At 44.9% G+C, this 56,074-nt stretch carries 61 protein-coding genes and 1 riboswitch; of the genes, 24 read left to right on the top strand and 37 right to left on the bottom strand.

Annotation, left to right across the window (positions count from 1 at the left end):
• Nucleotides 1–297 precede the first annotated feature (297 nt).
• From ispB to psiE, 3 genes are all read left to right on the top strand, one after another.
• A complete protein-coding gene (gene ispB / locus ACO59Y_RS07485; protein WP_486132028.1) occupies nt 298–1,269 on the top strand; it encodes an octaprenyl diphosphate synthase in 972 nt (323 codons plus the stop codon).
• A gap of 1 nt (nt 1,270) precedes the next feature.
• On the top strand, nt 1,271–1,996 hold the full coding sequence (locus ACO59Y_RS07480; RefSeq protein ID WP_486132023.1) for an epoxyqueuosine reductase QueH: 726 nt from the start codon (nt 1,271–1,273) through the stop codon (nt 1,994–1,996).
• An 89-nt stretch (nt 1,997–2,085) separates the two neighbouring features.
• Nucleotides 2,086–2,502, top strand: a complete 417-nt coding sequence (psiE, locus tag ACO59Y_RS07475; protein WP_373603301.1) for a phosphate-starvation-inducible protein PsiE — start codon at nt 2,086–2,088, stop codon at nt 2,500–2,502.
• Between the two features lie 96 nt (nt 2,503–2,598).
• Here psiE and ACO59Y_RS07470 read toward each other — a convergent pair whose 3' ends face one another.
• Genes ACO59Y_RS07470 through mog form a run of 3 tightly spaced genes read right to left on the bottom strand, consistent with a single transcriptional unit; the run spans nt 2,599 to nt 4,580 of the window.
• Nucleotides 2,599–3,645, bottom strand: coding sequence for an AI-2E family transporter (locus ACO59Y_RS07470; protein ID WP_486132021.1), 1,047 nt, complete (start codon nt 3,643–3,645; stop codon nt 2,599–2,601).
• A complete protein-coding gene (gene glnB / locus ACO59Y_RS07465; RefSeq protein ID WP_486132019.1) occupies nt 3,645–3,983 on the bottom strand; it encodes a nitrogen regulatory protein P-II in 339 nt (112 codons plus the stop codon). The genes ACO59Y_RS07470 and glnB overlap by 1 nt, the downstream gene beginning before the upstream one ends.
• 3 nt (nt 3,984–3,986) lie before the next feature.
• Nucleotides 3,987–4,580 carry a molybdopterin adenylyltransferase gene (gene mog / locus ACO59Y_RS07460; protein ID WP_486132017.1) on the bottom strand — a complete coding sequence of 198 codons (594 nt, stop codon included), beginning with the start codon at nt 4,578–4,580 and terminating at the stop codon, nt 3,987–3,989.
• A 176-nt stretch (nt 4,581–4,756) separates the two neighbouring features.
• Between mog and ACO59Y_RS07455 the strand changes: the two genes are divergently transcribed.
• The 4 genes from ACO59Y_RS07455 (at nt 4,757) to ACO59Y_RS07440 (ending at nt 6,295) form a co-directional block, all read left to right on the top strand.
• Nucleotides 4,757–5,251 carry a hypothetical protein gene (locus ACO59Y_RS07455; RefSeq protein ID WP_486132015.1) on the top strand — a complete coding sequence of 165 codons (495 nt, stop codon included), beginning with the start codon at nt 4,757–4,759 and terminating at the stop codon, nt 5,249–5,251.
• Between the two features lie 10 nt (nt 5,252–5,261).
• Nucleotides 5,262–5,696 carry a hypothetical protein gene (locus ACO59Y_RS07450; protein WP_486132013.1) on the top strand — a complete coding sequence of 145 codons (435 nt, stop codon included), beginning with the start codon at nt 5,262–5,264 and terminating at the stop codon, nt 5,694–5,696.
• Nucleotides 5,697–5,844: 148 nt separating this feature from the next.
• Nucleotides 5,845–6,018: a hypothetical protein gene (locus ACO59Y_RS07445; protein ID WP_486132011.1), complete on the top strand. Its 174-nt coding sequence runs from the start codon at nt 5,845–5,847 to the stop codon at nt 6,016–6,018.
• Nucleotides 6,011–6,295, top strand: coding sequence for a type II toxin-antitoxin system RelE/ParE family toxin (locus tag ACO59Y_RS07440; RefSeq protein WP_486132009.1), 285 nt, complete (start codon nt 6,011–6,013; stop codon nt 6,293–6,295). Before ACO59Y_RS07445 ends, ACO59Y_RS07440 begins: the two co-directional genes overlap by 8 nt.
• A 24-nt stretch (nt 6,296–6,319) precedes the next feature.
• Here the strand turns inward: ACO59Y_RS07440 and ACO59Y_RS07435 are convergent, their stop codons facing one another.
• The 5 genes from ACO59Y_RS07435 to fabZ all read right to left on the bottom strand — a co-directional run bounded on the left by ACO59Y_RS07435 (nt 6,320) and on the right by fabZ (nt 11,356).
• A complete protein-coding gene (locus ACO59Y_RS07435; protein WP_486132007.1) occupies nt 6,320–8,176 on the bottom strand; it encodes an SLC13 family permease in 1,857 nt (618 codons plus the stop codon).
• A 9-nt stretch (nt 8,177–8,185) separates the two neighbouring features.
• Nucleotides 8,186–8,779 (bottom strand): ribonuclease HII, encoded by a 594-nt coding sequence (gene rnhB / locus ACO59Y_RS07430; RefSeq protein ID WP_486132005.1) that lies wholly within the window; start codon nt 8,777–8,779, stop codon nt 8,186–8,188.
• On the bottom strand, nt 8,772–9,944 hold the full coding sequence (gene lpxB, locus ACO59Y_RS07425; RefSeq protein WP_486132003.1) for a lipid-A-disaccharide synthase: 1,173 nt from the start codon (nt 9,942–9,944) through the stop codon (nt 8,772–8,774). Before lpxB ends, rnhB begins: the two co-directional genes overlap by 8 nt.
• 163 nt (nt 9,945–10,107) lie before the next feature.
• Nucleotides 10,108–10,896 (bottom strand): acyl-ACP--UDP-N-acetylglucosamine O-acyltransferase, encoded by a 789-nt coding sequence (gene lpxA, locus ACO59Y_RS07420; RefSeq protein WP_486132001.1) that lies wholly within the window; start codon nt 10,894–10,896, stop codon nt 10,108–10,110.
• 13 nt (nt 10,897–10,909) lie between these two features.
• Nucleotides 10,910–11,356: a 3-hydroxyacyl-ACP dehydratase FabZ gene (fabZ, locus tag ACO59Y_RS07415; RefSeq protein ID WP_373603309.1), complete on the bottom strand. Its 447-nt coding sequence runs from the start codon at nt 11,354–11,356 to the stop codon at nt 10,910–10,912.
• Nucleotides 11,357–11,649: 293 nt separating this feature from the next.
• Here fabZ and ACO59Y_RS07410 point away from each other — a divergent pair, with 293 nt between their 5' ends.
• Genes ACO59Y_RS07410 through murQ form a run of 6 tightly spaced genes read left to right on the top strand, consistent with a single transcriptional unit; the run spans nt 11,650 to nt 15,782 of the window.
• Nucleotides 11,650–11,922, top strand: a complete 273-nt coding sequence (locus ACO59Y_RS07410; RefSeq protein WP_486131999.1) for a PIN domain-containing protein — start codon at nt 11,650–11,652, stop codon at nt 11,920–11,922.
• Nucleotides 11,923–11,930: 8 nt separating this feature from the next.
• Entirely contained in the window at nt 11,931–12,350 is a 420-nt protein-coding gene (locus ACO59Y_RS07405; RefSeq protein ID WP_486131997.1) for a DUF2251 domain-containing protein, read from the top strand.
• Nucleotides 12,351–13,055 (top strand): HAD-IA family hydrolase, encoded by a 705-nt coding sequence (locus ACO59Y_RS07400; protein ID WP_486131995.1) that lies wholly within the window; start codon nt 12,351–12,353, stop codon nt 13,053–13,055. It begins immediately after the preceding gene.
• Complete coding sequence (locus tag ACO59Y_RS07395; protein WP_486131993.1) at nt 13,052–13,657, top strand: hypothetical protein; 606 nt, start codon at nt 13,052–13,054, stop codon at nt 13,655–13,657. Before ACO59Y_RS07400 ends, ACO59Y_RS07395 begins: the two co-directional genes overlap by 4 nt.
• A 1-nt stretch (nt 13,658) precedes the next feature.
• Nucleotides 13,659–14,840, top strand: a complete 1,182-nt coding sequence (locus ACO59Y_RS07390; RefSeq protein WP_486131991.1) for a glutathionylspermidine synthase family protein — start codon at nt 13,659–13,661, stop codon at nt 14,838–14,840.
• A 24-nt stretch (nt 14,841–14,864) separates the two neighbouring features.
• Nucleotides 14,865–15,782: an N-acetylmuramic acid 6-phosphate etherase gene (gene murQ / locus ACO59Y_RS07385; RefSeq protein WP_486131989.1), complete on the top strand. Its 918-nt coding sequence runs from the start codon at nt 14,865–14,867 to the stop codon at nt 15,780–15,782.
• Nucleotides 15,783–15,829: 47 nt separating this feature from the next.
• On the opposite strand, the gene secF is transcribed toward murQ, so the two are convergent.
• From secF to pssA, 8 genes are all read right to left on the bottom strand, one after another.
• On the bottom strand, nt 15,830–16,804 hold the full coding sequence (secF, locus tag ACO59Y_RS07380) for a protein translocase subunit SecF (RefSeq protein ID WP_373604352.1): 975 nt from the start codon (nt 16,802–16,804) through the stop codon (nt 15,830–15,832).
• Nucleotides 16,805–16,814: 10 nt separating this feature from the next.
• The gene (gene secD / locus ACO59Y_RS07375) at nt 16,815–18,662 is read right to left on the bottom strand and encodes a protein translocase subunit SecD (protein WP_486131987.1); all 1,848 of its coding nucleotides are present in this window, start codon (nt 18,660–18,662) and stop codon (nt 16,815–16,817) included.
• A gap of 23 nt (nt 18,663–18,685) precedes the next feature.
• The gene (gene yajC / locus ACO59Y_RS07370) at nt 18,686–18,979 is read right to left on the bottom strand and encodes a preprotein translocase subunit YajC (RefSeq protein ID WP_373603317.1); all 294 of its coding nucleotides are present in this window, start codon (nt 18,977–18,979) and stop codon (nt 18,686–18,688) included.
• A 353-nt stretch (nt 18,980–19,332) separates the two neighbouring features.
• Entirely contained in the window at nt 19,333–19,542 is a 210-nt protein-coding gene (locus ACO59Y_RS07365; RefSeq protein WP_486131984.1) for a sulfurtransferase TusA family protein, read from the bottom strand.
• Nucleotides 19,543–19,545: 3 nt separating this feature from the next.
• On the bottom strand, nt 19,546–20,058 hold the full coding sequence (locus tag ACO59Y_RS07360) for a hemerythrin domain-containing protein (RefSeq protein WP_486131982.1): 513 nt from the start codon (nt 20,056–20,058) through the stop codon (nt 19,546–19,548).
• Between the two features lie 71 nt (nt 20,059–20,129).
• Entirely contained in the window at nt 20,130–21,281 is a 1,152-nt protein-coding gene (gene tgt, locus ACO59Y_RS07355; protein WP_373603320.1) for a tRNA guanosine(34) transglycosylase Tgt, read from the bottom strand.
• A 104-nt stretch (nt 21,282–21,385) separates the two neighbouring features.
• The gene (gene queA, locus ACO59Y_RS07350) at nt 21,386–22,477 is read right to left on the bottom strand and encodes a tRNA preQ1(34) S-adenosylmethionine ribosyltransferase-isomerase QueA (RefSeq protein WP_486131980.1); all 1,092 of its coding nucleotides are present in this window, start codon (nt 22,475–22,477) and stop codon (nt 21,386–21,388) included.
• Between the two features lie 55 nt (nt 22,478–22,532).
• Nucleotides 22,533–23,900: a CDP-diacylglycerol--serine O-phosphatidyltransferase gene (gene pssA, locus ACO59Y_RS07345; protein ID WP_486131978.1), complete on the bottom strand. Its 1,368-nt coding sequence runs from the start codon at nt 23,898–23,900 to the stop codon at nt 22,533–22,535.
• Nucleotides 23,901–24,332: 432 nt separating this feature from the next.
• On the opposite strand from pssA, the gene gss reads away from it, so the two are divergent.
• A complete protein-coding gene (gene gss / locus ACO59Y_RS07340) occupies nt 24,333–26,219 on the top strand; it encodes a bifunctional glutathionylspermidine amidase/synthase (protein WP_486132026.1) in 1,887 nt (628 codons plus the stop codon).
• Nucleotides 26,220–26,374: 155 nt separating this feature from the next.
• Here the strand turns inward: gss and ACO59Y_RS07335 are convergent, their stop codons facing one another.
• Nucleotides 26,375–27,058 (bottom strand): 2,3-diphosphoglycerate-dependent phosphoglycerate mutase, encoded by a 684-nt coding sequence (locus ACO59Y_RS07335; RefSeq protein ID WP_373603323.1) that lies wholly within the window; start codon nt 27,056–27,058, stop codon nt 26,375–26,377.
• A 173-nt stretch (nt 27,059–27,231) separates the two neighbouring features.
• Between ACO59Y_RS07335 and envC the strand changes: the two genes are divergently transcribed.
• On the top strand, nt 27,232–28,461 hold the full coding sequence (gene envC / locus ACO59Y_RS07330) for a murein hydrolase activator EnvC (RefSeq protein WP_486131975.1): 1,230 nt from the start codon (nt 27,232–27,234) through the stop codon (nt 28,459–28,461).
• Nucleotides 28,461–29,303, top strand: a complete 843-nt coding sequence (locus ACO59Y_RS07325; RefSeq protein WP_486131973.1) for a divergent polysaccharide deacetylase family protein — start codon at nt 28,461–28,463, stop codon at nt 29,301–29,303. Before envC ends, ACO59Y_RS07325 begins: the two co-directional genes overlap by 1 nt.
• 151 nt (nt 29,304–29,454) lie before the next feature.
• Here the strand turns inward: ACO59Y_RS07325 and ACO59Y_RS07320 are convergent, their stop codons facing one another.
• Nucleotides 29,455–30,084 carry a LuxR C-terminal-related transcriptional regulator gene (locus ACO59Y_RS07320; RefSeq protein WP_486131972.1) on the bottom strand — a complete coding sequence of 210 codons (630 nt, stop codon included), beginning with the start codon at nt 30,082–30,084 and terminating at the stop codon, nt 29,455–29,457.
• Between the two features lie 124 nt (nt 30,085–30,208).
• Nucleotides 30,209–32,704 (bottom strand): class I adenylate cyclase, encoded by a 2,496-nt coding sequence (locus tag ACO59Y_RS07315; protein WP_486131971.1) that lies wholly within the window; start codon nt 32,702–32,704, stop codon nt 30,209–30,211.
• 246 nt (nt 32,705–32,950) lie between these two features.
• Here ACO59Y_RS07315 and ACO59Y_RS07310 point away from each other — a divergent pair, with 246 nt between their 5' ends.
• Nucleotides 32,951–33,049, top strand: a complete 99-nt coding sequence (locus ACO59Y_RS07310; protein ID WP_373604354.1) for a hypothetical protein — start codon at nt 32,951–32,953, stop codon at nt 33,047–33,049.
• A 158-nt stretch (nt 33,050–33,207) separates the two neighbouring features.
• Here ACO59Y_RS07310 and ACO59Y_RS07305 read toward each other — a convergent pair whose 3' ends face one another.
• On the bottom strand, nt 33,208–33,618 hold the full coding sequence (locus ACO59Y_RS07305) for a MerR family transcriptional regulator (RefSeq protein ID WP_373603328.1): 411 nt from the start codon (nt 33,616–33,618) through the stop codon (nt 33,208–33,210).
• A gap of 65 nt (nt 33,619–33,683) precedes the next feature.
• On the opposite strand from ACO59Y_RS07305, the gene ACO59Y_RS07300 reads away from it, so the two are divergent.
• The 3 genes from ACO59Y_RS07300 (at nt 33,684) to ACO59Y_RS07290 (ending at nt 36,481) form a co-directional block, all read left to right on the top strand.
• A complete protein-coding gene (locus ACO59Y_RS07300) occupies nt 33,684–34,295 on the top strand; it encodes a cation efflux transmembrane domain-containing protein (RefSeq protein WP_486131969.1) in 612 nt (203 codons plus the stop codon).
• 169 nt (nt 34,296–34,464) lie between these two features.
• Nucleotides 34,465–34,938, top strand: a complete 474-nt coding sequence (locus ACO59Y_RS07295; protein ID WP_486131967.1) for a DMT family transporter — start codon at nt 34,465–34,467, stop codon at nt 34,936–34,938.
• A 297-nt stretch (nt 34,939–35,235) separates the two neighbouring features.
• Nucleotides 35,236–35,337, top strand: a riboswitch (TPP riboswitch).
• Between the two features lie 91 nt (nt 35,338–35,428).
• Nucleotides 35,429–36,481 (top strand): ABC transporter substrate-binding protein, encoded by a 1,053-nt coding sequence (locus tag ACO59Y_RS07290; protein WP_486131966.1) that lies wholly within the window; start codon nt 35,429–35,431, stop codon nt 36,479–36,481.
• Between the two features lie 144 nt (nt 36,482–36,625).
• Here ACO59Y_RS07290 and ACO59Y_RS07285 read toward each other — a convergent pair whose 3' ends face one another.
• The 3 genes from ACO59Y_RS07285 to asnA form a co-directional block, all read right to left on the bottom strand.
• The gene (locus ACO59Y_RS07285) at nt 36,626–36,721 is read right to left on the bottom strand and encodes a methionine/alanine import family NSS transporter small subunit (RefSeq protein ID WP_486131965.1); all 96 of its coding nucleotides are present in this window, start codon (nt 36,719–36,721) and stop codon (nt 36,626–36,628) included.
• Between the two features lies 1 nt (nt 36,722).
• Nucleotides 36,723–38,237, bottom strand: coding sequence for a sodium-dependent transporter (locus tag ACO59Y_RS07280; RefSeq protein ID WP_486131963.1), 1,515 nt, complete (start codon nt 38,235–38,237; stop codon nt 36,723–36,725).
• Nucleotides 38,238–38,474: 237 nt separating this feature from the next.
• Nucleotides 38,475–39,467 carry an aspartate--ammonia ligase gene (gene asnA / locus ACO59Y_RS07275; RefSeq protein ID WP_373603334.1) on the bottom strand — a complete coding sequence of 331 codons (993 nt, stop codon included), beginning with the start codon at nt 39,465–39,467 and terminating at the stop codon, nt 38,475–38,477.
• Nucleotides 39,468–39,624: 157 nt separating this feature from the next.
• Between asnA and asnC the strand changes: the two genes are divergently transcribed.
• Complete coding sequence (asnC, locus tag ACO59Y_RS07270) at nt 39,625–40,077, top strand: transcriptional regulator AsnC (protein ID WP_486131960.1); 453 nt, start codon at nt 39,625–39,627, stop codon at nt 40,075–40,077.
• Nucleotides 40,078–40,141: 64 nt separating this feature from the next.
• On the opposite strand, the gene nfuA is transcribed toward asnC, so the two are convergent.
• From nfuA to ACO59Y_RS07235, 7 genes are all read right to left on the bottom strand, one after another.
• Nucleotides 40,142–40,726, bottom strand: a complete 585-nt coding sequence (gene nfuA / locus ACO59Y_RS07265) for a Fe-S biogenesis protein NfuA (RefSeq protein ID WP_373603336.1) — start codon at nt 40,724–40,726, stop codon at nt 40,142–40,144.
• A 100-nt stretch (nt 40,727–40,826) separates the two neighbouring features.
• A complete protein-coding gene (locus tag ACO59Y_RS07260) occupies nt 40,827–41,513 on the bottom strand; it encodes an amidophosphoribosyltransferase (protein ID WP_486131958.1) in 687 nt (228 codons plus the stop codon).
• A gap of 14 nt (nt 41,514–41,527) precedes the next feature.
• Nucleotides 41,528–42,901 carry a type IV pilus secretin PilQ gene (locus tag ACO59Y_RS07255; protein WP_373604355.1) on the bottom strand — a complete coding sequence of 458 codons (1,374 nt, stop codon included), beginning with the start codon at nt 42,899–42,901 and terminating at the stop codon, nt 41,528–41,530.
• Between the two features lie 20 nt (nt 42,902–42,921).
• Nucleotides 42,922–43,317 carry a pilus assembly protein PilP gene (locus ACO59Y_RS07250; RefSeq protein ID WP_486131956.1) on the bottom strand — a complete coding sequence of 132 codons (396 nt, stop codon included), beginning with the start codon at nt 43,315–43,317 and terminating at the stop codon, nt 42,922–42,924.
• 2 nt (nt 43,318–43,319) lie between these two features.
• Nucleotides 43,320–43,835: a hypothetical protein gene (locus tag ACO59Y_RS07245; RefSeq protein ID WP_486131954.1), complete on the bottom strand. Its 516-nt coding sequence runs from the start codon at nt 43,833–43,835 to the stop codon at nt 43,320–43,322.
• Nucleotides 43,832–44,350, bottom strand: coding sequence for a PilN domain-containing protein (locus ACO59Y_RS07240; RefSeq protein WP_486131952.1), 519 nt, complete (start codon nt 44,348–44,350; stop codon nt 43,832–43,834). The genes ACO59Y_RS07245 and ACO59Y_RS07240 overlap by 4 nt, the downstream gene beginning before the upstream one ends.
• On the bottom strand, nt 44,337–45,170 hold the full coding sequence (locus ACO59Y_RS07235; RefSeq protein ID WP_486131950.1) for a competence protein ComA: 834 nt from the start codon (nt 45,168–45,170) through the stop codon (nt 44,337–44,339). Before ACO59Y_RS07235 ends, ACO59Y_RS07240 begins: the two co-directional genes overlap by 14 nt.
• A gap of 98 nt (nt 45,171–45,268) precedes the next feature.
• On the opposite strand from ACO59Y_RS07235, the gene ACO59Y_RS07230 reads away from it, so the two are divergent.
• Nucleotides 45,269–47,893, top strand: a complete 2,625-nt coding sequence (locus ACO59Y_RS07230; RefSeq protein WP_486131948.1) for a penicillin-binding protein 1A — start codon at nt 45,269–45,271, stop codon at nt 47,891–47,893.
• Nucleotides 47,894–48,089: 196 nt separating this feature from the next.
• Nucleotides 48,090–48,935, top strand: coding sequence for a 23S rRNA (adenine(2030)-N(6))-methyltransferase RlmJ (locus ACO59Y_RS07225; protein WP_486131946.1), 846 nt, complete (start codon nt 48,090–48,092; stop codon nt 48,933–48,935).
• On the opposite strand, the gene ACO59Y_RS07220 is transcribed toward ACO59Y_RS07225, so the two are convergent.
• The 6 genes from ACO59Y_RS07220 to rfaD form a co-directional block, all read right to left on the bottom strand.
• A complete protein-coding gene (locus tag ACO59Y_RS07220) occupies nt 48,922–49,119 on the bottom strand; it encodes a hypothetical protein (protein ID WP_486131944.1) in 198 nt (65 codons plus the stop codon). The genes ACO59Y_RS07225 and ACO59Y_RS07220 overlap by 14 nt on opposite strands.
• Nucleotides 49,120–49,148: 29 nt before the next feature.
• Nucleotides 49,149–50,027 carry an Hsp33 family molecular chaperone HslO gene (gene hslO / locus ACO59Y_RS07215; protein WP_486131942.1) on the bottom strand — a complete coding sequence of 293 codons (879 nt, stop codon included), beginning with the start codon at nt 50,025–50,027 and terminating at the stop codon, nt 49,149–49,151.
• Between the two features lie 155 nt (nt 50,028–50,182).
• Nucleotides 50,183–51,145, bottom strand: coding sequence for a lipopolysaccharide heptosyltransferase RfaC (gene rfaC, locus ACO59Y_RS07210; RefSeq protein WP_486131940.1), 963 nt, complete (start codon nt 51,143–51,145; stop codon nt 50,183–50,185).
• Nucleotides 51,142–52,047: a DMT family transporter gene (locus ACO59Y_RS07205; protein ID WP_486131938.1), complete on the bottom strand. Its 906-nt coding sequence runs from the start codon at nt 52,045–52,047 to the stop codon at nt 51,142–51,144. The genes rfaC and ACO59Y_RS07205 overlap by 4 nt, the downstream gene beginning before the upstream one ends.
• Complete coding sequence (gene waaF, locus ACO59Y_RS07200; protein WP_486131936.1) at nt 52,044–53,090, bottom strand: lipopolysaccharide heptosyltransferase II; 1,047 nt, start codon at nt 53,088–53,090, stop codon at nt 52,044–52,046. The genes ACO59Y_RS07205 and waaF overlap by 4 nt, the downstream gene beginning before the upstream one ends.
• A gap of 325 nt (nt 53,091–53,415) precedes the next feature.
• Entirely contained in the window at nt 53,416–54,339 is a 924-nt protein-coding gene (rfaD, locus tag ACO59Y_RS07195; RefSeq protein WP_486131934.1) for an ADP-glyceromanno-heptose 6-epimerase, read from the bottom strand.
• 62 nt (nt 54,340–54,401) lie between these two features.
• On the opposite strand from rfaD, the gene deoC reads away from it, so the two are divergent.
• On the top strand, nt 54,402–55,073 hold the full coding sequence (gene deoC / locus ACO59Y_RS07190) for a deoxyribose-phosphate aldolase (protein WP_486131932.1): 672 nt from the start codon (nt 54,402–54,404) through the stop codon (nt 55,071–55,073).
• An 83-nt stretch (nt 55,074–55,156) separates the two neighbouring features.
• On the opposite strand, the gene mazG is transcribed toward deoC, so the two are convergent.
• Nucleotides 55,157–55,945 (bottom strand): nucleoside triphosphate pyrophosphohydrolase, encoded by a 789-nt coding sequence (gene mazG / locus ACO59Y_RS07185; protein WP_486131930.1) that lies wholly within the window; start codon nt 55,943–55,945, stop codon nt 55,157–55,159.
• Nucleotides 55,946–56,074 lie beyond the last annotated feature (129 nt).

The following is a 56,074-nucleotide window of genomic DNA, read 5'->3' as shown; positions in this document are numbered from 1 at the left end:
GTTTACCGCCACTTTGGAAAACTGCGTACATAAATACTCCGCTATAATTGTGCTCTAATGTTGTTTCATTTCGCACATAAAATTCATACAAATAGGGCGCAAATTCTACGGAAAATTTTAGGGGATAGCAAGAATTTATTTGCGGGAAAATAAAAAAATTCGCAAATTCGGCAGTTTGATTTCAGAAAGCCTGAAAAATCAGGTAAAATCCACCGTACTTTACTTTTTTCGTTTCACTAAGGCCTGATTTTATTGGTTTTAATCAGTCGAATTAACAAAATGAATACAACAAACTTAATGGATATGCAAGCAATCCAGGCGTTAAGCCATGCGGATATGCAAAAAGTCAATGAATCAATTTTAGCCCAGCTGAATTCTGATGTGGCATTAATTAATCAGCTGGGTTTTTATATTGTACAAGGCGGTGGCAAGCGTATTCGTCCGCTAATTGCCGTGTTGGCGGCAAGAGCGTTGGGGTTTGCAGGGCAACAAGCCATTACCTGTGCGACTTTTGTAGAATTTATTCACACCGCTTCTTTATTACATGATGATGTGGTCGATGAATCCGATATGCGTCGCGGGCGTGCTACGGCAAATGCAGAATTTGGTAATGCAGCAAGCGTATTAGTTGGCGACTTTATTTATACGCGCGCCTTTCAGTTGGTCGCACAGTTAGAATCCCTGAAAATTTTACGCATTATGGCGGATGCCACCAACGTACTGGCGGAAGGTGAAGTGCAGCAATTAATGAACGTCAATGATCCGCAAACCAGCGAAGAAAATTACATGCGGGTGATTTACAGCAAAACCGCCCGTTTATTTGAAGTTGCCGGACAAGCGGCGGCGATTATTGCCGGCGCGACAGAAGCCCAAGAGAAAGCACTACAAGATTATGGTCGTTATCTCGGCACCGCATTCCAACTGGTGGATGATGTGTTGGACTACAGTGCCAACGCTAAAGCGCTCGGGAAAAATGTCGGTGACGATTTAGCCGAAGGTAAACCAACACTTCCTTTATTGCACGCCATGCGCCATGGCAACCCGCAACAAGCGGCATTGATTCGCGAAGCCATTGAACAAGGCGGGAAACGTGAAGCTATCGATGAAGTGTTAGCCATTATGGCGGAGCACAAATCCTTAGATTACGCCATGGATCGCGCCAAACAGGAAGCGCAAAAAGCCGTGGATGCGATTCAACTTTTGCCGGAAAGCGAGTATAAAAACGCGTTGATTTCTTTAGCCTATTTATCGGTAGATAGAAGTTATTAAGATGACAGAACAACAATCTCAAAGTGCGGTCGGTTTTCAACATAAAACACGTAAACAAAAACCACGCAAAGATCCGAATGCGCCGTTTATTCGTGAAAAACTGGAATTGCCTGAAGGGCACAATAAACTGCTTTTGCATTCCTGCTGCGCCCCTTGCTCGGGCGAAGTGATGGAAGCGATTTTGGCGTCCGGTATTGAATTCACTATTTATTTTTATAATCCGAATATCCATCCGCTTAAAGAATATTTAATCCGCAAAGAAGAAAATATTCGCTTTGCGCAAAAATTCGGTATTCCGTTTATCGATGCCGACTATGATCGCCAAGAATGGTTTGATCGTGCCAAAGGTATGGAATGGGAGCCGGAGCGCGGCATTCGTTGCACCATGTGTTTCGATATGCGTTTTGAAAAAGCCGCCGAATACGCCCATGAGCATGGTTTTCCGGTGTTCACCAGTTGCCTTGGCATTTCCCGCTGGAAAGACATGGCGCAAATTAACGGTTGCGGTCATCGCGCAGCGGAAAAATATGATGACGTGATTTACTGGGACTACAACTGGCGCAAAGAAGGCGGGTCGCAACGCATGATTGAAATCAGCAAACGCGAACGTTTTTATCAACAGGAATATTGCGGCTGTGTGTATTCCCTACGCGACAGCAATAAATGGCGTGAACAAACGGGCCGCCAAAAAATCGAAATCGGTAAATTGTATTATTCGCCGGATTAAAAAAAACCACAAAAACGGATCTTACTTTACCCAAATACCGATGACGTTTTATCGGTATTTTTTATTAAACATAGACTTAAGGAAACAAAATGGAAGAAAATCAATTAGAAAAATTACCTAAAATCGTGATCGGTATATTGAAGGTCGTATTGAGCACCGCATTGATTGCCCTTGCCGTCGTGCTCGTCATTGCTTTAGCCAAAATCACCTATTCTCTCGCCTTAATGGTAATAAATCCCTCCTCAGTTGTGCCTTATGCCGTAGCGGAAGAAGCTGTAATGTTTTTTCTGTACTTCGGTTTTATCGGGCTTATCGTGCAATATTTTAAAAGCGGCTATCACTTTCCGCTGCGCTATTTCATCTACGCAGGGATTACCGCCATGTTGCGCTTAATCATTGTTAACCATGAAAGCGCGAGCGAAACGATCCTGTTTGCCGGCGCGATTTTGATTATGGTGATTGCGCTCTGTTTAATTTTGTATTCAGATAAGTTAAGAAATATTTAACGACCAAAAAGTAATATGCAGTGAAACGTCCCCTAAAAATAGGGAATAGTCGCATTTAGCCCGGTTTCAGTACATCTTTTCATTTTTAATACGTGTTTACTTACCATCCTCCACATCGCCCAACAATGCCGCATATTTCACCGTGTGTGAACCGGATTCCAGGGCGATTTTAAGCACCATGGTAAGCGGTACAGAAAGCAGCATCCCCACAGTACCGAGCAACCATCCCCAGAAAAGTAGAGATAAGAAGACGACTAAAGTGGAAAGCCCGAGGCGTTGACCCATCATTTTCGGTTCGAGAATATTGCCGATCACCATATTAACCCCGATTACGCCGACCGCTACACTGAAACCGATGCCGAAACCGTTGAGCAATAACGCCTGTACGATAATCGGAATAGCGGCAATGACGGATCCGATGTTCGGAATGTAATTCAGTAAGAAACTTAAGGTCGCCCATAAAATCGCGTATTGCACACCGCAAGTTTCAAGCAAAATAAAAATGCTGATGCCGGTAAGCAAACTGGTAATACTTTTAATGCCAAGATAACCAATCACACCTTGCAACACGCGGTCAATATGGCGTTCTTTAGTCGCCGCATCATTTGGATTAGAACTCATTACGCAGGCAAATTTGCGTTTCATGGTCGGCGCTTCGGCAAGCATAAAAACCACCACTAAAATAAGCACAAACGTATTACTCACCACACCGGAGAAATTCAGTAATAAACTGCTGACAAAATTCATAATCACGCTCGGATCAAAATTATCTTGAACGGTTTCGCGCGAAAGCTGAATCGGGACATTGAACCGTTGAATCAGAGCCATCACATCATTAATTCGCTCCGATAGCAAAGTTTTATATTGCGGAATAGATTGGCTAAACTCGCGTACGCTACTGTTAATCAAGCCAACCAAAAAGAAGAAAATCAACGAAATCAACACAAACAGCAGCAACATGGCCAACCAATGCGGTACCCGTCGTGCCGTCATTGATTTAATTATTGGTGAACAAATGATTGCGATAAACAGCGCCAGCAAAAACGGTACGACAATTTCTGCCGCCAGTTTAATACCGGCGAGAATAATGATCACTGCGGCAATGCTAAGCAAAGCACGGTGCAAATTGAGATGATTTCCCACTAAATAGCTTCCTCGTTTTCTTCACCGGTGCGAATGCGAATTACGCGCTCTACATCATATACAAAAATTTTGCCGTCACCGATTTTGCCGGTTTGACAAGTTTCTATTATGGTTTCGAGGCATTGTTCCAGCAATTCGTCCGGCACCACGATTTCCATTTTAACTTTCGGTAAAAAATCCACCATATATTCCGCCCCGCGATACAGTTCCGTATGGCCTTTTTGACGTCCGAAACCACGCACTTCGGTTACCGTCATACCGCTGATACCAATGTCGGAAAGATTTTCGCGTACATCATCCAATTTAAAAGGGCGAATCATTGCTTCGATTTTTTTCATTTTTTACTTCTCCGACATTTCACGGCGAGCCGATTTCGGGCGGAAACTTTCGATAATGTCCGCACGAGTGTCAATATACAAGCCATTAATCAGTTGCAGACAATAGGGCACCGCACTGAAAATGCCTTTTACCAAAACTTTACCATGCTCATCTTTCACGCCTTCCAACGTCTCCTTAATGGCTTTCGGCTGTCCCGGTAGATTTAGAATTAAGCTATTTTTACGAATCACCCCTACTTGGCGCGATAAAATCGCTGTCGGTACGAAATGCAAACTTACTTGGCGCATTTGCTCGCCGAAGCCCGGCATTTCGCGATCGGCAACGGCAAGCGTCGCATCAGGCGTCACATCGCGTTTTGCCGGCCCGGTTCCGCCCGTGGTAAGAACAAGATGACAATCCTGTACATCCACTAATTCTTTTAATGTTTGTTCGATAATCGGTTGTTCGTCGGGAATTAAACGGGTTTCCAGTTCAAAAGGCTCCGCCAGCGCTTGTTCTAGCCAAGCCTGTAATTCCGGGATACCTTGATCTTGATACACACCGCTTGATGCGCGATCTGACACAGAAACTAAGCCAATTTTTAAAAGTGCGGTCATAATTTTCCTTGTTTTTGTTGGATAAGTTTGGGGTATTTTACCTGCGGCATCAGCTTTTGCCAAAAGGCAATATCGACACACAGCATAAAATTGAACAAATTTTACAAAAATATTGTACAAAAAAAAAACAACGTATAATCAAGCGGAATTTTGATTAATATTATTGGGGAGAAAAAATGACTTCAAAATCAAATAAATATGCTGTTTGGATAGATATTACAGCCACGATTTTCTGTGTGCTGTTATTTGCTTATTCATTACCTTCCACAATGGAAGGTCTGGTAATGCCAATAACTAAAGCATCTATTCCTATTCTTCCCAAGTGTTTAACCCCATCAAAGCAATCTATTGATTTTTATACCCCAATTGTAATTATTGTACTTTGTGTTTTTATTGCTATATCTCAGAGATATTTGAATGAAAAATGGGCAGAAAGGACTAATATTGGACTCGCTACAGCTATTGCATCCATATTATTGTTCCTTTTCTACTTCAACTATGTTTCAGATTTCGAAAATAATATCGCACCACGTTTATGCCTCTCAGACACTAATTGGCAATCATACTTATATGCCGGTATTGCATCAATTACGCCGGCTGGGGGAGCGTTTTTTAAAATAACCGATACTGTCAATAAATTTAAAACTGTATATTCAAACAACAATCAATAGGAGAAACCTTATGTATAAAAAAGTAATTGCATTAGCTGCATTAATGGCATTGAGTTCTTTTGCCCAAGCTGAAACTATGCAAGAATTTGAGCAAGCTAGAGTTGGGGCTGAAAATATTTATACTCTCATTAGTCGTGATCCATCAGCTACTTCAGAATCAAAAAAACTAGCAAATGATCTTCGTGAAAGTTTAGGGCACGACCAATCAATAATTGCCACTATTTATTCTTTTGGCGGAAAAAAATTCCAAAAAGAGCTCCCTTCTCTAGCTAAAAAATTAAAAATATCTGATTTAAGTAAAGTAAAACAAGACATAAGCAAAAGCGTTTTATATGCTAAAATGTCCTGCGAAAAGGGCAATGAAGCGGGATGTGCTATACTCAAAGGAGTACAAAAGGGTTGTGATAACGGCAATAAAGATCTATGTGAATTCTTAAATCAATAACTATAAACCAAGACAGATTATCTTTCATAATCTGTCTTATTTTTTTAAAACGGAAACAATACAACAACCATTTTGTACACGAATACCACCGTTGATTTTGTTCATCACTCGGTTTATAGTGGGCGCGTAATAGCACAGGAGAATGATTATGCTCAAAGAAAAAGGCTATGATGAATTTTTAGCGGAAAAAATTCGTCGTGCCGATGAAGATATTAAAGCCGGTCGAGTATTAACGCTCGAAGAATCTAAACGACAAGCACTTGCCAAACTTGAACACAAAGCACAGGAATTTGCCGAAATAGATAACCGCGCTTATGCATAAGATTATCGTTACCGAAGAAGCACAAAATGACATCAATCATATTGTGGAAAATGTTGCTGAATTTACTTACTCTTTTACAAGCGGGCTGAAACTCTACGAAGATCTCTATGCCAAGATCGACATGATCGCATTTATGCCTGAAGGGGTTGGAAGAATGCGCGATGATAGTATGCGAGAAGCATTTTGTCGTGGTTATCGTATTGTTTACGCCATCATCGGCAATGAAGTACAAATTAAAACTGTTATCCATAGCCGACGACTTTATCCACGTCCATAGTAAGCGCGCATTTTTTAATTATAATCAAAACGGAAACAATACCGGCACTAAAAACACCGTCACCACCATGACTATCAACGTAAACGGCACGCCGATTTTTAAGAAATCGCTAAATTTGTAACCACCGGGGCCGACCACCATGGTGTTCACCGGCGAGGAAACCGGAGTCATAAAGGCGGCAGAAGCGGCGATAGCCACCACCATGGCAAACGGAATCGGCGAAACCTGCAATTGCTGCGCTAAGGAAATGGCAATCGGCGCGACCAAAATCGCCGTGGCCGTGTTGGAAATAAATAAACCCACCACGGCGCAGAAAATAAACAGCATCATTAACACCAAGTACAGCCCCAAATCGCCCACCAATTGTAACATCGCTTGCACGGCCAATTGAATCCCGCCGGTTTTCTGCAACGCAATGGCAAAAGGCATCATACCGATAATTAAAATCAAGCTCGGCCAATGAATTGAATCGTAAGCACTTTTCGCGTCAATACAGCGGAAATAGCCCAGTAGCAAGCAACCGATCAGCGCGGCAATCACATTTGGCACCGCATTCGAGACCATTAACAGCACCATAATGAATACCGAAAATAAGGCTTGTGGCGCTTGACTTCGCGCGGGCACTACGCGCTCCATTTCTTTCGGATAACTCAATACTACGAAATCTTTGGTGCGACTGCGCATCTGTTGAATAAATTTCCAATCGCCCACCACCAAAATGAGATCGCCCAATTTATAAGGTGTGCCGCTGAAACTGTCAGAAATCAACTCGCCGTCGCGCTTAATGCCCACCACATTTAAGCCGTAACGGGAACGAAATTCCACTTCCTGCGTAGTTTTACCGATAATGCCGGAACCCGGCACCAAAGTAAGTTCGGCCATGCCGATAGATTTGGCGTGCTCATTAAAAGATTGTGATTTAATTTCCGCCGGTTCTAAATTATGGCTTTGACAAAACTCGCTTAAATCAAAGGTTTGTTGACCGATGTCGATCATCAAAATGTCTTTTTCGTGAATTTCCGAGGTGCCAAGCGGCATCGTGTAAACCGGGCGGAAATGCTTCCAACGTTCAATCGCTAACACGTTTAATCCGTAACTGGAGCGCAAATGCAGTTCATTGAGATTTTTGCCGATAAACGGCGAACCGGTACGTACCACAAAGCGTTTAGTACGATCGCGCAAACCGTATTCATCAATCAATTCCGCCATGGAACGCTGATTATTATCTTGATTTTCTGCCGCACCATTGGCACCGAGCCAGCGTCGAATCAGCAGCATATAACCGATACCGAGCGACAAAATTACCAACCCGATCGGGGTAAAATCGAAAAAACGCAAACGCGTACCGGTATCTTTGATTAGCTCCGCATTCACCACTAAGTTCGGTGCAGTGGCGATTAAAGTCATCATCCCACTGATTAACCCCGCGACAGAAAGCGGCATCATTAGGCGTTTTGGCGAAAGGTTCATTTGGCGACAAATCATTAATACCACCGGAATAAAAATCGCCACCACGCCGGTAGAACTCATAAATGCCCCTAAACCTGCAACCGCTAACATTAATAAAATCAAAACCTTAGTTTCGCTATTGCCGGAAAGTTTCAAAATACCTTCGCTTACTTGATAAGCCACGCCGGTGCGCACCAAGCCTTCGCCCACGATAAATAATAAGGCGATCAAAATAATATTCGGATCGCTAAATCCGGCGAAAATTTCATTAATGGTTAAAATGCCGCTTAAATAAAACGCCAACATTACAAGTAACGCAACAACATCCATCCGCACTTTGTTACGAACAAAAAGTAAAACCGCAACGGCGAGTAAAATCAGCGTCCAAAACAAAGGACTGATCCAAAGCGCGTTCGTGAAAATGGTCTGCATAACTGCTCCTTAACGATTTTCCAATACCTTACGAACCGGCGCGAAACTGCGACGATGTTGCGGCAAAGGTCCTAATGCAGTGAGCTTTTCGAGGTGTAATTTCGTCGGATACCCTTTATGTTGAGCAAAGGCGTACTCGGGATACTGTCGATCCAGCTCTTCCATTTCTTGATCGCGCGCTACTTTGGCTAAAATCGATGCAGCGCTAATTTCCGCCACCAGACTGTCGCCTTTCACCACTGCTTGCGCCGGAATATCGAGATCGTTCGGAATTTTATTGCCGTCCAACAACACAAAGTGCGGACGAATCCGCAACGCTTCAACCGCACGAGTCATGGCCAGCAAGGAAGCTTGCAAAATATTGAGTTTGTCGATTTCTTCCGCTTCAGCGCGCCCGAGTGCCCACGCCAAGGCCTTTTGTTTGATTTCTGCGGCAAGCGCGAGGCGTTTTTTCTCTGACAATTTTTTGGAATCCGCCAAACCTTCAATTGGGTTATTCGGGTCAAGGATCACCGCAGCTGTCACTACCGCACCAACCAACGGCCCGCGCCCCACTTCGTCCACGCCGGCGATAAGTCGGTAATCTTTAGGATAATCAAACATTTTTTGTGCCTTCCAATAAATCAATGACCGCTTGCGCAGCTTGCTGATCGGCACCGCATTGAATCAGTCGGTGCAAGTCGGTGAAGCGCTGAATTAAAACTCGGCGATGTTCAAGTGCAGCTTCCTCTGTGGAAAAATATACCGCCAGTTTTTCTGCTAACAAGGCCGGGTCACATTCCTCTTGAATCATTTCCGGCACAAGCATTTCATCAGCAAGCAAATTCGGTAGAGAAATATATTTACTTTTCACCAAACGTTTAGCCAAACAATAAGTGAGCGCTTTCATTTTGTAGCCCACTACCATCGGCGATTTACATAGCATCGCTTCAAGCGCCGCGGTGCCGGAAGCAAGTAAAGCCGCATCGGCGGCAATCAGCACTTGGCGCGCATTGCCGTCAATGACGTGCATCGCTAAATTCGGTGCGACTTGCGCTTTAATTGCTTCAAATTGCGCGCGCCGTTTTTCATTCACCAATGGCACAAGAAATTGCAAATCAGGGAAGCGTTGTTTCAGCAACAACGCGGTTTGTAGGAAAGGCTCGGTTAAAAACGCCACTTCCGAGCCGCGGCTCCCCACCAAAATCGCCAAATAACGTTTATTCGCGTCAAGATTTAGACGTTGACAGGCTTCAATGCGGTTCGGTTTTAGCGGAACGGCGTCTGCCATGGTATGACCGACAAAGCGGCAAGGCACGTTAAATTTATCGTAAAACGCTTTTTCAAAAGGCAAAAACGCCAATACTTGATGAGTTGCCTTGGCGATTTTATGAATACGATTCTGGCGCCATGCCCACACGGACGGACTGACATAATGAATGGTTTTGATGCCATTAGCCTTTAATTTGAGTTCCACTCCCAAATTAAAATCCGGCGCATCAATGCCGATATATACATCCGGCTTTTCGCGTAACATGGTTTGAATCACATTGTTACGGATTTTCAGCAGGCGCGGCAAATGTTTAAGAATTTCCGCCAACCCCATCACCGAAAGTTCTTCCATATCCACCAAACTTTCGCAACCTTCCGCAAGCATACGCGGGCCGGCGATACCGATAAAACGCGCCTGCGGATAATGAATTTTGAGCTGACGAATCAAGCCTGCGCCGAGAATATCACCGGACACTTCGCCGGCAACCAACGCAATGGTCGGATTTTTTTTATTCATTGAATTTATCCTAAAAAAACAACCGCACTTTGAGCGTCAAAGAGCGGTTGAGCGGTTTATTGTCGTTTCTCCGGCCACCGTTTCGCCGGAAAGGTGATGTTGAAAGCGGCGGGACGGGGCTTCAATGCGGTGCTATTTGATGACTTCGTTACGCACCCTTAATTTAACGGATAATTCCGCGCGTAGAACGTTTGAAGAAATCGGTAAAGAAACTAATGGCTGAATCGGTTTCGGCAATTTGCTCAATTTCCGGCAAGACTTCTTCGAGAGTTTTGCCGCTGCGGTAAATCATTTTGTACACGTTACGGATAGCATGCATAGTCGGTTTATCAAAACCGCGGCGTTTTAAGCCCTCCAAGTTCACACCAAACGGACGCGCGTGGTTACCTTGCGCCATTACGTAAGGTGGCACATCTTGACTTACCATCGAACCGCCGCCAAGCATTACATGCGCACCCACGACGACGAATTGGTGAATCGCCGACATACCGCCGACAATTACGAAATCATCAAGTTCTACGTGTCCGGCCAAGGTCGCGTTATTAGCAAGGATGCAGTTATTTTTGATTTGGCAATCATGTGCTACATGAACGTTAATCATCAGCAAATTGTTGTTGCCGATATAGGTTACGCCGCCGCCTTGTATGGTACCGCGGTGAATAGTGACGTGTTCGCGAATTTTATTGTGGTTACCAATAACGGTTTTAGTGGCCTCGCCTTGATATTTTAAATCTTGGTTCACTTCTCCGATGCTGGCGAATTGATAAATTTCGTTATCTTCGCCGATTAACGTATCGCCACGTACCACAACGTGCGATTTCAGCACGGTGCGTGCTTTAATTTCAACGCTGCCTTCAACGATGCAGAAAGGGCCGATAATCACGTTTTCGCCAATAACCGCGCCTTCTTCAACGAGAGCGGTCGGATGGATTTTTGCACTTGGGTGGATCATAGCTGCCTCTTAATTAGCGACGTGCACACATTAATTTTGCTTCACAAGCGACTTCGCCATTAACCGTCGCGATGCCGGTAAAAGCGGTAATGCCTCGGCGTTCTTTAATCACTTGAACATTGAGTTCCATTTGATCACCGGGTAACACCGGACGTTTGAAGCGAGCTTCGTCAATGCCGGCAAAATAGAATAGCTCGCCGCCTTTGATTTCATGGGTTTTGAACGCCAAAATTCCCATAGATTGGGCAAGCGCTTCTAAAATTAACACACCGGGTAAAATCGGCTCGCCCGGAAAGTGACCGGTAAAGCAAGGCTCGTTCACACTGATATTTTTAATCGCTTTTAGCCACTCGCCTTCTTTGTAATCCAACACGCGATCTACCAACAAAAATGGATAGCGGTGCGGCAATAACGTCATAATTTCTTTTGCTTCGATCACTTTTGATTGCTGTTCTGACACGGTAATACCCTTAAAATATTTGTACAAATAGAAAAAAAAGACTTGCGGATTATACGATACTTATGGCTAAAAACAAAACACACCGCAAAATACACGCCCCAAAAACTTGGACAGAAAATTAAAGCTAAGTTAAATATTAAACATGCTTAAATTGTTAATCTGGGGTTTAATGAACGACTCATTTTTTGCAAAGCAAGTATGATTTTTTATCCAAATTTCACTTGATTACATTAAACCAAAAAAATTAAACTAACTTTAAACTTAATAATGAACTGTATTTTAGCCTGGCGAGTTTGTGGGAAATTGCTATAAAATCCGGCCAAAAAGAGCCTAATTTTGAGATTAATGTAGAAAAGCTCGAACAGGGACTTCTTTTGGTAGGTTGCCGTCAGCTCCCCATTGGATTGCCCCATATTGTTAAATCGCCAAACTATCCTTTTATTTGTAAAAATCCCTTTGTTCGGCTCTTGTTGGCTCAAGCGGATATTGAAAACCTTTATTTCATGACAACCGACCGATTAATCGTTGAATACGCCAAACCGTTCATCTTAAACGCTAAAAAATAGGAATACGTATGTTACATTTAACCCTTGAGGACGAACTCTTTCTCGGTACACCAAAACAAGTCGGAACGCATTCCACCGTGCACGATCATCTCGCGGTAATGTTTGAAGATGACGGGGAAACCGGCTATTTTTACGCGCTTGATATGCGCCAAAACGAACAGCCGATTGCGGACATGTTGCACGTGTACAACGTAGATTCCGCATCAAACCACCATGAAGCGCGTAAACTCGAAATTTGTTGGGACGCAAGCGGTTATCTGGCATTGCTTTTAATTAACGGTTATCCGCATGCGGTATTTGATTTTGCCCGTCTTGTCGGTTATAACGGCAGCAAGTATCCGCAGCCGGATTTAATGAGTATGTGGAGACACGAAGAAATCACCAACGACAAAGCCAGCCAATGGCTTAATGTACCAACTATCAAATAAATGAAATTTTATCGCAACCTCCAGCCCTTCAAAGTAATCAGCTTCGATTTGGACGACACCCTTTACGATAACCAAGACGTTATTCGCACCGCAGTAGCGCGTTTTGTGCAATTTACACAAACACTGACTCAATGCCCGACCTTTGAACAAGAATGGCCGACTTGGAAAGCGCGTATCGCCCGACAAGATCCGATTTTAAGCGAAGATGTCACCCGGTGGCGTAAAGAAGCGTTACGCCAATTTTTGATCGCACAAGGAAAAAATTCGGCAGAAATCGACCGTGCATTAACTCTCGCCATTAATGAATTTCTCCATTGGCGTCATCAAATTGATTTACCGAGCGACACGCCAAACGTATTGAACGAATTAAAAACGCGCTACCGATTAAGCGTCATCACCAACGGTAACGTAGAACCGGCGCGTATTCATTTATCTCAGTTTGAGTTGGTTTTACGTGGCGGTGAACACGGTAGAGCCAAACCGCATAAAGATTTGTTTCGCCAAACTGCCCGTTATTTCAAGGTAAAACCGCAAGAAATTTTACACGTGGGCGATAATTTAACCACCGACGTACAAGGCGCGATTCAAGCGGGTTGCCAAGCGGTATGGGTAAATTTATCAGATAACTCCCTTGCCGATTTTACCGAAGCGACCGTCTTACCGACTTTAGAAATCCATCACTTAAGCGAGCTAACTAAACTATGAAAAAACAAAATCAAATTCTCGTCACCCTTTCCATCGTCGCCCTGCTCGGCGGCTGTTCGGAAGAAGAAGTCCAACGCGACGTTTACCATTCCCTTGAAGACTGCCTTGCAGATTGGCAAAAAATCGAGCTTTGTGAAGCAGATAAAAATAGCCAAAACGCGCCGGCGACACAAATGAATACCGACCAACAAGCAACCCAACAAACCGGCAACGCTCTTTCTTCGGGTTTAGGCTTACGCAGCGCCGACAGTGACGCCAATGCGGTGCCAAATGCACAGTCCGGCAGCGAAACGAATGCTTCAACAACCGGCTCTAGCCAAGCCACCGGCAGCGAAGGCGCTTCACTAGGTTCAGCGATTGCCGGTGGTGTAATGGGCTATATGGCGGCACGAGCTATTAGCAATTTCTTAGGCCCGAGCTATCATCCGAGCAACCGTGCGGTTTCCACCCCAAGCGGTCAGGTGATTCAACCGCAAACCAATCGTTCCGTCGGCAAACCAATGTTGGTAAAAGGCAATGCCGGTAGCATGAACAGCAAACCCGTTTCGCGCGGCGGTTTCACTAGTCCGAGCAATTCCAACCGACAAAGTAGCGGAGGTTAATATGAAACGGGTTACCGGTTTTCCGACGCGCCCCGATATGGTGCAACAATTGCTTGATGTCGGCTTTGATTATTACAACCTGCCTTCAAGCGACGGCTCGCATTATTGGTCGGACAATGTCGCCTATGAATTTACCTTGGCTGAAATCGACCGCATTGAAGACGCCACCAACGAACTACATGCGATGTGTTTGGATTTTGTCGCCGATGAAATCAAACAAGGCGACTACGCTTATTATCGTTTCACCGATTTGCAAAAGCAGTTGATTGAAGACGCGTGGCATAAACAAGCGCCCTATTTATACGGGCGTTTTGATTTCGGCTACGACGGCGAAAACTTGAAAATGTTCGAATACAATGCCGATACACCGACTTCATTGCTGGAAGCAGCGATAGTGCAATGGCAATGGTTGGAACAAATCGAGGGGTTACAATATCGCGACCAATTCAACTGGATCCACGAAGAATTGCTCAAACATTTCACCTTTCTAAAACAACAAAGCGGCAAAAACGATTTCTATTTCAGTGCCATGCAAGAAGCGGGACGCGAAGATTGGGGCAATTTAGATTATCTTGCCGATGTGGCTTATAACGCGAGTTGGAATATTCATCAACTTGCCGTAGAAGACATTGGTTACAACAAAGAAAATCAAGAATTTGTCGATTTGAACGATGCACCGATTGATATGTTATTCAAGCTCTACCCGCTCGAATGGCTCAGCGGCGCGGAATTTGCACGACATATTCCGAACGCGCATACAAGTTTTATTGAACCCGCTTGGAAAATGTTATTAAGCAACAAAGCCTTGCTCGCTAAGTTGTGGCAACGCTATCCTAACCACCCGAATTTATTGCCGGCATATTTTAATAAATTCGATATCACCGATAGAAAAGCCATTTGGGTAAAAAAACCGTTGCTTGGCCGCGAAGGCGCCAACGTGTTCTACTACGAAAAAAGCAACGGCGTGGAATTCGCCGCTAAAGGCAGCGAACACTCTGCTTTCTACGACACGTCCGGTTACATTTACCAACAAAAGTTCGAGCTCCCGAATTTTGATGGCATGTATCCGGTAATCGGTTCCTGGGTCATCGGTGATGTGGCTTGCGGCATGGGCCTACGCGAAGATTTCACCGCTGTCACCGGCAATGACAGTCATTTCGTACCACATTATTTTGTGCCGTAAGGATAATTTTTCAGACAACCTGCCATGAACGAAACATTACTACAAACTCTCTCGACGCTTATCACCGAACAACGCAATCCGCATTCGATGGAGGTGGATTGCCTTTCCGCCTTAGAAATCGTGACGCTAATGAATACAGAAGACAAACAGGTTCCTCTTGCCGTCGAACGCGTATTACCACAAATTGCACAGGCCGTGGAAGCCGTAGTAAAGGCCTTTCAATGCGGTGCTAGATTGGTCTATCTCGGCGCAGGCACCAGCGGCCGTTTAGGTGTATTAGACGCCTCGGAATGTCCGCCAACGTTCGGCGTGCACAACGAAATGGTGAAAGGCATTATCGCCGGCGGCGAGCCTGCGATTCGTTATCCGGTAGAGGGGGCGGAAGATAATTCGAACGCGGCCGTGACGGATTTACAAGCGATCGATTTCAATGCAAAAGACGTATTAGTGGGCATCGCGGCAAGCGGACGCACACCTTATGTATTGAGCGCCTTAGGTTACGCCAAACAACTCGGTGCGATCACAGTTTCTATTGCCAGCAATCCGAACTCGCCTATGGCGCAAACGGCAGATATCGCTATCGATACGCTGGTCGGTGCAGAAGTGCTGACCGGCTCTAGCCGTTTAAAATCCGGCACGGCACAAAAATTGGTACTCAACATGATCAGCACCGCATCCATGATTTTGCTCGGCAAATGCTATGAAAATTTGATGGTGGACGTGCAAGCAAGTAACGAAAAACTTAAAGCACGCGCTGTTCGTATTGTAATGCAAGCCACCGAGTGCGACGAAACCATAGCCAAACAAACGCTAACGATAGCCGAACAAAATGCCAAGCTGGCAATTATGATACTTTTAAGCGGTTTAGAAAAAGACGAAGCGCGAGCCTTATTGGAAAAAGAGAAAGGACGGCTGCGAAAAGCGTTAGCCGGCAAAGAATAAAAAATCAGTCGGCTAAACGAACTTAACCGACCAATAATATTTATGTCTTAAGGAAGTTCATCCACTTCGCGATCCGCTTTCGGCGGAATCATGTGTTCGCGGCGCAGCCCCACGTCGTAAGCGATTGCAATGGCGATAAAGATGGAAGAATAGGTACCAAAACCAATCCCGACCAACAACGCCAGCGAAAAGTTGTGAATAGACGGTCCGCCGAAGAAAAACAAGGCGATCACCACGATTAAAGTCGTCGCAGAGGTCATGATGGTTCTTGATAGCGTTTGCGTGAGGGAAATATCAATAATATCAATCGTATCTAACCGACGAATTTTACGGAAATTTTCCCGCACTCGGTCGAACACCACAATACTGTCGTTGATGGAATACCCTACTACGGAAAGAATCGCTGCCACAAAAGTTAAATCCATTTCCACTTGCAACGCCGAAAATACGCCAAGCGTAATAATCACGTCATGGGCGAGGGAAGCAATACCGCCGAAACCTAAACGCCATTCAAAGCGTGATCCAACGTAAAGCAACATCATAGCAAGCGTCGCTAAAGTTGCGTAAACCGCGCCCTGTGCCAACTCTTCTCCGACATTCGGACCAACAAATTCTACACTCTTAATTTTAATGTTCGGATCTAATTCCACTAACATGGCTTTTACGCGATCACCAATGGTTACATCGTTATCCGCCGCCGGTAAACGAATCATCACGTCTTGCACGGAACCGGTGGTTTGTACGATAGGGCTTTCGATGCCATGCTCGTTCAACTTAGCGCGAATTTGATCCAAGTTCGCAACTTGCGAGAAACGGGTATCAAATACTACACCGCCGGTAAAATCCAAGCCCCAGTTAAAACCTTTAGTGATAATGAAAAACAGCGAAATCACCATCGCAAAGGCAGAAAATAAATAACCCCATTTACGCACTTTCATAAATTCGGTCAATGGGAACGGGAGTTTAATTCCATTGATTTCACGAATAAAATGCCCGTCTTTATCTTTTGCAAAAAGTTTCATCATTCCCTGCCTAAATTGATAATTTCTTAATATTTTTTCCACCGTAAATTGCGTTCACAAGGGCGCGCGTTCCTGTAATTGCAGTAAACATGGAAATCGCTACCCCTAAGGAAAGGGTGATCGCAAAGCCTTGAATCGGACCGGTACCGACGGCATAAAGAATGATTGCCGTTAAAATAGTGGTTAAATTGGCATCGAAGATAGATGTAAATGCGCCGTTATAACCTTCATTAATCGCTTGCTGAATCGGGCGACCATTACGGATTTCTTCTTTAATCCGTTCGAAGATTAACACGTTGGCGTCCACCGACATTCCCAAAGTTAATACGATACCCGCAATTCCCGGCATAGAAAGCGTTGCACCCGGTAGAATTGACATCAAACCGACCAACAACACGATATTAATTACCATAGCTAAACTCGCGATAACGCCGAAAACTTTATAGTAAAACAGCATAAACAGGATCACCGCAATTAACCCCCAAAAACTCGCATCCAAGCCCTGTTCCACGTTTTGCGCGCCAAGTGATGGACCGATAGTGCGTTCCTCCACAATTTGCACCGGTGCGATCAAGGCGCCGGATTTTAGCAACGTGGAAAGATTATTCGCTTCCGCCATACTGCTTACGCCGGTGATTTGGAAATTCGCACCGAAACGCGCCTGAATGGTCGCCACGTTAATCACTTCTTCGCTTTTCTCTAAAATGGTTTTACCGTTCTCATCTTTTTTGCCGTTGTCTTTATATTCAACATAAAGGGTCGCCATCGGTTTTTTATAAAATTTCTTAGTGATTTGCGACATTTGATCGCCGCCTTCGCTATCTAAAGTAACGCTAACTTGCGGCGTGCCGGATTGCTGATCCAATGCGGCGCTGGAATTGATAATATGCTCACCGCCCAAAGAAGGACGTTTTAATAAAACCACGGGCATACCTTGACGGTCATATTTCACTTCAGAATCTGCCGGAACAATACCACGTGCCGCTGCTTCAACATTCGCCGTCGGATTCACCAGGCGGAACTCAAGGGTGGCGGTCGCACCTAAAATTTCCTTCGCGCGTGCAGTATCTTGCACACCCGGCAATTCGATCACAATGCGTTCAGCGCCTTGGCGTTGAATCACCGCTTCCGCCACGCCTAATTCGGACACCCGCTTACGCAAAATAGTTAAGTTTTGTTCAATCGCCAAATCCCGCGCTTCATTCAATGCGGTGCCGGAAAGAGATAAGGTTAAGGTATCACCGGAATCGCTCACATCCAGGGTCGGATGCGCTTGACGAATAATCCGACTGGCTTTGGAAATTTGAGCGCTATCGGCCAAGGTAACCGTCGTGCCGAAATTATCGGCATTTTTAATTGCGGTGTATTGAATTTTTTCTTTACGAAGTTCGGTACGCAAGCTGTCCTGCAATTGTTCTTGGCGTTTTGCCAAAGCGGAATTCATATCCACTTCCATCAAAAAACGTACCCCGCCGCGCAAATCCAAGCCCCATTTCATCGGGTTGGCGCCAAGCGTGCTTAACCACGCGGGCGTAGCCGGAGCAAGGTTCAATGCGGTGGTATAATGATTACCGAGTTTTTCGGCAATTTTATCCTTGGCAAGTAATTGATCATCGGTATTGCTGAAACGGGCAAGAATCGAACCCTGTTCGAGGATCACTGATTTGGCAGTAAGATTATTATCTTTTAACACTTCTTGAACTTGGCTCAACGCCGTCGTATCAGCTTGTTGCCCGCGTGTACCGGAAATTTGCACGGCCGGATCTTCACCGTAAATATTTGGAAGAGAATATAAAACACCAATGGCGACCACGAGGATCACCATTAGATTCTTCCATAATGGGTAACGATTTAACATAGTTTTCCCTTGGGTATGCAGGATTAAAGCGTTTTGACGGAACCTTTCGGCAGGATGGTTACAATGTAGTTACGGTTGATTGTGATTTCTGTATTTTCATTTAACGCAATCACTACACTGTTGTTGTCTTCGATCACTTTGGTGATTTTGCCCATCATACCGCCGGCAGTTAACACCTCAGTACCTTTAGCCAGTTCGGACATCAGTTTTTTGTGTTCTTTGTTGCGTTTCGCTTGTGGGCGATAAATCATAAAGTAAAAAATTAAACCGAAAATCACGAAAATAAATAACGTGGACATTGGGTTTTGTGCTTCCATTGTAAGTTTTCCTTATTAAGTTGAATTAAGTTGAAATTTGGGCGCTAAAATACCATAAATCGCGTGAAATGTGAAAAGCATATTGAACATTACACGAAAAGCGCGCACTTGATATTGTAAAAAAACGCACCTTTTCTTCCGTTGATTTGGTGCCTTCGCACGACTAACCTTTACACTAATTTTGCATCTTTGGCTGACCACATTGAACACGGCTCATTCAATGCGGTGCTTATTTGAGACTTCAATGCGGTGCTCGTTTGGGATTTCAATGCGGTGCCAAAAATGAAGCTCGCAAAAAGCGTCGTCGAATGTGTTTATGGTCGGTACGGTCGGATAAAAAGGGCGGCGACAAATTAACGTTTACGGATTATTAATGTCCGATCTGCCTCGTATTGGCAATGGCAAAGGTACATTTCACAAAGTCGTTGGATTTCGCGCCAATCACTGTCGCCGGAAAGTAAAACCGATAATTTATCCTCCGCCGTTAGCCGCAACAGCGCTTGCTTCACCATCAATAGCGGCAACGGGCAACGATAATCGCGGGTATCAAGTAGATAATCCATACATTACACAAGGCGTCGTTTTGACATAATCGCGCCCATCACCTTTAATTCCGCCTCGCTCAAATAACGTTTTCCCAATTCAAACAATGGTTCTTCAATAGCGATATGCCGGTCGTAAGCCGCAACGAAACGCTGAATCAGCACCGCATCCACCTTATCACATTGTTGCGCAACAAGACTTTCGAGTTGTGCCGCAAGTAGACGCCAATTTTCATGCAAATCAACATGTTGGCGTTCCAATTCATCCACCTTCGCTTTCGCTTCAGGCACTTTGGCTATCAGGGCAGGGAAAAAATCCTTTTCCTCATCGTCATGATGCAACGGTGCGGATTGATTGAAATAATTTAGAATTTGCCGTACATCGTTTTTTACCGCCTGATTGCAACCGTGCTTCGTCAAATAATCAGGCAAAATCGTCAGCTGTCGACAAAAACGCTTCACTTTACCGTGGCAAGCGTACAGCATTTCAATGGGTTCATTCCAGCTAGCGAATTGTTGGGGTTCTAGAATTTGCATAAATGCTCCTGTTATTGGAAAAGTGTGGTTGATTTGAAAACGTTTTTAAAAATAACCACACTTTTCACTGATTATTGCGCTGTTTCAGCTAATTGTAACGGTGGAACGGGTTTGCCAATTCGCGCATAAAACGCCACCACAAAATCCTCAAAACGATCCGCTTCAATTGCTTGACGGATTTCCGCCATTAAGCGTTGGTAATAACGTAAATTGTGAATAGTATTAAGACGCGCGCCTAGGATTTCGCCGCATTTGTCCAAATGATACAAATAGGCTTTGCTGTAATGTTTGCAGGTGTAGCAATCGCAGTGCGGATCCAATGGGCTGGTGTCATCGCGATATTTGGCATTGCGGATTTTTACAATACCGTCGGTGACGAATAAATGTCCGTTCCGCGCGTTGCGGGTCGGCATCACGCAATCAAACATATCGATCCCGCGTCGCACGCCCTCCACCAAATCTTCCGGTTTACCCACGCCCATTAAATAACGCGGTTTATCGGCAGGAATTTGCGGGCAAATGTATTCCAAAATGCGGTGCATATCTTCTTTCGGCTCGCCCACGGCTAAACCGCCTACGGCATAGCCATCAAAACCGATGTTCACTAAGCCTTCCAAGGAAACCTTACGCAATTCTTCAAAGGTGCCGCCTTGAATAATGCCGAACAAGGCATTTTTATTGCCCAATTCGTCAAAACGTTTGCGACTGCGTTGCGCCCAGCGTAAGGACATTTCCATAGATTGCTTGGCGTAATCAAAAGTGGCGGGATAAGGCGTGCATTCGTCGAAAATCATCACAATGTCGGACCCCAAATCATATTGAATTTCCATTGATTTTTCAGGGGAAAGAAAAATGCGTTCGCCATTGATCGGGTTTTGGAATTTTACGCCTTCTTCGGTAATTTTGCGTAATTTGCCCAAACTGAATACTTGGAAACCGCCGGAATCCGTGAGAATCGGGCGATGCCACTGCATAAAATCGTGCAAATCACCGTGTTTACGCATGACTTCTTGCCCCGGGCGCAACCACAAATGGAAAGTATTACCGAGCAAAATTTCCGCACCGGTGGCGCGCACTTCTTCCGGCGTCATGCCTTTTACCGTGCCGTAAGTTCCCACCGGCATAAACGCCGGCGTTTCCACGCTAAAGGTGCCTTGTGGACGTTCAAAGATCAGACGACCGCGACGGGCATTACCGCTGATTTTATCTAATTCATACTTCATTTTTTCCTCAACGAATAAACAGTTCGAAGGTTTTCGCCAATAAAAAAGCCTGTTGATACAGGCTCTGCGCATTTTATGGAGTACTCGGAAATAAGTCAAACCGCTTATTTCCAAGCCTTCACCTCAGGATTCTTGGAAATAAACATCGCATCACCGTAACTGAAAAAACGATAACGATTTTCCACCGCACTTTTATAGGCATTCATCGTATGCGAAAAACCGGCAAAGGCGGAAACCAACATAATCAGCGTGCTTTCCGGCAAATGGAAGTTGGTAATCAAACAATCCACGATGCGAAATTTTTTGCCGGGATAAATAAAAATCGACGTATCGGAAAAATAAGGTTCGATCATCTCGCCATTGCCGTTTTCCTGCGCTGACAATGCCGCCGTTTCAACGGAGCGCACGGACGTAGTGCCCACCGCAATCACGCGTTTGCCCGCTTTTTTAGTCTCAATGATCGCATTGCAGACTTCTTGTGAAAGTTCTACGTATTCCGCATGCATAATATGCTCTTCAATATTTGCCACGCGTACCGGTTGGAACGTTCCGGCCCCGACGTGTAGCGTAACAAATTGAAAATTCACGCCTTTGGCGCGCAGTTTTTCCAATAATTCATCGTCGAAATGCAATCCGGCAGTCGGCGCGGCCACCGCACCGGGCACCTTACCATAAACCGTTTGATAACATTCTTGATCCGCTTCTTCGTCAGGGCGATCAATATAAGGCGGCAGCGGCATATGGCCGATTTGTTGCAACACGTTTAGCAGCGTACCGGATTTGTCGGCTAATTCCACTTCAAACAACGCGCCGTGACGGGCATTCATTATTGCTTTAACGCCGTTGTTTTCGCCGAGCTTGTCTTCGCCTAAAAATAATTCGGCACCTGCTTTCGGTGCTTTGGAAGAACGAATATGCGCCAGAAAGCGCTGCTCATCCAACATCCGCTCCACCAGCACTTCGATTTTACCGCCACTGGCTTTACGTCCAAACATACGTGCGGGAATCACCCGTGTGTCGTTGAAAATTAACAAATCACCTTCGTTAATCAAGTCGAGCACATCGGTAAAAGTACGATGGAAAAGTTCGCCAGTTTCGCCGTTTAATTGCAATAGTCGGCAAGAAGAACGATCTTCTTTCGGATAACGGGCGATCAGTTCATCCGGCAAATCAAAATAAAAATCGGAAACACGCATAATATTTTTACACTTAAGGAAATTTTAAGGGGAAACGCGACATTTCCCCTTACTGCTATAAAATCATTTTCACTAACTTATCCGCTTGAATGCGGGCGAATTTTTTCAGTAATTTTTGCACCGGTTCCGGATACTGAGAAAGCTCTTCAAGCTCGGAATAATGCTTTAACACGGTGGTATGTCGGCGAATATGTTGCAATTCTTTGGTGACTTGCGGCCGTAATTCGTGCTGCGGATCACGAATCAACAAACCGTTTTCCGCATCCAAACGCCAAGCGCGCGGATTCAAATTATTACCAGTGAGTAAAATATAATCATTATCCACCCACACGCCTTTTAAATGATAGGTATTGTCGCCGTCTTTCCATAAGCGAACGCAAAGCTGACCGCGTTCGATTTCGCCTTCAAATTTTTCGCAAAAACGACGCAAATTACTTTCGTATAAATAAGGCAAAGCGCCCGCCATTTTGAAGGGCTGTGTCGGCGGAATGTAAAAGTCATTCGCCACCTTGTCACCCACGATAATTTCCACTTGCTTGCCCTGCTCCAACAACGCAGCAATTTTTTGTTGCAAGGTGCGCGGAAAATTAAAATACGGCGTGCAAATAATCAAATTTTGTTGCGTTTTCAGGAACAATTTTTTGATTACTTGATTGAGTTCGTTGCCCGATGCGCCCAAACCAAATAACGGCGAAACACTTAAAACGTCGGAACATTCGCCCGCATTTGGCAAATTGTATTCGGCGTGGTTGGCCAGATTTTTACGATACGCACGAATCGCCGCACGAATTTCCTTAGTCCGCGGGCGATTGCCAACATCAAGCGGGAACACCGCATTGAAATCCAATAAATAGTCGTTGATAAAATTCACCATCGCGTCCGCCAGCACCGCATTGGTGATTTTTTGGTAGCGGTCGTAACGATATTTGTCTTGTTGTTGCAAATACACATTATTAATACTGGCGCCGCTATACAGCACGCTGTTGTCAAACACGAAGCCTTTGATATGCAACACGCCGAACACTTCGCGCGTATTAATCGGCACACCGAAAAACATATTCGGATCGTCAGGCAGTTGGTAGGTTTGACGTTGCTCGCAATACCAATCGGCATTGGTGGCCGATTTTTCAGCGCCCAATAAATTGCGCTGGGCACGATGCCAATCCACTAAAATTTTTACATCCAAATCCGGGTGTCGTTGCTTCGCCCGATAGATTTCGTCCAAAATTTCTTGCCCCGCATCGTCTTTTTGCCAGTAAAGTGCGGTGATATAAATGCGTTTTTTGGCATTTCGAATCAATTCAATAATCTGCGTTTTAAATTCGGCCGGGCTGAACAAAAATTCCACTTGCGTTTTTTCTAACGGCAAAAAAGGCAAGTTTCGGATGTTTTGCTCGGCACGTTTGAATTTATTGATTAACATAATTTATCTCTGCAATTTCTATCAGCCATTTTAAGAATGGGCTAGTTTACAATATTTCCCCGGCAGATTGACAGAAAAAAGCTTTTTTTTCGTCACAATGCCGAATGAATTTTCGCCGTTTTCGACTAATTCTTGTCCGGCAAATCTTTTCCACAACGCAGTCCGCAACATTCCTTCGAACCTTCAAATGAGCACCGCATTGAAAGCCCTACCGAAGCGTCCCAATGCGCGCTGAAAGGTCGCCAAATCAACCACGCGTTGAGCATAAGACGGCAGAAAACCTTTTCGCTATGGTGGGGCTTCAATGCGGTGCTCTACGACGAGCTCGTGGCGGCGGACATCGATGCACTACCGATTGAACGCGCAAAACATTTGGGGGCGCAAAGCAAAAGATCTATACTATGCCCGTTTGTTATTTCACTCGGAGTTTTTATGCCGGAACGTTCTACTAATATTACCACTCACGATCCTTTCGGCAGCCTGCTCGGTTACGCACCGGGTGGCGTTGCCATTTATTCTTCCGATTACACCACGGCCGACGAAGCAGAGTTTCCCGATGATGCCGCCTTTCGCAGTTATTTAGGACGCGAATATATGGGCTATAAATGGCAATGTGTGGAATTTGCGCGCCGTTATTTATATCTCAATCACGGCATGGTGTTTACCGACGTGGGCATGGCCTATGAAATTTTTTCGTTACGTTTTCTGCGCCAAGTGACGAACGACGCCTTGTTACCGTTGCAAGCTTTTGCCAACGGCAGCAAACGCAAACCCGAAGCCGGTGCGCTTTTGATTTGGCAAGAAGGTGGTGAATTTAAACATACCGGTCACGTAGCAATTATCACCGAAGTATTAGACGATAAAATCCGCATCGCCGAGCAAAATGTGATTCACTCACGTCTGCCGAGCGGGCAACAATGGACGCGCGAGCTGCCAATGCGGTGCTCAAACGGTTATCTGTTGCAAGATACCTTCGACGATACGGAAATTTTAGGCTGGATGATTCAAACCGCAGATACGCAATACAGCCTGCCACAGCCGACGCCAAAACCGGAAGATTTGGTGATTAAAGCCGGACATATTGAAAATAAAGGTCAATTTGAAGGCCATTGGCTAGATGAATCGAAGCCGTTTGATGCTGCTTACGTGAAAGCGATGCACGGCCATCGCGTCAGCCGTTCGGATCAATATCGTTATTTCGCCATTTCCGAAAACGCTCAACATGAACTGATTCGTGCTACCAACGAACTGCATTTAATGTATTTACACGCCACCGACAAAGTGCTGCAAGACGATAAATTACTGCAATATTTCAATATTCCTAAACTGCTTTGGCCGCGCTTGCGTTTGTCTTGGCAGAATCGTCGTTATCAAACCATCACCGGCCGTTTGGATTTTTGTCTGGACGAGCGTGGACTAAAAGTGTACGAATATAATGCGGATTCCGCATCTTGCCACGCCGAGGCCGGCGAAATAATGAATCGTTGGGCACAACAGGCGGGACTTAAGCTAGGAGAAAACCCCGGTGAAGGTTTGCGCAATGCCTTGGCGGATTGTTGGCAACACAGCCGCGCCAGCAAATTAGTGCATATTTTGCAAGATCACGACGATGAAGAAGATTATCACGCGCTGTTTATGCGCCAAGCACTGATCCAAGGCGGCTTTCAAGCGAAAATTATTCACGGCACGGAAGGGCTACATTGGGATAATCGCGGTCGCTTGTTGGACGATGAAAACCACCAAATCCAAAGCGTGTGGAAAACTTGGGCGTGGGAAACCATGTTGGAGCAATTGCGCGAAGACGCGACAGGACAAGAAGTGGCGCCACCGATTCGGACCGGCTATGCGGAAGATAAAGTGCGCCTAATCGACGTTTTGTTGCGGCCGGAAGTGCAAGTTTACGAACCACTTTGGACGGCGATTCCAAGCAATAAAGCGATTTTGCCGGTGTTGTGGTCGTTGTTCCCGAATCATCGTTATTTGTTGGAAGCGAGTTTTGAACTGACACCGGAATTAATCAAAAACGGTTACGCGCAAAAACCGATTGCCGGCCGCCGCGGCGACAACGTGAAATTGTTCGGCGATGACAATTTGGTGTTAAATAGCACGGATGGACGTTTCGGCAAACAAGAAAACATTTACCAACAGCTTTGGTGTTTACCAAAAGTGGAAGATCAATATTTACAAATCTGCACTTTTACCGTCGGTGGGCATTACGGCGGCAGTTGTTTACGTTCCGACCCAAGCCGAGTGATTATGGGCGACAGCGATATGCAACCGCTGCGTGTATTGTCGGAAAAGGATTTTCAAACCAAATAAATTCTCTAACTCAATGCGGTGCTGATTAGCCACTTCAGCGCTTTCATTTCTCACCTTGCAGCCACAAAAAACCGCAGGTTTTCACCTGCGGCTTTCGTTTGTTCGTGTAAACAAAGTGCGACAAGGAAACCGCACTTTTTTCACCGAATGAAAGATTAAAGATAGTAATGACCTAAATAGTTTAACTTTTCATCAAGTTTTAACACAAGTGGTTGGCCGGTCGGGATTTCAAAATCCATAATTTCCGCGTCGGAAATGCCGATGATGTGTTTTGCCAAAGCGCGTAAGGAATTGCCGTGCGCGACCACCAATGCACGTTTGCCGGCGAGTAAGGCCGGAGCAATTTGATCTTCCCAGAATGGGAGGGCGCGCTCTAAGGTTAATTTTAAGTTTTCAGCATTCGGTACGATGTCTTTTGGTAAGTTGGCGTAACGACGGTCATTATGGGCGGAATTCGGATCGGCCGGATCTAAATCCGGTGGGGAAATATCGTAAGAACGACGCCAGATGTGCACTTGTTCGTCACCGTATTGTTCAGCGGTGGCTTTTTTGTCCAAACCTTGTAGCGCGCCGTAGTGACGTTCGTTCAAGCGCCAGTTTTTCACTTGTGGAATCCATAATTGATGAGATTCTTCCAATACAATGTTACAGGTTTTGATGGCGCGGGTGAGGACGGAGGTGAAGGCAATGTCAAATTCATAACCGGCTTCGAATAATTTTTTACCAGCCGCTTTGGCTTCTTCCACGCCGCGTTCGGTGAGATTGACGTCGCGCCAGCCGGTGAATAGGTTTTTTGCGTTCCATTCACTGAAACCATGACGAATAAAGACTAATTCCATAGGATTCTCCTTGTTGTAGGTAAATTAAAAACGCGCATTTTATAGCAAAAAAACCCACCATGTTAAAGCGAAAAGGCGGTATTTCCTGATCTTTCGCAAAAATCCGCGGGAAACTTTTTCGCCTTTTGACAAATATGATAAGATTCGCGCAATTTTGTGAATGGGGACGGGTTATGTCGCGGTTTGCCTTATATGGGAAAATATCTATCGTGACCGCGCTTTTGTGTGGCACTATTTCGGGCTATGCGCCGACGGGCGAGGCCGCCGATCTCAATCAAATTCAACAACAAATCAAGCAACAAGAATCCAAACTGGCCGAGCAAAAACGCGCACAGGCCAAATTACAATCCACGCTGAAAAATCAAGAAAGTAAAATCAATTCTGTGGCGGGTGAATTGCGCGATACCGAACTGAGCCTGCAAGAAATTCGCAAGCAAATCGCCGAGGCAGACGGACAAATCAAGCAACTTGAGAAAAAAGAACGCGAGCAAAAAGCCAAGCTGGCAAGACAAATGGATGCGATTTATCGTTCCGGTTTGAATCCTTCCGTGTTGCAACGAATGTTTTCCGAGGATGCTCAAAAAGCGGCGCGAATGAAAGTGTATTATGAACATTTAAACCGCGTACGCATTGAGACGATTGAAAATATTAACGCTACGCAAGCGCAAATCGCGAAACAAAAAGAAGAGATTTTAAGCCGTCAACAAAGTCATAAAGCGCAGCTTTCAACGCAAAAAAAACAGCAACAGGAATTAGAAAAAGCGCAGCGCGAGCGTCAATCAACGTTAAACGAAATCAATAAAAATATCGATAAAGATCAAAATAAACTAGCCACTTTACGCGCTAATGAAGCCGCCTTGCGACAAGAGATTCAGCGGGCAGAACAAACGGTGCGAGCGCAAGAACAACAAGAACGTGAGGCCTTGGCACAGCGCAAACAAGCAGAAGAAAAACGCACCGCCAAACCTTATCAACCGACAGAACAAGAACGTCGCTTGATTAACAGCGCTAACGGCTTAGGCGCGGCAGCGCGGCAATATCAAAAACCGGTAAGCGGTTCCACGCTGTATTCGTTTGGCTTCACACAAGCGGGTGAAGCACGTTGGAAAGGCATGGTAATCGCGGCACCGCGAGGTACACCGGTACGCGCCATCGCCGGCGGGCGGGTAATTTTAGCCGGGCAATTAAATGGTTACGGCTATATGGTGATCGTTAAACATGGCGACAGCGATTTGAGTCTGTACGGTTTTAATCAAGCGGTATTTGTGCAAGCAGGACAACTGGTCTCTGCCGGACAAACCATCGCGCAAGTGGGTGATAGCGGCGAAGTTTCGCGTCCGGCGCTTTATTTCGGCATCAGCCGTAAGGGCGTGCCGGTGAACCCGGCGGGGTGGATTAAATAATGTTCGGCTTACTAAAAAACGCGCGCAAAAATCTGCTTGTTTTTTCCGCCGCGCTTTATTCCTCATTAACTTTCGCGCAACATAAACTTGCCATCGTAATTGACGATGTGGGCTATCATCCAAAACAAGACGCGGCAATTTTGGCAATGCCACGCGAGATTTCCGTCGCCATTATTCCCGCCGCCCCTTACGCGGCGACACGAGACCGCGAAGCCTTTGCGCAAGGGCGCGATATTTTGATTCATATGCCGATGCAACCGGTGAGTTCGATAAAAATTGAATCCGGCGGCTTGCATTTGGGTATGTCGGCAGAACAGGTGACGAATCGTGTACAAACGGCGAGAAATATCGTGCCGCACGCCATTGGAATGAATAATCATATGGGGAGCGCCGCCACGGCAGACAACCTATTGATGAGCCATTTAATGAACGCGTTGCGCGCGCAGCATTTATTTTTCCTGGATAGTCGCACCAGCGGCAAATCCGTAGCTGGCAGAATCGGACGCGAACAAGGCGTGCGCGTGCTTGAACGTCATATTTTTTTAGACGACAGCAATGAACCGGCTGATGTACAACATCAATTTCAAGCTGCCCTTCAATACGCACGCAAGCGTGGCACGGCCATCGCGATCGGCCATCCACGGCCGAATACCGTTGCGGTACTGCAACAAGGTTTGGCTAATTTACCGGCGGATATACAGTTAGTCGGAATAGGCAGTTTATGGCGCGACGAAGCTTTCGTGCCGAGCAAACCCTTTATCTTGATTTTCAACGATATTCCGGCGCCAACCTCGGTCGCCCCCTTTGAACCGGTGCCATTGCTGCGCGGCGTACCGCGTTAAAGTTGCCCGATAGCACCGCATTGAAGCCTTGCGGGACAAGGGTTCAATGCGGTGCTGAAATCGATCTTCGCCTTCAGCATTTTTTAAAGACAAAAAAATACGGTCGGAAAACTCACGAATTTCCGACCGTACATTTTTATTTTAAACCGCATTAACGGCCGTTATATTCGAAATATAACACCGTAGCCGCGACGCGGGAATGGACGTTAAGTTTGCGCAATAAATTGCGAATGTGCACTTTTACGGTTTCTTCCGAAATAAATAATTGTCCGGCAATTTGTTTGTTCGATAACCCGGTGGCGATTAAATGTAATACGTCCATTTCGCGCTCCGTTAAAGAATCCATCGGATCTTGGCGATGCTCGCGTTCAACCAACAAATTTTTAATCGAATCGCTTAAAATCACTTCACCTTGCGCGATGGCTTTAAGTTGTTCGAGCAAGGTATCCGGCTCGGTGTCTTTGAGTAGATAACCGTCTGCACCGGCATCCACCAAGGCGAAAATATCATTTTTCGCATCGGATACGGTGAGAATCACAATGCGCGCGTCCACCCCTTCCGCCCGTAAGCCTTTTAATGTATCTAACCCCGAAAGTCCTTTCATGTTCAGATCTAAAATGATCAAATCCGGTGATGTTTGTAATGCAACGGAAATCCCTTCCGCACCGCCGCCAACGTCGGCAATCACTTCAAAGTTATCGTCCAATTCCACAAGCTGCTTAATGCCGCGACGCATTAGCGGGTGATCGTCTATCAATAAGACTTTCAATGTTTCTTGCATATTCCCCCCTAGGCGAAGATTTGACGAAAAAATCGCGTTATTTTAACGAGATTTTAACGATCTTCCAATGTAAAAAATGATGAAAGTTGATTTAGCACATCAATTCCCGATGGGAAAACTTGGATTAAACGGCTTTGCGTTGATATTTAAACGGTAAAATCTGCACGCGACCTTGCGGACAACGTTGAATTTGGTAAAACTGCGGATAATTGAAATTACGCGACTCGATGTGATACGGATTCTCGCCGCCTTCCAAGCACGAGGCCTGATAAAGTCGGTTAATTTCGCGTACTTTCTCGTCTTTCGAACCGTCGCAATGGCGATAAATTTCCAAGTGATTGGCTTCGTTTAACAGATAGACATTGAAGCTGTCGTCTTTGTTATCTTCAAAGAAAAATTGTAAGAAACCTTCGCTGGCGAAGTGATCAATATCCGGTGGATATCGACGATCCGGTGCGGGAAGCTCGTCTTTTTCTTCCACCGGACTTTGCAGCACGTCATCAAAATCTGCTGCATTTTGCGCGTCACTATCCACTTCTTGCAAACTGATGCCGCGATCTTCGAAAAAGAATTGCCAGTTTTTACCGGCCACGCGTAAACGCGGCGTACGGCACGCTTGGCTGTCACCCAATTGAATACTGATGCAACGATTAACCAAGGCGTTCACTAGGCTACGTAAAGCGCGCCGATAATGTTGGCTATAACAAAAAACCTGTACGGAACGCGGACTGCCAGCGCCACGATAAATTTTATTGGAAAGCACTTTTAAAGCCATCAAAATCGCATGCGGCCCCTCAAAATGCAGGGTGCGAATTTCGTTCCATATATTGCGATAAGTGAAATCAATGCTACCGACTAAATTTTGTTCGAGCGGACCGAAACTAAACAAATCACTGGCGGAAAGCTGGGCTTTCAATTCAGTTAAATGGGCGGTGGGATCCACCGTTAAATTCACCGCAATGACGATATTGCGAATTTCACAAGGTGTCGCCAGGGCACCGCTGTCTGCTGCGGTAATGGCGCGCGAAAAAGATAAGCGCAGATCCGCCACAAAATTACGTAAGGTTTCGATACTGACGGTTCGACTGAATAAATATAGCTCGGTTTCGGCAGTAAGTAAGTGGTTAAAATACGCCCAAGCCACCAATTTATTCAAGCTCTCGCTGTATTCGATGACACGATTTTCCGAGAAGATCATCGCGCTCGGCGGTTGATTAATCAGATACCAACCGTCTTTAAAATGTTTGTTGCCACGTACTTCTAAGAAACTGATGTGGCGTTCCGACAAATCGCGAGAAATTTGCGTATTAAGCAAAATCACTTTGCCGGGCAACGCTTCAAATGCGGTATAAAGTTTACGCGTAAGAATGTTAATATCTTGCGGTGCTACACGGGAATGAATTTTGTGTTTACGCGCAAAATTGACCAAATTGTGATAACTCAGCATCAGGAATTTCACCAAATTCTCATGACTTTCCTTCACTCGTTTGATTTTCCAAAATGGACGACGATTGAGTTCGCGAATGATATCGTCACTCCAACCCCATTCTTGCGCCAAAATTTGCAGATAATTGGTGCGCCAGTTATGAATTTGGCATAGTGCCAAATCTTCGGTGGCTTTTACATAAAAACAACAGCGCACAAAATCCAATCGTTTAAATTCGGCAAGTTCGGTTAAATAATCCGTCACTTTGGCAAGCATGGCGATATACGGATCAAAATGATGAGACGGCGTGGTGTTGCCGGCAAACAGATCTTCTTTGAATTGGCGAGCAATCAAACGGGTATTCGGATATTCTTTGGAATAGGCTTCCAACAGTAAAATTTTCAGCACCGATTTATAAGGCGAATCAATTCCTTTATAAAGCTGCCAAAGACTGGCACCAAAATATTCATTGGCTGAAAACTGCCCTAATCCACCGAAATCCACCCAATCCTGTGGGTTGATTTCGCCGTTTTCGACGGCTTTTTGCACTTCGCTTTCGTAATCCGTTTCCTTTTCCACCCAAAAATGCAGCCACAATAGAGGGTTGCCTGCAAGGCGAACGGCGGAGCGATAAAACTCGTCCAACAACAACATATATTGCGCCGAACCGCTGTTTTCGTTCGTGATCGGGTCAGCGTAACGATCATTGCGAAAACGTTGTTGATCGACTAAATAAAAATGAATTTCCACATCGAATTGCAGCGCCCATTCTTCGATTTGGCGTGCTTTTTGCGTTAATAAATCGCGCTGTGTATCGTTTAAGTCTTCACGACAACAAATCCAAGTGTCCATATCCGAACTGCTGGTTTGGCTAATCGAGCCGAAACTGCCCATTACGTACAAACCTAAAATCGGCGGTTCGGCCGTATAAAATTGCCGTTTGAAAGCATCGTAATGAGCGGGATATTCGCCCTTAAGAAAACGTTGTTGATAATCCGACAATGAAAAATGTGCGACGCCGCAAGGCGCTTTCACCACATAACCGGGCAAACTTGGATGATTTAATTGAAAAAGTAGCGGGAGCAAAAACAAAACCTGTTGGAAACCGTCACCGGAACCGAGCAACGCGCGTTCCAAACGGCGTTGATCTAACATTTCCACACATTTTCTCGCTCGATTAAGATCGTGTTTCAAGCAACATCCTTATCGGATGGAAAAAATTGGCGTTACTCTACCACTTGCGGGCGCAAAAGCAAAGCACGACGCCCCAATCCGTGCGCGATTTGCGATATCCTGCGCCCTATTTTGAACAATTGATTTTATTACGCTGATTTCTTCTGCGCCGATTTCCGCGCGAGCCTGTCGACCAAATCCAGCACTTTCGGTTAGGTATTCGCCACTTTCTGCACGCCGATGATGTTGTGCCCCTTAGCACTGCTGATTTCCACCAAGTTCGCCAACAGCACCGCATTGAATGCTATGCAAATCACGCTTTTTTTCTGTTTAGTTCTGACTTTATCCGTTCGCTCTCGGTGTTAACGTAGCTCATCACCGAGAATTCCAAACAAGGTAGTAAAAATCACTTTTTTATAAAAACTCGACAATAATCCATAACAAATAATTGAATAAAAAGTGGTTTGTATTGATAACTTTGGAAAAAAATAAATCCTATGTTAAGCACAAAATAAAGCGATTTTTTAATGTTGTTCTGCGCGTGTTGAAATGCCTTTTAAGGCTTCGCATTCGGTAACATCATTTTTTTCACATTGCATTAAAGGGAAGAGAAAACGTTCAATTTCTTGCAATTTAGCAATTTTTTCTTGTATATCTTGATAATGCTTTTGCACCAACATATTAACAGGGACGCATTCGCCTTTTTGTTGTTGATAAAGCTCAGTAAAACGAGCGGTTTCTTCCACACTGAAACCAAGTTCACGGCAAGCTTTAATAAAATTAAGTAAAACAACGGTATCTTGCGTATAAAGACGATAGCCGTTTGCCGCTCGAATGGGAGCAGGAAGTAAACCAATTTTTTCATAAAACCGTATGGTTTCCGGTGTGGAGTGGGTTTGTTCGCAAAGGTTTTTAATTTGTAAATAATTTTTCATTTTCTTTGACCTTGTTGTTAGTACAGGGTTTAAAGTGCATTCATCTTAATGAATAAGGAGAAAAAATGAAAGATTGTTGCTCTTCTCATCATTGTGAAACAGCTGTTTCACAACGTTATCGCTATATTTTATGGACGGTATTTGCCATTAACTTTGGAATGTTTTTGGTAGAAATCATCAGTGGCGTAAACGCCGACTCTGCCTCGTTATTGGCGGATTCGTTGGATTTTCTAGGCGACGCTAGCAATTATGGAATTAGCTTGTTTGTGCTTTCAATGGCGTTATCAGTACGTGCAAAAGCGTCTTTACTCAAAGGCTACACGATGGCAATTTTTGGTGTATGGGTGCTAGGCTCAAGTGCGTATTTATGGTGGCTAGGCAGTTTGCCAAGTTATCATAAAATGAGCTTAATCGGCATACTTGCCTTGGTCGCAAACGTCATTTCCGCCTTATTACTTTACAAATACCGCGAAGGTGATAGTAATATGCGCGGCGTATGGATTTGTTCGCGTAACGATGCGATTGGTAATTTATTGGTTATTGCTGCGGCAGGTGCAGTGTATTTTACCCAATCCAACTTACCCGATTTACTCGTGGCAACCGTGATCGGTGAATTAAACATAAGTGGGGCCGTGGCAGTAATCCATCAAGCCCAAAGTGAATTGAAAGTGAACTAAAAACTGCGTTTGTCGCCAACAGCACCGCATTGGCGCCTGTTTCAATGCGGTGCTGTTGGCGATGGTCACCGTTCTCTGTTAAAACGACGCACAGTGTAATCTTTCAAGTTTTTTTGTCATTGGACGTCGGGCGGAAAAACACTATAATGCCGCCTTTTTCGGAGGCTTAATGTTTTTTGTTTATCTTCTGCTTGCTTTGGCGGCGGGCACCGCATTGGCGTCGCAATCTGCTATTAATACGCAATTGGCTAAAGCGGTGGGCGGCGAACCGCTCGTCGCGACCTTCATTTCTTTTGCCGTCGGCACCATTTTGTTATTTATTATCGCGCTGTTTAAAACAGATTTATGGGACGGATTGAGTGAGATTCCGCGGCAGCCTTGGTGGAAATTGCTGGGCGGCGTACTCGGTGCAGGCGTGGTATTCAGCACCGTTTTATTAGCACCCAAACTCGGCATTACCGCCATGCTATTTTTTATTATTATCGGTCAACTGCTTTCCGCCGCCACGATCGATCACTTTGGCTTAATCGGTATGCCGGTGCGTGAAATAAACCTTGTCAAACTTATCGGTTTGACGATTGTCGCCTTTGGCCTGATATTCTATTTCTTCGGCGATAAAGTCATCGCGTTGCTGAAAAGTTAAAGCGATCGATTTGCCAAAACAGAAGCCGCCTAGGCACCAATACAATCGCAATATTTCCCGTTTGAGATCGCGCTTTCCAATTCAACTGACGATGCGGCATAGAAATTATGCCCTCTTTGCTTAAAAGTATTATCGCTTCCGCTGTTGGAAAGAAACCTGTGCATAAAATAAGGCTTCAATGCGGTGCTCTGCGGAGGATCCAATTTCCTTTATCTTTTGGCTGCTCTTAGATGCATCAAAATGTCTCTCAAACTCGTCTTATCCGTTTACAAATCCGTAACAAACGCCTATAGTAACGCCCGTTAGTCGGGGTGCTCGGTTGCGCAAACAATCGAGCTGAGAAATACCCGTGAACCTGATACAGTTAGCACTGACGTAGGAAACTAATGCACTTCACTCTGCTTTTCCAAGGCTTATTTCAAGCCGTTTTCCCCCGTTTAGCTGTTAGCCGGTATTGTTTTTCAATCTGATCTCACTAAGGATTAAATCAATGTCCAAGCTTTCTAAAAATCGCTCAAAAACATCATTAAAAACGGCCGCATTTTGCCTGCTCCCAATGCTTTTTTATACACAAGGTGCCCGGGCGGAAGGCAAACTGACCATTTATTGCAGCGTGCAAAATGTCACATGTGAAAAAGTCACCCAACGTTTTGCCGAAAAATATAAGGTCGATGCGAAATTTGTACGCAACAGCACCGGCGCCGTACTTGGCAAAATCAAAGCGGAAAAAGACAACCCGCAGGCAGACGTCTGGTTTGGCGGTACCTTTGAACCTCACTTACAAGCTGCCGATCAAGGCTTACTCGCCTCCTATCGTTCCCCATTACAAAAAGACATCATGCCGCAATTTAAAAAATTAATGGACGAACGGGGTGATTACACCTCAATCATTTATTTGATGGAAGTCGCCATCGGTGTGAACACGGAGAAATTAAAACAGCTGAATATTCCTGAACCCAAATGCTTTACCGACTTACTCAAGCCCGAATTCAAAAACCTAATCCAATACGCCGATCCGCGCGTTTCCGGCACCGGCTATTCATTACTCACCACACTGGTTCAACTTTGGGGTGAAGAAAAAGCCTTTGATTACTTGAAAAAACTCAATACCAATGTGGCGCAATATTCCAAAAGCGGATTGGCAACCGGTAATTTAGCCACCGGTGAAGTGGCTGTTGACATATCCTTTATGCACAGCTATGTGCGTGAAAAAGACAAAGGCGCACCGGTAAAAGGCATTTTGCCTTGCGAAGGTGTCGGCTACACATTGGGCGCAGTCAGTATCATCAAAGGCGCACGCAATCTTGAAAACGCTAAACATTTTGTGGATTTCGTCCTCGACACCGAAGCGCAAGAAATCCCATGGCGGGAATCCGATTCTTACCAAATCCCAACCAATATTCACGCCAAAGCCTCCCCTAAAGCCAGTGATCCGACCAAACTCAATTTATTGGACATTGACTTCATCCGCTTCGGCGCCGATGTAGAAAGTAAGCGGTTAATTGAACGTTGGGTTGAGGCAGTAAGAGGAGAAAATAACTAAAATAAGATATAAAGTTAAAATAATGGCGAAAGCTCACAAATGGCGCACCAGAATTTTCGCAGCAAACGGAATTGAGCCGGCTTTCGGGAAATATTGGAAAAACAAAATAGGACCGCATTGAAGTGCGGTCCTATCTCGTTTCGTTTAATTTTCTTTCGGCAAACGCAGTAAGGCGTAAATCAACCCACCCCAGATTACGCCAAGGGCGACGATCATCATAATAATTGCACTGGTACTCATATTATTCTCCTTTGGCTTCTAGGGTTAATTTGGTTTCGCTTTTCCATTTTAAACGGGAAAGAATAAACGCCACCACGAGCAAGCTTACGGCCATCCCCCAGCCAAAGATATTTACGAACCAACTCGGGTAGCCTTCGTAACCTTCGGCAAACACTTTCGCGCCTTCGCTAAACAGCATAAACGCCAAAATGCCGGTGGTAAGAACGATACATAAACGCCAGAAGAAGCCGACTTTAAAAGAAGAGGTTTCGTTTAAGTGATCGCCCAATAAACCTAATTTTTCGTTCGCCACAATCGCAATTAATGACACAAATGCCACAGCAACAATACCGAAATAGTTCACGAATTTATCGAATACATCTAACATCGGTAAGCCGGTGGTGGTACCGAATAAAATTACCGAAACCAACATCATCGGTACACCCACGATGAAGGTCACTTTTGCACGACGAATACGGAGTTTGTCTTGAATCGCCGAGATGATGACTTCGATAACGGAGATGAAAGAAGTTAATGCCGCAAAAGTTAAAGAACCGAAGAACAACACGCCTAACACTTCGCCGAAAGGCGCTTTGTTAATGATGGTCGGGAAGGCGAAGAAAGCCAAACCGATGCCGCCTTTTGCCACTTCGCTCACTTCTTGCCCTTGAGCCGTTGCGATAAAGCCCAATGCGGCAAACACGCCGATACCGGCTAATACTTCAAAGCTACTGTTCGCAAAGCCTACCACTAAGCCACTGCCGGTGAGATCCGATTCTTTCTTCAAATAAGAAGCGTAGGTCACCATAATGCCGAAGCAAATGGACAGCGAGAAGAAAATTTGACCGTATGCCGCAATCCACACGCTAGGACTGGAAAGTTTTGACCAATCCGGGGTAAATAACGCATCTAAGCCTTTCGCTGCGCCCGGTAGGAATAATGAATAAATCACCAAAGCAACGAACATAATCACCAATACAGGCATTAAAATGGCGGAGGATTTCGCGATCCCTTTTTGGATGCCTAAAGACAATACGCCCAAAGCAACTACCCACACCGCGATTAACGGGCCGGTCACCATACCGACAAAATCAAAGCTTACACCGTTAGCAATATCGCCCATTTTCAAGAATTCACCAATAAAGAAGTCGATCGGTTTATCACCCCATGCGCTGTTGATGGAAAAATAAGTATAGCTTGCCGCCCAACCTAATACGACCGCATAGTACAAGCCGATAATCACGTTGACCATCACTTGCCACCAACCAAACACTTCGAAATGCGGGCTGAAGCGACGATAAGAAAGCGGTGCACCACCGCGGTGACGATGGCCGATTGCGTAATCTAAAAATAAAAGCGGAATCCCCGCGGTTAATAACGCGATAAGGTAAGGGATAATGAATGCACCACCGCCGTTTTCATAGGTGGTGTAAGGAAAACGCCAAATGTTACCCAACCCAACGGCTGAGCCAATGGCGGCTAAAATAAACGCATTACGACCGGAGAAGGTCTCACGTTTCGGAGCGGATTGCGCCATAAAATTGTTCCTGTTAAAAATAAAAAGGACTCAACTATAATGAAATCTTAAAGTGAGTCAATAAAATTGACGATATCTCAAAGCTAAAACGTTATTCGGCTTGCCCATTCCGCTTGGGTTTACCGAATAACGTTAGTTCCGATCCGTCGCCACTGCGACTATGAAGTGCTCCAACAGCACCGCATTGGAGCCAAGCAATGCACGGCGTATTACAACACTTTGCAATGCTTGAAGAAATTAAAGAATATGCTGATATTGTTCCAGCATTTCTTTCGGCCAAACACTGGATTGTACTTCACCGATATGTTTTTTACGAAGTAAGAACATCGCCATACGGGATTGACCAATACCGCCGCCGATAGTTAACGGCAATTTGCCGGCCAGTAATTCTTGGTGCCAATCCATTTTCAAACGTTCCTCATCTCCGGTTAAGCCGACTTGCAAACGAAGGGCGGATTCATCCACGCGGATCCCCATAGAGGAAAGCTCGAAGGCTTTCTCTAAATCCGGATTCCACACCAAAATATCGCCGTTCAAACCTTTATAGCCGTTTTCTGATTCCGTGGTCCAGTCATCATAATCCGGTGCACGACCGTCGTGCGGTTTACCGTCGGATAATTTACCGCCGATACCGATCAAGAACACGGCGCCATATTCTTTACAAATGGCATTTTCACGTTCTTTGCTGGTTAAATTCGGATAACGTTTCACTAAATCTTCACTGTGCACAAACGTGATATGTTTCGGCAAAATCGCCGGAATATCGAAACGTGCTTCCACCGCTAATTCGGTCAAACGCATCGCACGATAAATAGAATTTACGGTTTCTTTTAAATAGGCGAAATTACGGCGACCTTCCGGAATCACTTTTTCCCAGTCCCATTGATCCACATAGACGGAATGCGTCTGATCCAATGAATCTTCGTCAGGGCGCAACGCTTTCATATGCACAAATAAGCCTTCGCCTTCTTTAAAATGAAAACGGGCGAGAGTATGTCGTTTCCATTTCGCTAAAGAGTGAACCACTTCGAACACCGCATTGGGGATTTGTTTTACGTTAACTTGAACCGCTTTCTCGACACCTGACAGATTGTCTTGCATCCCATTGCCCACCTGACTCAAAATTGGGCCTTGCACTTCGATAATACCAAGTTGTTCAATTAAGTTTTGGGTGAAAGTGTTCTTCACAAAACTGATTTCTTGTTGTTGCAAAATAAATGTTTTTTTCATATTTTCCGCCTATTTTTTAAAAAAGAAGTAAATTTCATTAGGTATTATTTAACAAAATGAACATATAGCTCAAGTATTTTATTTACCTGTTGATTAATATTGAATATTATTTAAATAGATGGTAAAAAATTAGATAATCTTTAAAAGGAGTTATTTCATGCACAATATTGACAATTTGGATCAACAAATCCTCCGCGTTCTCACCAAAGACGCCCGCACTCCCTATGCCGAAATGGCAAAAAACTTCGGCGTCAGCCCCGGCACTATTCATGTGCGTGTAGAAAAAATGCGTCAATCCGGCATTATTGAAGGCACCAAAGTGATTATTGATGAACGTAAACTCGGCTACGATGTGTGCTGTTTCATCGGTATTATTTTGAAAAGCGCGAAAGATTATGAGAAAGTGATTAAACAATTGGAGACTTTTGATGAAGTGGTTGAGGCTTACTATACCACGGGAAACTATTCGATTTTCATTAAAGTAATGACGCATACCATTGCGGAATTGCACGCCGTACTAGCAACCAAGATTCAACTAATTGATGAGATTCAGTCCACCGAAACATTAATTTCAATGCAAAATCCGATTTTGCGGGACATAAAGCCATGATTGCCAAAAATGATTAGGGGCGTAAATACGCCCCTGTTCATATTAATTAAACGGAAATGGAAGGTTAATAATAAGAATGCTCTCCGCGCTGATGTTCCGTTACGTCTTTTGCACCTTTCAATTCGTTCGGGAATAAACTAATCAATTGTTTTTCTACCCCGTCTTTTAAGGTGACATCCACCATCGAGCAACCGTTACAGCCACCGCCAAATTGTAAAATCGCGTAGCCATCCTCGGTGATCTCAATTAAGGTAATACGTCCGCCGTGACTGGCAAGCTGCGGATTGATTTGAGTTTGAATGACATATTCTACGCGTTCAATTAACGGTGCATCATCCGCCACTTTACGCATTTTGGCATTCGGCGCTTTAAGTGTTAATTGAGCACCCAATTCCTCCGTGACATAATCAATTTCCGCTTCCTCTAAGAATGGTAAACTGACTTCATCGACAAAGGCGGAAAAATTGTCGTATTTCATTTCAATATCGCTTTCCTCTACCGCATTCGGTGGGCAATAAGATACGCCGCACTCCGCATTCGGCGTACCGGGATTAACCACAAAAATACGAATATTAGTGCCCTCTTCTTGAGTACTTAACAATTTGCGAAAATGCGCTTGCGCCGCTTCCGAAATAGCAATCTGTTCCATAAACGTTCCTTAATACTTGAGAAAATTTGTCAGCGATGATACGCCTACTGCAGCATTTTTTCCACTCATTTATTAGGATTGCCGTTACTGATAACGTGAGCTAAGCATGCGCTAGTCCCCATACCTGAATTTCTTTTACACCTAATTGACGCAGTTGTTTGGCAATTTCATTTAAAGTGGAACCGGTGGTAATTACGTCATCTACCAGAGCCACCGATTCATAAGGAAACCCCACGGAAAAATCTACAACGAAAGCGTTTTTCAAATTTCGCCGGCGTGCATGCGCGGTCAATCCTCGCTGGGTATGCGTATGTTTTACCCGCTTAACGATATGGGATAAACAAGGAACTTCAAGCCATCGACTTAATATTTTCGCCAGTAGCTCCGCTTGATTGTAACCGCGTTGCCATTGACGAAAATGATATAGAGGCACGGGAATAATGGCTTGCGGAAAGGTTAAGCCGTGGCTGCGTCTGGCATCATAAGCAGCAAGCAACAACAAACGCGCCAATGTGCGATCAAGCCAAAATTGTTTTCGAAATTTAAACCGATGAATCAAATACGAAAGCGGCTCCGCATAATGTCCGATAACCACCATTCGATCCCAAGCCGGTTCCAGCTGTCGACAATTTCCACAATGGCAAGCAAAATATTGCAAAGGTGCACCGCAACCGCCGCAATAAATGTAGCGTTTCATCTTTCGCTGACAGCTCGAACAAATGCCGTTTGCTCCTTGTTTTAAAGCGGATTGACATAGCACGCAACTAAAATGAAAAAATTTGCTCAAATCCAACCGCACTGTTACCGCCCTTGCTTGCCTCTCGTTTTCTGTTTTAAGGAATCCAACGTTTCCCCTTGTTTCAAAATATGCGGCGTCACAAAAATCACTAACTCACGTTTTTGATGGCGTTCGCTTTCTTTACTGAACAATCGTTTTACCAGCGGAATATCCCCCAACACCGGCACTTTATCCACACCTTTACTAATCGTGTCATGGAACACGCCACCCAATACGATCGTTTCGCCATCTTTAGCAAATACTTGGGTGTTAATTTCTTGCTTGTCGATGGACACCACTTCATTATTTTGCTGCCCATAAGAAACGCGATTGCCAGGTGAATTTTGACTGACCAATAAATCCAATAAAATATTGTTATCTTTGGAAATATGCGGCGTTACTTCCAATCCCAGCACCGCTTCACGGAATTCGACAGATTGTGTGTCATTTTTACCGTTGGTGACCACATAAGGAATTTCCGTCCCTTGTTTGATGCTTGCGCTTTTCTTATTAGTCGTTAGTAAACGTGGGCTGGCAATAATTTCCACGTTGTTTTCACGCTCCAATGCAGTCAGTTCCAAGTCTAATAAGCGTCCGTTAATCTTGGCCACTTGCAGCGCTATCGAACCGGCCGGTGTGGTATTTGCGGCAAAATTCACATTTAAATTTTCCGTTAAATTCGTAAAACCGGCCGCCTCTAAACTCCCGCCCACGCGATAAGCGTTTTCCGTTGGTGCAAAGATTCCCCAACGCACGCCTAATTCCTTCAAACTCTCATCGGTAATTGTCACGATACGCGCCTCAATGGCGATTTGTTCAATAGGTTTATCAAGCTCTGCGATCAGTTTCGCCATATTTTTGACGGATTTCGCTTCATCTTGAATAATCAATAAGTTACTACGATCATCAAAGGCAATCGAACCCGCCGGCGATAACAACGAGCCGCTACCCGTAGTAAGGGATTTCATTACTTCCGACGCTTTGGCGAAATGCAGTTTTATCGTACGGCTGACCAAATTGGATTCCGATTCTTTCAACGCGTCAACGGATTCGCCGACTAACGCCGGTGGCACCGCATTCATCGGTGCGGCAAAGGCTTCCTGCTCGGAACGTTTGCCCAAATAATAAATGTCATCTTCCACACGCAACGACAAACCTTTCATTCTCGCCACAGAACGCAACACGCGATCAAGATCCACATTGTCCAATTGCAAAGAAAGCGATCCCTCCAGTTCGTCATCCACCACTAAATTCGTCCCTTGCACCAGCGCCAACTCTTGCAAGCTTGCCACCATCGGGGCTTGTTTCAAACGAATGGAAAACACTTGATTTTCTTTGAACTCGGCAGCAACCTTCAAACAGCAAAAACTCAACAAAAGCAGACCGTATTTTTTCAACCGATTTATCATAGATACTCCTAAAATCGTACATCTAAAGATTCGGTTTGCTCGCATTGTCCCGCTTTCGGACGAAGCAGCCGCACCCCGTTTTTACCGATTTGTTGCAACAGGTAACTTTCCCGCCCTAACCGATGCCCTTGCTTAGCAATAATTAATTGCTGGCGATCATCTAAAAACAAGGCCTCGGGCACTTGTTTATACATCACTACACCCACCAATTTCAGTTGATCAAACGCAGTTTCAACGGCAAAAACAGGCTCGTTGAAAGAGCATTTTGCCGTGCGTGTTGATATTCTCGTTTCCGACTGAAGTTCACTTTGTCGCTGAGTACGATCAAAAGGATCGGCCGCTTGTCCCGGCAAGTAGGAACACAATCCTAAAATCGCCGTAAAAAAATAGTGAAATTTCCGCACGCTTATTCCTCTCGTTTTAATTGTAAAATCACTTGGCTTTGCACCTGTCCGCGTTCCGTTTTTTGCATTTCCAGTTGAGCGAATGCTAACGCATTCTGTTCGGAAAGCGCGGCAACAAAATCGTGTAACTCTTGAAATCTCCCCACCAACTGAAGCTGTAACACCGGATGAGACGAAAAATCCCATTGATACTCGGTCAATTCGATTTCCTCACTCAACAAACCGTGAATTTGTTGATCTAATGCCACAATCCGCTTGGTTAATTGCGGCGATAACTCATTTCGATCGGAATGTTGTTTTAACGCGATAAGTAATTTTTCTTGGTGAGCGAGTTCTGCCGTCTGTTGTGTCATCTCTTGCCCAATAGACTGCAGCCGTTGATGGCTTTGCCAGTTTTCCCAAATAACGGGAAAATTGATCGCACCTAGGCAAATTGCAAACAAACTCCAATGATAGCGTTTCGGCAACGCCAACCATTTTTCCACTGTCGGCAAACGATATTTGATAAACTTTTTCATCGATCACCCGATTTTATGGTTGAGGAAAGCTCAAACTCAAATGCCAAACGTCCTTGCTCCGGTTTAAATTGAATGAGCTTCACCGAAATGAAATGCGCACTTAAAAATTCGTGTAATCGTTCAAATTCGTCTTGTTCTAAACAAAATCCCTTTAATTGAACAAGATCTTCGTTCAAATTAAAGCTCTCCAATTCACCTTGTCGGAAAGGAAATTGCGGCAACAAGGACAGAATTTGCGTTACGCTCTCGGGCGCAATGGCTTGCAATTCGGTAAAACTTTGTATTGTTTGCTTAATCTGCATAACTTGTCCGGCGGTTTCGGCTAAGCGATTTTTTTGTTGTTCGAGAGTTTGCAAGCGTGCATTTAATTCGGTCTGTTGTTGCTGGTGAAACCAATATAGCGTCGCATAGGCGGTCAATGCGGTGCTGAAAACGACACATAACTTAATCAGAAAAGTGATTAATGCCCTTTGATATTTTTCCAACCGCCAAGGCAATAAATTAATCCCGTTCATCCCTATTCTCTGTTAAATGCGCACTGCCTTGCGATATATTTTGTTGCGGCTCCGTTGTTTGCCAAAGGCAATTTCCTAAGGCAATAAAAGGCGCGTCGGTTGTCACTTGATTCCAATCAGCAGGCAGATCGATTGGTTCACAATCAACCGTTCGATAAAAGTAAACCCGTTCAATCTTTGACTCAAAACGCCGACAAAATTGTTCGAAAAGCGTAATCAAATTTCCCGTTGCTTGTAACATTTGCGGCTGATGAGCGGCTTCCATAAGGGCAAAACAATGTTGCACGTCTTGATACAAATAAAGCGAATTTTCACATCGCTCACTCAAAACGAAATGAAACGCACGTAAAATCGCGTGCGGCATGAGATCTAAAACCTGAAGAGGCAATTTGTCATAATCGCATTGAAAATCCATTGCCGTTTGGCGGCGAACAGCGTGAATATCTAAACGAAAACCTTGTTTCAGAGGCTTTGCCCGATAATCGAACCAAAGTTCGTTTAACGCGATAGGCAATTCTTTTTGCAAGACAAACTGACATTGTCGCTCGCATTCTTGTACGCTTAACGAATGCGGCAAAATCAGCGTTTTAGACCAAGTCAAATGCGGTGAAATGCAGCCAACCACTCTAAGCTGTATGCGTATTTGCGGAAAATCTGCCGTTAAACGTGCCGTCAATTTGGCATAGAGGTTCGTTTCTTCAATAGAAAAAGAAAGAAATTGAACTAGTTTTTGAGGATTGAGCCAAACGACCTGGAATCGTTCGTGTTGTCGGTACACGCCAATTTGAATTACTTGCCGTTTTTTATAAGGCATCAGCATATGCTTTTCCTATTATTTAGGCGGTGAATCTTTTATACTTAGCGACCGAATATAGTTATGACTCCAAGATAAATCATCAAGCAAGAGAGAATTTTACGATGCGGATCGCAAAATTAATATTAAGCAGTCTATTAACCCTGTGTATTTTAGGATTAGTAGCCGGCGGCATACTTTACATTCACCTTAAATCGGCCTTACCTTCGGTGGAAAGTTTAAAAACTGTGGAATTGCAACAGCCGATGCAAATTTATACGGCGGACGGCAAACTTATCGGCGAAGTGGGCGAACAGCGCCGCATTCCGGTGAAGTTGGAAAACGTCCCACAACGCTTGCTGGAGGCTTTTTTAGCAACGGAAGATAGCCGTTTTTATGATCATCACGGTTTAGATCCGGTAGGTATCGCTCGCGCATTATGGGTGGCGGTAACTAACGGTGGGGCATCGCAGGGAGCGAGTACGATTACCCAGCAATTAGCCCGCAACTTCTTCTTAACGCCGGAAAAAACCATTATTCGCAAAGCGCGCGAAGCGGTGCTGGCCATTGAAATTGAAAATACTCTCAGTAAACAAGAAATTTTGGAACTTTATCTAAATAAAATCTTCTTGGGTTATCGTTCTTACGGCGTTGCAGCAGCAGCGCAAACCTATTTCGGCAAATCCTTAGATGAGCTGACCTTATCCGAAATGGCAATTATCGCCGGCCTGCCGAAAGCGCCTTCCACGATGAATCCGTTATATTCACCGAAACGTGCGGAAGAACGTCGCAACGTAGTATTAGCGCGTATGTTGGATGAAAAATACATCACTAAAGACGAATACGATGCGGCAATTAAAGAACCGATTGTAGCGAGTTACCACGGCGCCAAATTTGATTTTCGAGCGGATTACGTTACGGAAATGGTGCGCCAAGAAATGGTAAAACGATTCGGCGAAGAAGAAGCTTACACCCGCGGCTATAAGGTGTTTACCACCATCCTCTCCAAAGACCAAGAACAAGCGCAAAAAGCGGTACGCAATAACTTAATCGATTACGATATGCGTCATGGTTATCGCGGCGGTGCACCTTTATGGCAAAAAAACGAAGCGGTTTGGGATAACGAACGTATCATTGCCTTTTTGAAAAAATTACCGAATTCCGAGCCCTTCATTCCAGCGGCCGTATTAAGCCTTAGCAAAAACGGCGCAGAATTATTACTTGCCTCCGGTGAAAAAATGATGCTTTCTTCCGCAGCAATGCGTTGGACGGGTCGCGCCAATCCGGTGAAAATCGGCGAACAAATTTGGCTTCGACAACGCGACAACGGCGAATGGGTGCTAGGGCAAATTCCGGCGGCTAACTCCGCATTGGTTTCGCTAAATTCAGATAACGGTGCGATCGAAGCCTTGGTCGGCGGTTTTAGTTTTGAACAAAGCAAATTTAATCGCGCAACCCAATCCTTAGTACAAGTGGGTTCTTCCATTAAACCGTTTATTTATGCGGCGGCATTAGAAAAAGGCCTAACCCTTTCCAGCGTGTTGCAAGACAGTCCGATTTCCATCGCCAAGCCGGGACAACCGGTGTGGAACCCCAAAAATTCACCGGATCGTTACGATGGCCCGATGCGTTTACGCGTCGGTTTAGGCCAATCGAAAAATATGATTGCGATTCGCGCGCTACAAACCGCGGGTATCAGCTTTACCGCCGATTTCTTACAACGCTTCGGTTTCAAACGCGAGCAATATTTCGCTAGCGAAGCCTTAGCGCTCGGGGCAGCGTCCTTTACCCCGCTTGAAATGGCGCGCGCTTATGCAGTATTCGATAACGGCGGTTTTTTGATCGATCCTTACATCATTGAGAAAATCCAAGATAACACAGGCAAAGATTTATTCGTGGCAAATCCGAAAATCGCCTGTATTAGCTGTGACAATATTCCCGTCATTTATGGCGAGACCAAAGATAAAATCGACGGTTTCCAAAATATTGCCGAAGTGGCCAAGCCCGAGGATTTAAAAGCGGCGCAAGGCAATACCAACACAGATACGGAAGAAGGCGACGTGCAACCGGAAAACGTGCCGGATTTACCTGAATTACAAACGCAAAACAGTGCATTAAACGACGGCTCGATCGACTTAATGGCTAGCGCCAAAGACGCTTCATCAAAAGTGGAATACGCGCCTCGAGTAATTAGCGGCGAATTGGCTTTCTTAATTCGTAGCGCATTAAATACGGCGATTTATGGCGAGCAAGGTTTAACTTGGAGAGGAACCAGTTGGCGCATCGCTAAAGACATCAAACAGCGTAGCGATGTTGGCGGTAAAACCGGAACCACCAATAATTCCAAAGTGGCGTGGTATGCCGGATTCGGGGCGAATCTAGTGACAACGACTTATGTGGGATTTGACGATAACAAACGCGTATTAGGACGTGGCGAAGCCGGTGCGAAAACCGCTATGCCTGCTTGGGTATCTTATATGAAAGTGGCGTTGGCGGATTTGCCGGAACGTAAATTAAATTTACCGCCAAACATCATAGAAAAAACCATCGACAGCAACTCCGGCTTACTTTCCGAATACGGCGGACGCAAAGAATACTTTATCGTTGGCAGCGAACCAAAACGCACCTATGCAGCGGAAATGCAAGAACGCGGTTATTATGTTCCCTCCGAATTGCAACAACGCTTAAACGGCGGCACCGGTAAAACGCAAGACGCTACCCCGGCAGCGCAACCGGAAGAATTATTCTAATCATCCGGTATGATGCCGCAATGCACAAAACCATTGGAGTGGATTTAAGTTCGACTCACAAATAGCACCGCATTGGAGGTCGCTTCAATGCGGTGCTATTTTGTGAGGTCATTTCAGCCTTGCGTAACAGCGACATAATTTCATCATCCCGAAAGTGTGGTTGTTTTCATCACACTTTTTTAGTTAAGGAGCAATAATGTTAAGCTATCGTCATTCTTTCCACGCCGGCAACCATGCCGATGTACTAAAGCACATCGTATTGATGCTGATCTTGGAAAACCTCAAACTGAAAGACAAAGGCTTTTATTATCTCGATACGCATGCCGGCGTGGGACGTTATCAGCTATCTTCCGACGAGGCGGAAAAAACCGGCGAATACAAAGAAGGTATCGGGCGATTATGGGAACGAACAGATTTACCACAAGAAATAAGTCGCTATGTTGATTTAATTAAAAACTTAAATTTTGGCGCTAAGACGCTTCGTTATTACGCGGGTTCGCCGCTGATCGCCGCACAATTATTACGCCCGCAAGATCGCGCCTTACTAACCGAATTGCACCCGCGTGATTTTCCGCTGCTGCGTAATAATTTCAAAGAGTTTAAAAACGTCAGCGTGAAATGCGATAACGGCTTCCAACAGCTGAAAGCCACGCTTCCGCCGAAGGAACGCCGTGGCTTGGTGCTAATCGATCCGCCGTATGAACTTAAGGAAGACTACGATTTGGTCGTGAAAGCGGCGGAAGAAGGCTACAAACGCTTTGCTACCGGCACTTATGCCATTTGGTATCCGGTGGTTTTACGTCAACAAACCAAACGTATTTTTAAAGGCTTGCAAGCCAGCGGCATACGTAAAATTCTGAAAATTGAACTTGCCGTGCGTCCGGACAGCGATCAACGCGGCATGACCGCCAGTGGCATGGCAGTAATTAATCCGCCTTGGACGTTAGAAAACCAAATGAAAGCAATATTGCCTTATTTGGTGAAAACATTAGTGCCGGAAGGTACCGGCAGCTGGACGGTGGAATGGATTACACCGGAATAACCGGTGGAAAATAAAACGAAACGACAGGCTTCAATGCGGTGCTGATTTGAGAGTTCACGACTACATACGGCTCCGCCCGATTTTCTTTTAAGGTGGCTCGCCTTTTCATTGCAATTGTTCTGCCACATAAAGTGGAAATGACCGCTTCAATGCGGTGCTGATTTCTACTTCCATAAAAAAACAAAATCCCGATAAAAATCGGGATTTTATTAGTTAAGCTTCCGCCTGCGTTGCCGCTTTTAATTTCTCAATCGCGTCTTTATTGAAGAAGTAGTGGGTGCCACAACATTCGCATTGCATATCGATACTGCCTTTGTGTTCTTGCAAAATCTCTTCGATTTCCGCATCAGAAATTAATAACAGCGCTGCACCGGAACGTTCCGCCGAACAACCGCAGAAGAATTGGACATCTTGCGGCGGATACACTTCTACACGCTCTTCGTGATATAAACGATAAAGCATTTCTTCCGCGCTCAAGCCAAATAATTCTTCGTTTTTCGCGGTTGCCGCGAGTGTCGCCAAATGTTCAAAATCGCTCGGCGAGCCTTCGCCGTCCGGCATAATTTGTAGCAACATTCCCGCCGCCACAGGTTTGCCTTCGTATTCGCCGGTGCGAATAATCAGTTGAGTTTGTAACTGTTCGGAACGGGCGAAATAATCTTCTAAACATTCGCCGATCGTCGGTTTATCCAAACCAATTACGCCTTGGTAACGTTCGCCTTCTTTTGGCGCAATCGTTATCACCAATACGCCTTTGCCAACCATTTCGTGCAAACCAATATTCGGTGCAAGTTCGCCTTCAATGCGCGCCAAGGCGCGAATTTGTTGCCGATCGTTAGCGTTAACTAAAGCCAAACGGAGCGGGCCATCACCTTGAATCTGCACGGTAATATTGCCTTCAAATTTCAACGTGGCGGTTAATAACGCAGTCGCCACCATCATTTCGCCGAGCAAATTCTGTACCGCTTGTGGGTAATGATGCGTATTTAAAGTATCCGTAAAACTTTGGTTTAAACGTACCCATTCGCCGCGCACGGCACGATTTTGAAAGAGATAGCGGTAAAGTTTATCGTTGTCTTGTGTGTAATTCATTTGTTATTCCTAATGATAAGTGGACTAAAAGCACGTCAATGAAACCGAGGAAACCGGGATTTCGATTAAATTTTGCCAATGCATTTCTAGCATATTCAGTATAATGGGGACGATTTTTTTGATAAAAACCAATCAATCATATGAAATTGATACGTTTAAAATAAACTTTCTCGCAATGCTTCAATTTTAGCAAAAACCTGTTCTGCTGAAATTTCCGCCATTTTTGATGCATTCAAATGCCATTGATGCTTGCCATAAGTGCCGACCAACTTAGGATCCGTCGCACCGTAAAGCGTAATATTCGGCTTACTTAGCGCTGCGGTTAAATGAGCTAAGCCGGTGTCCACCGAGAGCACCGCATTGGAGGCGGCAATTTGGCTAGCTAATTCGGTTAAAGATAAACGCGGCAATACCCGCACATATTCTCTTCCGCGCGCCAAACGTTCAGCACGCGCTTTTTCCTTCTTATTCCCCCAAGGCAAACGAATTTGCAAGGGAACGGCGCGCATCTTTTCAATTAATTTTTGCCATTCGCTTTCCGGCCAGCACTTGTCTTCCCGCGTTGTACCATGAATAAAAAGCGCATAGGGCGTGGTGTCGGGTTCGGACGAAAAATGAGCGGCGATAGCATAATCGCCTTGCGAACGCGGCAAGGAATAGCCCAAACTTTGGGCGAATAATTGACGAACTCGTTCAACTGCGTGTTGCTGATAAGAAACGGCATATTTTTTATCGTAGAAAAGTGAAGCGAGCGGCTCTCGAATGCTGTGCCAATCGTAACCATGTTTAATTCCATGCGCTAACCGAGCGGCAAAAAAAGCGCTTTTAATCAACCCTTGTGCGTCAATTACCGCATCGTAATGCGCTGTTTGAAGCAAAGCACGGTAATTTTTCCATTCATTTTTTGTTTGCGCAGAAAAGGGCAACTTTTTCCAACGACGCAATGCAATAGGAATCACTTGATTCACCGCCGTATGCCAGCGCGGAATTTCAGCAAAATTTTCTTCCACCACCCAATCCACTTGTAAGTTTGGAATTGCGCGTTGTGCATCGGTTAATGCGGGAAGCGTATGGATAACATCGCCCATGGAGGAGGTTTTGACTAAACAAATTTTCATTTAATTCGACGCCGCCCCCAATGCATAATTCCCAAGCCGGAAACCGCAAGCGTGCCGCCGATAAGCAGCGAGGAATCCACTTGTTCGTTTAACCAAATGGCCGAAAATAAAATACCGAGAATCGGTACGAGAATGATGTATGCCGCCGCATTGCCGGCACCGAGATACTTCACACCATCAAAATACCATGCATAAGCCAATACGGTCGCGCCAAGCGCTAAGCCGATTAAACTAAACCATGTGCTTTGATCCAAGGTGAAAACAATCGCCCAGTCTTGCCAAGACTCTGCAATTAACGCCCCAATAAATAACAATAAAAAGCCAAAAATGGAAGAAATCGTAGTGGCGGTTAACGAATCAATCCCTACCAAGACTTTGCGTGCCAACAAGGTGTACGCCACCCAGCAGACGAGTGCGCCGAGCAATAACAATTGTCCGAAGCCAAAGTTTGTCAACATTTGTGTGGGCTCGCCTTTTGTCATTGCTAACAGGGAACCGGCAACGGCAATCGCCATACCGTTCGCCACCCACTTGTTCCATTTTTCTTTAAATAACCAAATAGCAAAAATTGTGGTGAATACCGGATTGGTTGCCACAATTACCGTCGCTTGTCCCGCCGGCACATATTTCAACCCCCAAATAAAAAACGTGGAATAGCCGAATACACCAAGCAAGGCGGTAAGAAATAAGCCGAGCCATTGATTAGGGCGGAGTTTTTTGGCATAACGAAAACGATTTGCTACGTACAGCCAAATAACCAGTGGAATAATCGCGATAAAAAAGCGCATGCTTGATGCCACAAAAGTAGGCATCGCCTGAGCCACCACGCGCCCCCAAGGCCAAGAAGCGCCCCACAAGATCGCCATGCCGAGTAACTGTAAATGGATGCGTAACGGATTCATTTATTTCCTAATAAAATATGCAATTTTTCCATTACCATGTCGGGCGTAATGTCAATCAAACTTTGATGATACCCTTCCGTGCTATCAGTGCTTTTACGCACTTTGATCAAATCACCTTCAATCAAGCGAATAATCACTGCTTTCTCAGAAAGCGGCGGTGTATAAGTCGGACTGGTTGGACCGTATAACGCGACCAGTGGGCGGTCGGTGGCAGCAGCAACATGCATTAAGCCGCTGTCATTAGTAACGACTGCGGTACAATTTGCGAGCAAATCGACCGCTTGATTTAAATTGGTTTGCCCCGCTAAATTCAAACAAAATGGTTGTAGTTCGAACGGCAACGCATGGCGAATTTGCTCGCCGGCATCCATATCTTTCAGCGAGCCGAACAGTTCCACGGCATAGCCTTGTTCAATCAGCATTTTGGCTAATGCAGCGTAATGATAATGCGGCCAGCGCTTCGCTGGACCAAATTCCGCACCGGGACAAAAGCCGATAATCGGGCGACCGCCTAAAAGTGCGGTCTGTTTTTCAAAGGTTTTGAAAGTCGCCGTCTGTTGCTGCGGTTCAACAACTAAATAGGGTTTGCGCACGGGAATGTCATCTGCTTTTGGCACCGCATTGGATTCAAACGCCAACGCCACATAACGTTGCACCATCATCGGGTAATCTTTTTTATTGGCACGCAAATCGTTCAACAAAATATAACGGCTTTCCCCCTTCCAACCGCGACGACATGGGATTTTGGCAAAAAACGGAATAAATGCAGACTTCAATGAGTTTGGTAACACAATCGCCATATCATATTGGTGACGCAAGGCTTTACCCAAACGATAACGTTCGTATAACGCGAATTTACCATGCCCTAACGGCATTTCAATCGCCTTACGCACTTCCGGCATGCGCGCCAACAACGGCTTACACCAATTCGGTGCCATTACATCGATTTGACAATTCAAATATTGCTGTTTGAGCTGTTGATACAAACTGTGCGACATGATCATATCGCCGACCCAGGACGGGCCAATAATTAAAATATTCACTGCCTTATGCTACCTATGCTAAAAGGGCGGTTAAAAACGCTAAAGTTTTCGATAATTATGTAGCAAATGCACAAAACCATTTGAATTAAGCATGAGTTTGCATCAAACGACAGCACCGCATTGAAAGCGGCTCCAATGCGGTGCTATTTTGCAAGGGTAATTTTAGCGTTGTGCAACTGCTACATAATTTCGAAGTTTTTAACCGCACTTAATTAAAGTCCCGTTTAACTCGCCTAAGCGACTTAGAATTTTTCTAACCTAGCGAAAAAAGCAAATTAGTCTAGGGCATTCTTTGCTTCTTTCTTACACAAGCCAGAAAAAGAAATTATTTATTTAACCATGCCATGTATTCGGCTACGCCTTCCGCCACCGTTTTAAACGGTTTATCGTAGCCGGTTGAGCGAAGTTTGGTTAAATCCGCTTGGGTATATTCTTGATAGCGAGATTTCAAATGTTCCGGGAACGGAATTGTTTCGATTTGACCTTTGCCATGGAATTTCACCACCGCATCGGCAACCGCTTTGAAACTTTCTGCGTTACCCGTGCCGAGATTATAAATACCGGAAATACCATTTTGCCAACACCAAAGGTTCACTGCAGCCACATCGCCGACATACACGAAGTCACGACGGAAATTTTCACTACCGGCAAATAATTTCGGATTTTCACCTTTTAAGATTTGATTATTTAAATGGAATGCGACGCTTGCCATAGCGCCTTTGTGGCTTTCGCGCGGCCCATACACGTTAAAATAACGAAATCCGCATACCGGTGATTTCGCTTCCGGCAAAATGTTACGCACATATTGGTCAAATAAGAACTTAGAATAGCCGTACACATTCAACGGACCTTCAAATTTGCGCTCTTCACGGAAGATTTTAGTATCGCCATAGGTTGCCGCGCTGGAAGCGTAAAGAAATGGAATTTTGCGATCAAGACAATAATGCAACAATTCTTTGGAATATTCATAATTATTATGCATGATGTATTTACCGTCCCATTCGGTGGTGGCAGAACAAGCCCCTTCATGGAACACCGCATCAATGTCACCAAAATCGTCGCCGGCAATAATGGCGGCGATAAAATCATCTTTGTCGCAATAATCGGCAATATCCAAATCCGCTAAATTAGCAAATTTCGTGCCGTCTTTTAAATTATCTACAACTAAAATATCTTTGCGCCCCATATCGTTTAATGCTTTGACGATGTTACTACCAATAAAGCCCGCGCCGCCTGTTACGATAATCATAATATAGTCCTTTCAAAAAAATTTGGCGTATTATATAGCAAAACCAAGAAAAAGGAGAATCTATGAATATGAAACAACTTGCTCAATATATTGATCACACCGCACTAGCTGCTGAGAAAACCGAACAAGATATTTTAACGCTGTGCGATGAGGCAATTCGGTACGGTTTTTATTCCGTATGCATTAATTCCGGCTATATTCCTCTTGCAAAAAAGAAACTGGCCAACACAAAAGTGAAAATCTGTACCGTAGTGGGGTTTCCGTTAGGTGCGAATTTAACTTCCGTGAAAACCTTTGAAGCGGCAGAAGCGATAAAAGCCGGTGCAAACGAAATTGATATGGTGATTAACGTTGGTTGGATAAAATCGAATAAATGGGAAGCGGTAAAAGCGGATATTCAAGCCGTATTCGACACTTGCCGAAGTATTCCACTCAAAGTGATTTTAGAAACTTGCCTACTCAATAAAGAAGAAATCGTAAAGGCTTGCGAAATTTGTAAAGAAATCGGTGTTGCCTTTGTAAAAACTTCGACCGGATTCAACAAGGGCGGGGCGACGGTAGAAGATGTAGCGCTAATGAAGCGAACCGTCGGCAATATCGGCGTGAAGGCCTCCGGCGGCATCCGCGATACCGACACCGCATTAGCGATGATTAAGGCGGGTGCCACACGAATCGGCGCCAGTGCGGGCATTGCAATTATCGGTCAAACCGCCGACCGCGCAGACAACTATTAAAGCCCGCTACGCACTTGCCTTCAATGCGGTGCTAAATCAAGAGATCAAATGAACGAAGGAGAAGGCGTAAACCTTCTCCTTACTTATTTTTCTTCGTTTTTCACTTCATCCCACAACCTATTCATTTCGGCTAAGGAAAGCGCTTCAAGCGAGGTCCCTAGCGCATTTGCTTTTCGTTCGATGTTGCGGAAACGTTGCTCAAATTTATAATTGGCTTTGCGCAAACTCTCTTCGGCATCACATTTTACATGGCGGGCAAGATTCACCGTTGCAAAAATCAAATCGCCGATCTCTTCTTCCAAACGCTCGGCATTTTGCGGTGTTTGAAGCAGTTCCGTTTTCACTTCTTGCAATTCTTCTTCTATTTTCCCGATAACCGGAGGAATTTCACGCCAATCAAAGCCAACTTTAGCGCATTGTTTTTGTAATTTTTGTGCACGAAGCAACGCCGGAAAGGCATGAGGAATTGAATCCAGAATCGAATTAACGACCTTGCCGGATTTTTCTTGCGCTTTAATTTCGTTCCAACGGGCAAGCGCTTCCTCCTCGTTTCCAGCGTTCAAATCTCCGAATACATGAGGATGACGACGAACGATTTTCTGCGCCACATCATTGAGTACATCATCAAAAGTGAAATAATGATCTTCCGAGGCAAGTTGACTGAAAAACACGACTTGAAGAAGGAGATCGCCAAGTTCCTCACGTAAATTGACCATATCTTTCTTTTGAATCGCCTCAATAACTTCATAGGTTTCTTCAATCAAACAAGGAATCATTGAGGTATAATTTTGTTTAAGATCCCAAGGACAGCCACCGTTAGGATTACGAAGTCGAGCGATAAGTCGAATAAAATCTTGAATAGAATAGCTCATAAATAAATCTCAAAAAATAAAAAGCGCTTATTAGTATAAGATTTATTTAAAGATAAAGAAAATTAATATTAATTAAATGGCAGGGGCGGAGAGGCTCGAACTCCCAACACCCGGTTTTGGAGACCGGTG

It is taken from the genome of Rodentibacter sp. (assembly GCF_057314195.1).
The sequence above is the reverse complement of the archived record's forward strand: the minus strand, read 5'-3'. Positions and strand labels throughout refer to the sequence as shown.

Coding starts and splice junctions, on each gene's coding strand:
- lpxA (WP_486132001.1), bottom strand. CDS start 10,896: ATGATCCACCCAAGTGCAAAAATCCATCCGACCGCTCTCGTTGAAGAA.
- ACO59Y_RS07285 (WP_486131965.1), bottom strand. CDS start 36,721: ATGAGTACCAGTGCAATTATTATGATGATCGTCGCCCTTGGCGTAATC.
- rnhB (WP_486132005.1), bottom strand. CDS start 8,779: ATGTTTGATTATCCTAAAGATTACCGACTTATCGCCGGCGTGGACGAA.
- ACO59Y_RS07455 (WP_486132015.1), top strand. CDS start 4,757: ATGACTTCAAAATCAAATAAATATGCTGTTTGGATAGATATTACAGCC.
- asnC (WP_486131960.1), top strand. CDS start 39,625: ATGCACAATATTGACAATTTGGATCAACAAATCCTCCGCGTTCTCACC.
- ACO59Y_RS07230 (WP_486131948.1), top strand. CDS start 45,269: ATGCGGATCGCAAAATTAATATTAAGCAGTCTATTAACCCTGTGTATT.
- ACO59Y_RS07395 (WP_486131993.1), top strand. CDS start 13,052: ATGAAAAAACAAAATCAAATTCTCGTCACCCTTTCCATCGTCGCCCTG.
- ACO59Y_RS07290 (WP_486131966.1), top strand. CDS start 35,429: ATGTCCAAGCTTTCTAAAAATCGCTCAAAAACATCATTAAAAACGGCC.
- ACO59Y_RS07435 (WP_486132007.1), bottom strand. CDS start 8,176: ATGCAGACCATTTTCACGAACGCGCTTTGGATCAGTCCTTTGTTTTGG.
- ACO59Y_RS07205 (WP_486131938.1), bottom strand. CDS start 52,047: ATGAATCCGTTACGCATCCATTTACAGTTACTCGGCATGGCGATCTTG.
- secD (WP_486131987.1), bottom strand. CDS start 18,662: ATGTTAAATCGTTACCCATTATGGAAGAATCTAATGGTGATCCTCGTG.
- ACO59Y_RS07400 (WP_486131995.1), top strand. CDS start 12,351: ATGAAATTTTATCGCAACCTCCAGCCCTTCAAAGTAATCAGCTTCGAT.
- lpxB (WP_486132003.1), bottom strand. CDS start 9,944: ATGAATAAAAAAAATCCGACCATTGCGTTGGTTGCCGGCGAAGTGTCC.
- nfuA (WP_373603336.1), bottom strand. CDS start 40,726: ATGGAACAGATTGCTATTTCGGAAGCGGCGCAAGCGCATTTTCGCAAA.
- ACO59Y_RS07390 (WP_486131991.1), top strand. CDS start 13,659: ATGAAACGGGTTACCGGTTTTCCGACGCGCCCCGATATGGTGCAACAA.
- ACO59Y_RS07440 (WP_486132009.1), top strand. CDS start 6,011: ATGCATAAGATTATCGTTACCGAAGAAGCACAAAATGACATCAATCAT.
- rfaC (WP_486131940.1), bottom strand. CDS start 51,145: ATGAAAATTTGTTTAGTCAAAACCTCCTCCATGGGCGATGTTATCCAT.
- ACO59Y_RS07335 (WP_373603323.1), bottom strand. CDS start 27,058: ATGGAATTAGTCTTTATTCGTCATGGTTTCAGTGAATGGAACGCAAAA.
- glnB (WP_486132019.1), bottom strand. CDS start 3,983: ATGAAAAAAATCGAAGCAATGATTCGCCCTTTTAAATTGGATGATGTA.
- ACO59Y_RS07235 (WP_486131950.1), bottom strand. CDS start 45,170: ATGCTGATGCCTTATAAAAAACGGCAAGTAATTCAAATTGGCGTGTAC.
- hslO (WP_486131942.1), bottom strand. CDS start 50,027: ATGAATTACACACAAGACAACGATAAACTTTACCGCTATCTCTTTCAA.
- ispB (WP_486132028.1), top strand. CDS start 298: ATGGATATGCAAGCAATCCAGGCGTTAAGCCATGCGGATATGCAAAAA.
- ACO59Y_RS07405 (WP_486131997.1), top strand. CDS start 11,931: ATGTTACATTTAACCCTTGAGGACGAACTCTTTCTCGGTACACCAAAA.
- ACO59Y_RS07445 (WP_486132011.1), top strand. CDS start 5,845: ATGCTCAAAGAAAAAGGCTATGATGAATTTTTAGCGGAAAAAATTCGT.
- ACO59Y_RS07305 (WP_373603328.1), bottom strand. CDS start 33,618: ATGAAAAATTATTTACAAATTAAAAACCTTTGCGAACAAACCCACTCC.
- queA (WP_486131980.1), bottom strand. CDS start 22,477: ATGCGTGTTTCCGATTTTTATTTTGATTTGCCGGATGAACTGATCGCC.
- ACO59Y_RS07360 (WP_486131982.1), bottom strand. CDS start 20,058: ATGCAAATTCTAGAACCCCAACAATTCGCTAGCTGGAATGAACCCATT.
- mazG (WP_486131930.1), bottom strand. CDS start 55,945: ATGAGCTATTCTATTCAAGATTTTATTCGACTTATCGCTCGACTTCGT.
- ACO59Y_RS07245 (WP_486131954.1), bottom strand. CDS start 43,835: ATGAAAAAGTTTATCAAATATCGTTTGCCGACAGTGGAAAAATGGTTG.
- ACO59Y_RS07365 (WP_486131984.1), bottom strand. CDS start 19,542: ATGGATTATCTACTTGATACCCGCGATTATCGTTGCCCGTTGCCGCTA.
- rfaD (WP_486131934.1), bottom strand. CDS start 54,339: ATGATTATCGTAACAGGCGGCGCGGGCTTTATTGGTAGTAACATCGTC.
- deoC (WP_486131932.1), top strand. CDS start 54,402: ATGAATATGAAACAACTTGCTCAATATATTGATCACACCGCACTAGCT.
- ACO59Y_RS07450 (WP_486132013.1), top strand. CDS start 5,262: ATGTATAAAAAAGTAATTGCATTAGCTGCATTAATGGCATTGAGTTCT.
- pssA (WP_486131978.1), bottom strand. CDS start 23,900: ATGTTAATCAATAAATTCAAACGTGCCGAGCAAAACATCCGAAACTTG.
- secF (WP_373604352.1), bottom strand. CDS start 16,804: ATGAAACTTTTTGCAAAAGATAAAGACGGGCATTTTATTCGTGAAATC.
- psiE (WP_373603301.1), top strand. CDS start 2,086: ATGGAAGAAAATCAATTAGAAAAATTACCTAAAATCGTGATCGGTATA.
- envC (WP_486131975.1), top strand. CDS start 27,232: ATGTCGCGGTTTGCCTTATATGGGAAAATATCTATCGTGACCGCGCTT.
- ACO59Y_RS07300 (WP_486131969.1), top strand. CDS start 33,684: ATGAAAGATTGTTGCTCTTCTCATCATTGTGAAACAGCTGTTTCACAA.
- ACO59Y_RS07325 (WP_486131973.1), top strand. CDS start 28,461: ATGTTCGGCTTACTAAAAAACGCGCGCAAAAATCTGCTTGTTTTTTCC.
- mog (WP_486132017.1), bottom strand. CDS start 4,580: ATGACCGCACTTTTAAAAATTGGCTTAGTTTCTGTGTCAGATCGCGCA.
- ACO59Y_RS07280 (WP_486131963.1), bottom strand. CDS start 38,237: ATGGCGCAATCCGCTCCGAAACGTGAGACCTTCTCCGGTCGTAATGCG.
- ACO59Y_RS07320 (WP_486131972.1), bottom strand. CDS start 30,084: ATGCAAGAAACATTGAAAGTCTTATTGATAGACGATCACCCGCTAATG.
- tgt (WP_373603320.1), bottom strand. CDS start 21,281: ATGAAGTATGAATTAGATAAAATCAGCGGTAATGCCCGTCGCGGTCGT.
- ACO59Y_RS07225 (WP_486131946.1), top strand. CDS start 48,090: ATGTTAAGCTATCGTCATTCTTTCCACGCCGGCAACCATGCCGATGTA.
- asnA (WP_373603334.1), bottom strand. CDS start 39,467: ATGAAAAAAACATTTATTTTGCAACAACAAGAAATCAGTTTTGTGAAG.
- gss (WP_486132026.1), top strand. CDS start 24,333: ATGCCGGAACGTTCTACTAATATTACCACTCACGATCCTTTCGGCAGC.
- yajC (WP_373603317.1), bottom strand. CDS start 18,979: ATGGAAGCACAAAACCCAATGTCCACGTTATTTATTTTCGTGATTTTC.
- murQ (WP_486131989.1), top strand. CDS start 14,865: ATGAACGAAACATTACTACAAACTCTCTCGACGCTTATCACCGAACAA.
- ACO59Y_RS07480 (WP_486132023.1), top strand. CDS start 1,271: ATGACAGAACAACAATCTCAAAGTGCGGTCGGTTTTCAACATAAAACA.
- ACO59Y_RS07295 (WP_486131967.1), top strand. CDS start 34,465: ATGTTTTTTGTTTATCTTCTGCTTGCTTTGGCGGCGGGCACCGCATTG.
- ACO59Y_RS07240 (WP_486131952.1), bottom strand. CDS start 44,350: ATGAACGGGATTAATTTATTGCCTTGGCGGTTGGAAAAATATCAAAGG.